Genomic DNA, 57,671 nt, shown 5'->3' on the forward strand with positions numbered 1-57,671 from the left:
CTTGCGCAGTACAAAATATGGCTTTAACCGCCGAAAGTTTAAAAGTTGGTGCATATTGGAGTTCTCCACCTTTAATTGACGATTTAGGTGATTTTTTAAGCCTTAAAGAGAATGAAAAATGTATTGGTCTGTTTTATATGGGCTATCATAACGAAACCCCCTGGGCGCCTAACCGTACTTCTATTGAAGAAAAAGTACGCTGGATAGAGGAGTAGATTAACCGGTTCATTATCAATGCTATGCTTAATCCGCTGGACCAGTATTTTGAAGAAAAAGAACAACCTTTAAAAGGATGTTTAGAATATCTTAGAGTACTGTTAAAAGCGTACGACGGGATAACAGAACATTGGAAATACGGACTTCCTTTTTACTATTACAAAGGAAAGATGTTTTGTTATCTGTGGATTCATAAAAAGTTTAATCAACCTTATATTGGCCTGGTTGATGGTAAAAAAATCGGACATGAGGATTTGCTGCAGGAGAAAAGGGCCAGAATGAAAATATTATTAATTAACCATCAGGAAGATATACCCAAACAAAAAATAGAATCTATTTTAAAGCAGGCCTTTGCCTTGCGTAAATAGTTTTTAATTTCTTCTATTATATAAATATACATGTCTACAATTAAATCTCTGTTATATCAGCTTTGTTTAACCTTTATCGAAAAAAGGATAGAAAATATAGAATATTCCTTATTACAGGCTAGGCAGGCATCAAATGATGATACCAAAAGCAGCGCTGGTGATAAATATGAAACCACTCGTGAGATGATGCAACAAGAGATGGACAGGAACAGTAAACTTTTATACGAAGCCGGTCAGCAAAAGATTGCCTTACAACAAATTGAAAATGTGGATGTTGCAAAAGAAGTTAAAAATGGAAGTTTGGTTTTTACTTCTGAGGGTAATTTTTACATCAGCATTAGCGCAGGTGAAATAAAGACAGAAGGGCAAACTTTTTATGCCGTATCCCAGGCATCGCCTATTGGTAAATTTTTAATTGGCAAAAAAGTAAAAGAAAGCTTTAATTTTAATGGCAAAACCTATGAAGTGCAACAGATTTTGTAAATAATTTTTAATGTGTTTAAGATTCTACAAAAATTGTAATTGTAACATCATTAGAATTTTTTCTTACTTCCAACCCGGTAAATGCTAAATCAGCAATATCATGGCAACAAATACCAAATTTTCCGTTGGTTTTATTTCTGTTAATTAATCCTTCCCGCTTATCCATTGGCGTTGTTTTTACCGTTGCAGTGTTTTCTTCTTCTTCATAAATTTTATGGTATGCCTTGCTAATTTCTGCAATTAATTCTCTTTTAGTAAATCCAATCCCTTCAGCAGTAATTTCAATAAGTGCAGGTTTATCCAGCGGATAATCAATTAAAAGATTTACTTTTTTATAGGGTAAAATTACTTTGTCAATATCTACAATGTTATTTATTGCTTTGCCAGGATTATCGATAGGAACAATAGAAACTAATTCCTCTGTGCCAGTTTCAGGATTTTTAAATTTCTGGTTAAAATCTATATTCATTAAAACGGCTCCGGCTGCATCTGGTTCAACTGTAGTTTTAATGGCTTGGTTATTTACCTCGTCTTCGGCTTCATTTGTTGCATCTTTTTTAGTGGGGGTACAAGAAATGATAAATAAAGTAATCACCGTTAAAATGCCCGTTTTAAATAGTTTCATCAATGCTGGTAAATTCTATTTTGTTTTGTTAAAGCTCTTATTGATGCTGAAATACAGGTTTTTAGCTGTATATCTTCCCGGATCAATTATACGCCTGATGGTGTACAGAGGATAATTCTCATCCCGTTGAGTAGATAAGATAAAAGCCGCTTTAAAGCCATGTTCCTTTAATTTATGCAGGGTAGATGATTTGAAAACACCATAAGGAAATGCAAAATATTCTACTTTTTTGCCCGTAATTTCTTCTAATTTTTTGGTTGGGTCATCAATTTGAGTTTTCCAGTCTTCCTCCGTAAACTGAGCAAAGTTTTTATGGTCGTAAGTATGGCTGGCAATGGTATTTCCCTCATCAGATAATTGCTTAATCTGCTCTTTAGTCATATAATTAATCCTGCCTTTTCTGCCAATCGATACCGTCATGATAAAATAAACGCCCTTAAAACCATATTTCTTTAAAGTTGACGCACCCACAGTAAACTGATCTTCATCAGTGTCATCAAAAGTAATCATAATTGGTTTTTCAGGTAATTTGCTGCCATAAACCAAATAATCATAAAGCTGATCAGGCAAAATGCTATGATAACCACTATCAGCCAACATTTTCATATGTTCCCTAAATTTATCAGGGGCAATAATATCATCGTGTGCTCTTTTGCTGTCACTGGCAATATTATTTCTAATCTGATGGTAACAAAGAACCGGCACCTCTCTGCGGGCCAAAATGGTTTTATTATCAGCAGGTTTCTGATTCGTAGAATCCTTTGTTTCTTGTTTTTCTATTGCCGCTTCACTACTGCTAACTTTTTCTTTTGAAGAGTTAGCACTGCAGGAAAGTATAAACAGGGGGATGATAAAGCAGAAATGCTTATATCTTTTCATATAAATTCAGTTTAAATCAGCACTTAAAAGCTAAGTTTAATGTTATTGCTTAGTGTTTTTGGCGACCAGTATCCACTTGCAATAATTCTGCGAATGGAATATAAAGGATCATTCTGATCACGTTTATCCGCAAGAGAAAAAGCCATTCTGAAACCGCGTTTTTTCAACTCAGGAAAACCCTGAGCATTCCACAAACCAAAAGGGTAAGCAAATTCAGTCATTTTTTTGCCTGTAATTTCTTCTAATTTTTTAGTCGGTTTATCCAATTGCTCTTCCCAATCCTTACCCGCATATTTTTTGAAATTCTTATGATCGTAAGTATGGCTGCCAATTACATTACCCTCATCAGAAAGTTGTTTAATTTGCTCTTTAGTCATGTAATCTACAAATTTGCCTTTTCTGCCGATAGAAACCGTCATGATAAAATAGACTGCTTTATAGCCATATTTTTTTAGCGTAGGGCGTACAAACGTAAACTGATCCATATCGGTATCATCAAAAGTTAGCATAATAGGCTTGCTTGGAAGTGCCGCTCCGGTGTTTAAATAAGCATAAAGCTGATCAGGTAAAATGGTGTGGTAGCCACTATCAGCAAGCATTTTAATCTGATCTCTGAAATTTTGTTCTTCAACAATATAGTCTTTTCCAACTTTACCATCCGTAGGTTTCCAGTTTCTTACCTGGTGATAACATAAAATAGGCACCTGTTTTCTGGCTAAAATGGTTTTAGCATCAGCTGGTTTTATCTTTGAAACATCTATAGTACTTGCTGGGGTCTCCGCTGTTTTTTCTGTTAAGGCAGTTGAATCCTTACCGTTTTTAGATTCTGTTTGTGATTTTGACTGACAGCCGGCAAATAATATTAATCCTGCTGAGATTATGGTTAAAAAATTGAATTTCATATTTAAGTATTATGCTACAAAACTAAAAAAAGCATTAATTAATCAGATATCAAATAAGATTGTGTTGATAACTATTTATAAACATTTTTTAGTGTAAACTAACGCATTTATTACAATGTGAGCCTTATTTAATCATCTTTATTTGAATATTTTAGCCGATTAAACCACACATTGATGAATAAACTTTATAAACTCCTTTTTTGTGCGCAATTTTTGTCGTTTGCGGTTGCTGCACAAAACAAAACATTTACCATCACAGAAAGCGCACAACCCCAACCAAAGGCAAATTACCAGCTTGCTTCCCGTTTTTCTCCTCAAAAGCTTAAAAAAATGGTGTATTCTACTTCTGTAGATCCGCATTGGTTAAAATTGAGTAACCGTTTTTGGTATAATTTCGAAAGTCCAAAAGGAAAGTTTTGGTATTTGGTTGATGCCAATGCAAAAAGTAAAAAACTGCTTTTTGATAATGCCAAAATAGCGGCAGATATTACTTTAATTGTTCGCGATCCATTTGATGCGGAACATTTACCTTTAGAGAATTTGAAATTTGCAGCAGATGAAAAAAGCATTTCGTTTGAAGTAAAAAGTACTATTGAAGAACTAAAACAGGATAGAAAGGATAAAAAAGCTGCTGATTCTATGCAGAAAAAAGTTTTTTCTTTTAAATATGATCTGGCCTCGGCAAAACTAACCGAGATTCCAAATTTTAGTAAACCAAAACCCAAACCATCGTGGGGTTCAGTAGCTCCTGATTCTTCGGCAATAATTTTCTCCCGTAATTACAATTTGTACTGGATGGATAAAGAAAATTATAAAAAGGCCGTGAAAAATGAAGAAGACAGCACCATTGTTGAGCATCAGCTTACTAAAGATGGCGTAAAATTTTATTCTTACGGCAGCGATGGAGATGGAGAAAATAACGTTGAGAACGAAAAGAATAATAAAAAAAGAAGAGGCGCTTATGTATTGTGGTCGCCAAACGCTAAATATTTTGTTTTAGACAGAACAGACTCCCGAAAAGTAAAAGACCTTTGGGTAATTAACAGTGTAACGCCAGGTCGCCCAACTTTAGAAACTTATAAATATCAGATGCCAGGCGAAGCTGAAGCACCACAGGATGAAGTTTTATTGTTTGATTTTTCAGCAAAAACCTATAAAAAATTACCGGTTTCATCTTTTAAAGACCAGAGCGTTTCTGTTTGGAGCAAACCAGCTTTAAATAAAGACCGGGATAATGAATTTCGCCCTTCAATTTGGTTAGGCAACGACAGTAAGTTTTATTTTTCGCGTACCAGCCGTGATTTAAAACGTATTGATATTTGTACTGTTGACATTAATACCAGTGTAGTTAAGCCTTTAATTGACGAACGTTTTAATACCTACGTGGAAGTAAACCGTCCTGCTTTGATAAATGATGGTAAAGAATTAATTCATTGGAGTGAAAGAGACGGATGGGCACACTTTTACCTTTTTGATGGCAATGGAAAACTGAAAAACCAGATTACAAAGGGTTCTTTTCACTGCGAAAGCATTGTAAATGTTGATGAGAAAAACCGTGTGCTTTATTTTACTGCAAATGGAAGAGAAGGAAGCGAAGATCCTTACTACCTGCATTTATACAGCATCAATTTTGACGGTTCTGGTCTGAAATTGCTTAACCCCGGCGATTTTGATCATGCGGTTAGCATGAATGACAACAATACTTTTTTTGTAGATAACTATTCGAGGGTAAATACAACACCGAAATCTTTTTTATGTGATAAAACGGGTAAAAAGGTGATGGAACTGGAAAGTGCCGATTTATCTTTATTAATGGCTGCGGGTTACAAATTTCCTGAACCATTTAAAGTAAAGGCAGATGATGGAATTACCGATTTATATGGAGTAATGTATAAACCTTTTGACTTTGACCCTAACAAAAAATATCCGATTATCGAGTACGTGTACCCGGGACCGCAAACAGAGGCCGTAAATAAATCATTCAGCAAAAGTATGGATCGTACCGAACGCTTAGCGCAATTTGGTTATATCGTAATTACGGTTGGTAATCGTGGTGGTAATCCTTCACGCTCAAAATGGTACCATACTTATGGTTATGGAAACCTGCGTGATTACGGTTTAGCAGATAAAAAGGCTGCAATTGAGCAATTGGCTGCAAAATATTCTTTTATAGATGACCAAAAAGTTGGAATTACCGGTCATTCAGGAGGAGGATTTATGTCTACAGCTGCGATGCTGGTTTACCCTGACTTCTTTAAAGCGGCGGTTTCAAATGCTGGAAATCATGATAACAGTATTTATAACCGTTGGTGGAGTGAAAAACATCATGGTGTAAAAGAAATTATCTCAACTAAGGGGGATACAACGTTTAAATATAGCATAGACAAAAACCCTGATCTGGCTAAAAACCTAAAAGGACATTTATTGTTGATGCATGGTGATGTAGATAATAATGTGCATCCTGCGAATTCCATTCGGGTTGCAAACGCCTTGATGAAAGCCGGTAAACGCTTTGATTTTCTAATTATTCCAGGCCAGCGACATGGTTTTGGGGATATGACCGAATTTGCATTCTGGAAACTGGCAGATCACTTTAATAAATACCTTATTGGTGATTTTACTGGTTCTGAACAGGTTGATATCGTTGAAATGGATCGGGATATAGAGCAGAACGGAAAGAATTAGTTTTTATCTTATTTAAAAACAAGAAAGCCCGGATCATCCAGATTCCGGGCTTTTTGATGTAATCACCTACAAACAATTAGTTAGTTAATATTTATAATACTAGTATAGATAGTCTAATGCAATTTTATCATTTGCATTAAAAGTACGGTTGCCACCATTAGAGCAGGCAAGCATAAATGATGCTGCATCTGGTGTAGAAGGCGTACCAGGAATTTGAATTGCACCCACAGTTGATTGCCCTTCGTTACCTGCGCCAGCTGATCCGCAACTAAATGCACGGTTCATGTAATCTGTATGGCGTAAACCAATGCAATGGCCAACTTCATGTTGTATAACAGAAGCCAGGTACAATAAATTTGGGTTAGAACCGTAAGCGGCAGCATTTGTATTCATTTTGATTTGATTAAAAGGCTGACCAGAAGAAGTAGGGAAACCAGCTGATCCTAAAGTAATGAAACCACCACTTGGACCTTCGTTAAAACCAATAACATTAATGTTTCCGGTTGTTCCGGCAGCAGCTCTTTGGAAAGTGATGCGTAAACCTAAGCTATTATATCTGGTAATCATTTCATTAACTGCGTTGCTGTAAACAGTAGGCAAATTAGTCACCGAAACTGTAATTACTCTAGGCAGATTTTTAACAGTATTTGTGGTTCTATACTGTTCTGTTTCTGCGATGCTTAACGCGGTGTTGTCAGCTTTTTCAGATAAATTAGCCTGAGTCAGCAAAATATCTCCTTCAACTAAATATCCACCATCAACTACCCGGGCATTTTCTGTGCTAAAACCAAGGTCTTTAATTTGGGCTAAAACATTTGCAGAAATGTCACTTTTAGTTTCGGTTTCCTGTGGTGAAGTAGAAACATTTTTTTTACAGGCGTAGATGCCTACCATTAAAGCGCATAGGGCGCTAAGGAATAAAATTCTTTTGTTTTTCATGAGGTAACTTTAGTTAGTTTGTCATTGTAGGTGATTGTGAAGACCAATTTAGGGATTATTTTATTGTAAACAAATATTTACATTTTAAATTATGTAACTGTATTTTTTTGTATTAAATATTATCAACAACTATAAAGAATAATTATATTTTTTATACATACAAAAGATCGCTTTAATAGTGTTTTTTATACACGCCTAAAATTTTTTCGTTTTTATTTTTAATTGAAAACAGGTTTTTGACGAGATTTAAGAGGTTTTTTAATGACTTTCTTTAGCTTCTTTTATGAAAGAAAACGTTTTAGTCATATTTATTTCAGCCTTTTATTAAAACACTTATTCTTTATTGCTTGTTTAGTCTGTTTTTGTCTGATAAAGATCGCTTATTATTTTTATGTAGTATTAATAATGCTATATCGAAGATTATTTGCAATAAATTTTATTTGCCTTTTTAGCTGCTTTTTCAAAATGTGAACTCAGATTAAAACTGGAATTTTCCGGAAATAATTATTTTTATTTTTTTTGTGGAAAACAAAGACCGCTATAGATTATAATTAAATTTTAATTATGTAATTTGTAATCGTTATCAATGGCTAACTTATAATGCGATCAATTTATAATTAAAATACAACCTATTTTTGCGTGAAATTTATTTACAGGTGCCTCACTATATTTTTTTTATGTCCGGTTAGCCTGGTAATGGGACAGGTTGCTCCCAATATATTAGATAAAAAATTACAAAAATATGCCCTCACTAACGAAAAAAAGCTAATAGCTGTTGAAGATAGTCTCGTATTGGTAGAGTTTAAAACCGCTTTAACTGCGCAGGAAATTGCCAAAATTAATCCCAGACGCCAATTCTCCGCCAATCAGTTTATTGTTGACTCAAAAAGCCTTAACCAGCTATCTCAAGATATTCTGAGTAAAACGCCATCCAATAATTTGTGGAAAGCAAGTGATCATTTGATTCAAAAATGGGAGCTGGGTAATCAAAAAGGCCGGGAGCAATTGGTACGGCTTGTTTTTAATACATTTACCGGTGTGCCTGAGTATCTAAAGCAGTATAAACTTCAATCTATAAATGAAGCTTATAAACTGATTATTATTTCGATGCCTTTAGCTGATCTGCAAAGCGTTCTTAACCATAGTGAAATTCTGTTTGCAGATATTGTGCAGCAAGCAAAGGAAGAAATCGTTGTAAGTGGTATGGATCTTTCCGCAATTGATGTTTTTGCAGTACGTAATAAATTTCCCGATCTCGATGGTAAAAATATTACCCTTTCTTTAAAGGAAGGAGTATTTGATGTAAAAGATCTCGACCTTTTAGGCAAGGTTGTTCCCGGTACTAATAATTCTGCAGATAACGGTCATGCTGTTATTATGGCTACGCTTGCATTGGGCTCCGGGAATTCTTTTATTCACGGTCTGGGGGTTGCACCTGCGGCAAAACTGATTACGGCTGATTATATAAATCTATTGCCTGATGACCTAAAAAAACTCTCTTCTGCTAAAGTTAGTGTTCAAAACCATTCCTACGGAACAAGTATTGATAATACTTATGGAATCGAGGCCCAGGCTTATGATCAGCAGGTATACGATGCAGATACCATTGTTCATGTGTTTTCTGCAGGTAACCAGGGAACTACAAAAGCACAATCAGGTGTGTATCAAAACATAGAAAATGCGGCAAACTTAACTGGGAATTTTAAGCAGGCAAAAAATGTTCTGGTTATTGGCGGAATAGGTCGTGAAAATGTTTCTGAAGCTTTAAGTAGCAAAGGACCGGCTTATGATGGCCGGGTAAAACCTGATGTTGTTTCCTCAGGTGAAGATGGAACCTCAGGTGCAGCAGCTTTAACCTCAGGTGTTGTAGCCCTATTACAACAAAAATATTATAACCTGTTTGGTAAACCCGCTTCTTCAGCCTTAATTAAAAGTATTTTGGTTAACTCAGCTGATGATTTAGGCAGACCGCATGTAGATTATTTTTATGGTTTTGGAAAAGTTAATGCCTTAAAAGCGGTTAACACAATTGCTGAAAACAGGTTTAAAAAAGGCGAGGTAACGCAGGGGCAGGATTTTTCTTTCCCTTTACAGGTGCAACAAACACAAAAAGAGCTTAAGGTTACATTGGTTTGGAATGATTTACCTGCTCCAATAAACAGTGTACAAAGCATTGTTAATCATCTCGACATTTCGGTGGAAGATTTAAGCGGCAAAATGATTCTGCCATGGGTACTCAGTACTTTTCCTCATGCCGATTCGCTTGCACAGGTTGCAGTTAGAAAGATTGATCAGGTTAATAATGTACAACAGGTTAGTTTAGAAAACCTGTTGCCGGGAAATTACATTATTCATGTAAAAGGAAGAAAAGTGACTCAGGATAAACAAGCATTTTATCTCGCTTACGAAATGAATTTGCCCAATCACTTTCAACTCACATTTCCCGGTAAGGACGACCATATTTTTGCCGGAGCAAACAACTACATCAGGTGGGAGAATAGTTTTGAAAATAAAACAGGTAAACTATCTGTAAGTTACGATAATGGAAGTAGCTGGACTATTTTATCCGAATCTGTAAATTTAAGTGCCAAATTTTTTAACTGGTTTAGTCCTGCCGGTTTTACCAGGGCAATACTTAAAATGGAAATTGAAGGGCAGGAATTCAGAGGCAACCCGTTTATTATTTCAAGCCCGCCCGTTTTAAAAGTTGGTTATAATTGCGAAGATGGTATTTTGTTTCACTGGAAACCTCAGCCACTGGCAAAAGACTATACGCTGTATACCATTATCGATAATAAGTTAATACCCTTTACAAATACTACAGATACGATGATTTTGGTTAAAAAATTACCAAATGCATCATCTTATTTTGCTTTATCAGAAAATGGGATAGATTTTGCAGGTTTAAAAAGTTATACCATAGATTATCGAACCCAGGGGGTATCATGTTATTTGGCAAGTTTAAATGGCGATATCGGGAATGGTACCATTCAGTTAAGCTTAAATATCGGAACCACTTATAAGCTTAAGGGGTTTATATGGGAGAAACAAATTGATGCAAATACTTTTGTAACGCTTAAAGAGGAGGATGTAAAAGAAGGTTTATTAAATTATTCAACGGTTGATACTTCTCCAAGAACTGGAATACAACGCTACCGGGTTACTTTTTTAACGCAGGAAGGTGCAAAAATTCAATCCAATGTAATTTCTATAAACTACCTTAAAGAAAATGACCTTGTTGTTTATCCAAACCCGGTTAGTACAGAACTAAATGTATTAAACGGAGCTTACGATAATTATTCTCTTGCTTTATTTGACATGCTTGGGCGTAAGGTTTTTGAACAGGCATCAAATGATAATAACCGCTTTAATTTAACCAGACTTACCTCTGGTGTTTATATTGGGGTAATATCTAAAAATAAACAGCAGCTTAAAAAATTTAAAGTAATTAAGAATTAACTCATAAAATAAAGAAACAAAAAAGGCCTTCTGGCTAAATCAGAAGGCCTTTTTTGTAGTGTAATAATTTACTAAAAGTGAAACATTACGCCTAATTTAGGAGCGAAAGTATCAGCTTCTAAACCAAATGAGTTTGTTTTTACTTTAGCACCAGTTGCTTCATCTTTAATAGAGAAGTTGTTGTAACCTAATCCATTAACTGAAACTTCGATACCGATTCTTTTAGTAGGGAAGAAAGCAAAACCTGGAGCAACGTTTACACCGATAGAAGTTGTTGAACCAACTTTAGCACCTGTATCGCCATTAGCATCCACAATTTTGTTGTTACCGAAAGCCATTGGAACTGATAATTGTCCGAAGAATTTGAACTGATCAGATAAACCAACATAGTAACGACCGAAAGGTGCTACAACGAAAGCTTCGTTTTGTCTTAATCTGCTCACTTCTTTATTATAAGTATAACCAACACCTGTACCAATTGCGAAATTATTTGCTACAAAATATCCAGCGCTTGGAACGATGCTAAAGCTTACATCAGCTTTATTAGCGCCATCAACCTTTGAAGTATTGAAGCCAACATTACCACCTAAAATAACTTTTCCTTTTTCTGTTTGTGCGTTTGCACCATAAACTAAACCTGCAACTGCAACTAATGATAATAATAGTTTTTTCATCTTTTTTATTATTTATTTTGTTAATATTATGGTCAGATTCTACCTTTTTAATTTCTGACTATATTTGACTAAAAGTCAATGCTTGTGCCAAAAAACATTCATAAAGTCATTAAAAAATCAGTTTTTAGGTAACTGGTTATGTTATAAATACATATAAATTCAATGTTAAATCAATATTATTTTAGTGTGACAGAAAATCAATCGATCGATTAATTTTTTAATGCTGTCAAATTGACAATCTGACTTTTTTTGTAGAAATGTCAGATATTTTTGCAGCACTTATGGCAGTAAATTGTAGAATAACCGTAATCATTGTAATAAAAGTTTTAAAGTATTTTGACCTTTAATCTTAATTGAACCAAGGCTATAATTTATACCTTTGATTTTAACCTCGTTTTTTATGATTGATACCTCATCTCCAAAAAGTTTAGTCGAGAAAACCGTTTTTCCTATTCTTTTTGCGTTAAGTTTTTCGCATTTGTTAAATGATACCATCCAATCTTTAATTCCAGCTATTTATCCAGTGATTAAGACCAATTATCATTTAAATTTTTCACAGATTGGTCTTATTACACTAACTTTTCAGCTGGCCGCTTCGTTATTGCAACCATTTGTAGGCTTATATACAGATAAAAAACCACAGCCTTATTCTTTAGCCATTGGAATGGGCTTCACATTAACCGGATTAATTACCCTTTCCATGTCCCAGCATTTTTACACCATGCTTATCTCTTATGTCTTATAGGCATAGGTTCGTCAATCTTTCATCCCGAAGCTTCGAGAATGGCTCATGCAGCATCAGGAGGGAAGCGGGGGCTTGCACAATCTGTTTTTCAATTAGGCGGTAATGCCGGAAGTTCTTTAGGACCTTTATTAGCCGCCTGGATTATTGTTCCTTATGGTCAATTTAGCGTAATCTGGTTTTCAATCATTGCGCTTTTAGCAATTATGATATTAAGTTATGTAGGCAACTGGTATAAAGGTTTTGTATTGGCCAGAAGCAAAAGCAAAGCTAATATTCAAACTGTTGTTAATAAGTTCTCAAAAGGAAAGGTAATTTTTGCAGTATCTATTTTATTGCTTCTTATCTTTTCCAAGTATTTTTATATGGCGAGTTTAACCAATTATTTTACCTTTTATCTGATTGATAAATTCCACATTTCTGTTCAAACTTCTCAGATTTATCTGTTTGTTTTCTTGTTTTCGGTAGCTGCCGGAACTTTATTAGGTGGCCCAATTGGCGATAGGATAGGGCGGAAATACGTGATTTGGGCTTCTATATTGGGTACAGCACCATTTGCTTTATTATTACCTCATGCCAATTTATTTTGGATAGGTGTTTTAATTGTACCCATCGGAATGATTTTAGCTTCAGCTTTTTCTGCAATCCTGGTTTATGCACAGGAATTAATTCCCGGTAAAGTTGGTTTAGTTGCAGGATTGTTTTTTGGATTTGCTTTTGGTATGGGCGGAATCGGTTCTGCATTGTTAGGGAAACTTGCAGATGCTAAAGGAATAGAATATGTATTCTTTATTTGTGCTTTTCTACCACTTATTGGCTTATTAACGGGTTTCCTGCCGAATATAGAAACTAAAAAAAAATAAAAAGTCCGATTGTTATTTAACAATCGGACTTTTAAAAGAGTCTTTAGACAATATTATTTACTTAAATCAAAAGCAACACCAACATTAAATGAAATTTGGTTGTTTAACTTTTCATAACCAATTGCATCAGAATTGTAACGGGCAATAGGAAATTGTGTTTCGGCAAAAAGACCGAATCCTTTATCAAAAAAGACTCTGCCTCCCACATGGGCCCCAAAATTTTTCAACCCTAAATTTAAGCCTGGATATAGATCGACGTTAGATGGTAAACCAATAACATTACCTAAATTTGCATTAAATCTGGCTTTAAGGTCAAACCGATCTCCAAAACCTGGTTTATCAACGCCATCGAATGATTTTACGCCAAGTAAATAACTAGCTTGTGCACCAATAGAAAAGCTTGGGCCCAAACCATAATCTATAGAGGTTACAATTCCGGTTCCCCACTTTTGTAAATTTGCACCAATCTGGTATCTTAAATCGTCTTTTCCTTTATACGCACTAATTTGTGCATCTGATTGCTGGTAACTAATAACTAACAAAAATAAACAGGCAAAAATTTTTCTCATCGTAAATATTTAAATTATGGGTAAATTAATTAAATTCAGTTTTATTGCTTTTTAATGCTGTATGCGTAACTAATGCAATGTTCTATTGTTGAAAATAATTTGTTTATACCCCAATCCGGATAAAATAAATAACAAATTTCTTTTCGTTAATATTATACAGCTTTAATTAAAGCAAGTATTACAGGATGTAATTGCTATAAGGATGTTAGCAAACCGATTTGGTGCTGCAAATATATAAAAAAAGTAAATTTTAAATTAATTTAAAACAAAAAAACCTGCAGAACATATTTCTACAGGTTTTTGTATTGACTTGTTTAGCCTTAATTTTGATTCAGGAAAACGAAGTTATGATCAAACATATCCAGCTTTATTTTGCTGTCTTTATCAATTTTACCAGCCAGAATGTCTTTTGATAATTCGTTTAATATTCTTTTTTGAATGACTCTTTTTAATGGTCTGGCACCAAATTGAGGATCGTAACCTAATTGAGCAAGCCAATCTAATGCTTCAGGAGAAGCCTCCATTTCGATGCCCATTTCGGCAAGTGTTTCCTGTACATGTTTAAATTGTAAGTTTACAATATTTCTAATCTCGCCGCGATTTAAAGGTGTAAACATAATCAACTCATCAATGCGGTTTAAAAACTCAGGACGGATGGTTTGTTTTAACACCTCAAAAAGCTCATTTTTAGTTTTAGCAATTAACTCATCGCGATTATCTTCATCCAGATTTTTAAAATTATCCTGAATTAAATGTGCCCCAATGTTAGAGGTCATAATGATAATGGTGTTTTTAAAATTCACCGTTCTGCCTTTATTGTCTGTTAAACGGCCATCATCCAAAACCTGCAATAATATGTTAAAAACATCAGGATGTGCTTTTTCGATCTCATCTAGTAACACAACAGAGTAGGGCTTACGTCTAACAGCTTCAGTAAGTTGTCCACCCTCATCGTAGCCAACATATCCCGGAGGTGCTCCAATTAAGCGGGAAACCGCATGGCGTTCCTGATACTCACTCATATCGATACGGGTTAAAGCATTTTCATCATTAAATAAAAATTCTGCTAATGCTTTTGCCAGCTCTGTTTTACCTACACCAGTTGTTCCTAAAAATATAAATGACCCAATTGGTTTACGTTTATCCTGTAAGCCTGCTCTTGAACGGCGAATGGCATCCGAAATGGCTTCAATCGCTTCGTCCTGCCCGGCAACACGTTTATGCAGTTCTGTTTCAAGGTTTAATAATTTCTCCCGCTCACCGGCAATTAATTTAGTTACCGGAATACCCGTCCAGCGGCCAACTACACCTGCAATGTCATCAGCGGTTACTTCTTCTTTAAGCATTCTGCTGCTGCTTTGCTGGCTTTCTAAATCGGCTTTTAGTTTCTCTACTGTATCCTGAGCCTCTTTAATTTTGCCATAACGAATTTCGGCAACCTTGCCATAATCCCCGGCACGTTCTGCCTGTTCGGCTTCTAATTTATAATGCTCAATTTGCTCCAACTGACTATTAACCGCATCTACCAAATCCTTTTCACCCTGCCATTTGGCCTTTAACTGGTCACGCTCTGCAGATAAATTGGCAATTTCTTCGGATAACTCTTTGATCTTGCGGTCGTCTTTCTCCCTTTTAATTGCTTCACGTTCAATTTCTAAACGCATAATTTCGCGGTCTAAGGCATCCACATTTTCAGGTACGCTGTCCATTTCCATACGCAATTTAGAGGCCGCCTCATCCATTAAATCGATGGCTTTATCTGGTAAAAAGCGGTCAGAGATGTATCGCTGACTCATTTCTACGGCTGCAATAATGGCTTCGTCTTTAATTCTTACTTTATGGTGCGTTTCGTAACGTTCTTTTAAACCCCGTAAAATAGAAATGGCATCCTGAGTATCCGGTTCTTCAACCATCACTTTTTGGAAACGGCGTTCAAGGGCTTTATCTTTTTCCAGATATTTTTGATACTCATCTAATGTTGTTGCACCTATGGCTCTTAATTCTCCACGTGCTAAAGCAGGTTTTAAAATATTTGCCGCATCCATTGCGCCTTCGCCACCACCCGCACCAACCAAGGTATGAATCTCATCGATAAACAGAATAATATCGCCATCACTTTGCGTTACTTCCTTAACGACTGCCTTTAAGCGCTCTTCAAACTCTCCTTTATATTTGGCACCTGCAATTAAAGCGCCCATATCCAGTGAGTATACGGTTTTGCTTTTCAGGTTTTCAGGTACATCACCTTTAATAATCCTGAAAGCGATACCTTCTGCGATAGCGGTTTTACCAACTCCGGGTTCTCCAATTAAAATCGGATTATTTTTTGTTCTTCGAGATAAAATCTGAATTACACGGCGGATTTCTTCATCACGGCCAATCACCGGATCCAGTTTTCCACTTTCAGCATATTCGTTTAAATTTCGGGCATATTTACCTAAGGCCTGATAAGTTGCTTCTGCATTTTGATCCGTTACACGGTTATCTCCCCGCAATTCTATAATGGCTTTTTTAAGGTCTTTTTCGTTAACCCCTTGCTCTTTTAACAGTTTGGAGGTATTATCGTTAACGGCTAAAATGCCTAATAATAAATGTTCTACAGAAACAAACTCATCTTTAAATTCTTTTAAAAACGATTGTGCTTTTTGTAAAACGGCGTTGGTATTTGATGACAGATAGACATTGCTTCCACTTACTTTTGGAAGTTTGGCAATCTCCTGATCTAAATTTTGATTTAATGAATTAAGGTTTACGTTTAGTTTCTTTAATACATAAGAAACTACATTTTCATCAACAGTAAGCAAACCTTTTAACAGATGTACCGTTTCAATAGCCTGTTGCTGGTTGCCAAGGGCTATTTCGGAAGCCTGTTGAACAGCTTCCTGGGCTTTGATTGTAAAATTGTTGAAGTTCATATTCCTTTTTAATCAAAACAAATGCCACGACAATTTGCTTTAACAATTCGGAAATTTTGTCTGTTATAATTTTTATTGAGCGACTAAATGTCTGTTTATTAGTGTTTTATACTGAATCTTTGTCTGCTTTGCTTAGGTGAAGATAAGATCCAATCAGTGCACTAACAGCGCATTCAAATGCTACAAAGACGGTTGTGGTGAGTAAATAAGTGATGTTGAGCCATTCGATGTTATGAAAGCGAAGAATTGTGGTTGTTATACCCCATATTTCGTTAGCCATAATAATGACAATAACTAAGGTCAAACTTTCTGTAAATAAGGATTTCATTACAGGCAATGGACTAACTGTTTTTAAGTACCGGTAAACAATAACGGTAAGTAAAGCGGTATATAATATTAAATTAAATCCTGAGATAAAGTAAGATAACATTTGCCTGTTTTCAGGTTTATCTAAACTTAATGATTGGTTTGAATACAGCATAGATACTGTAATGGAAATAAATGCACTCAAAATTTGAGTTAAGCAGAATGATTTTAAGGTGTAAAAAAACCTAAATGTTTGAATGTCTTTCGCCTGGTCGCTGCGGTATTGAAACAGCAGAAATAAAAGCAAAAATATAGGAATAGAAAAAACCTGGCTATCGATTACTCCCATTGGAAAAATGCCAAGGGGCGAGGAATTAAATAATAATATCAGGTTAGAAATGATTAAAATTGAGGTACAAATCCATGCTATAATTTCTATAGACAGTTTTTTTCGGCGGAAGTTAATTATGGCCAAAATGAAGCCAAGTAAAAAACTAAGTGTAAGGGCAGGAATGGCTATTAAGAGGAGGAAAAATTCCATAGTGAGCGGATTAGATTTTGATCAAAGTATACTTTAGTGGTTATAATGTTAGATTTACTAATGTATTATATTAATTACATTAAATCAGATTTATATTTTAATTTTTGTTAAAATACTGTTTTTAAAGGATTTGGTTAATATGTTGTTCTTTGTAAATGTTAAATTTTTGTAAAACGCAAAACCGCAGTTAAACTATGATCCTTTTAAACCGTTCTAAAGTACATGAGGATATTGGAAAACATATTTTACGGAATTTTAGCGGTCTTTAGCCTGGTCATACTTTTTATAGTCGAGTTTTTTTCTGGCTCAAAAAGTAAAAATTAATATTCTTATAAATTGTTGATTATCTATTTTCAGTTAAGCGTTTTTATGCTATATAACGTTGTGTAATAAAAAATCCCCAAAATAATTACTAATATTGAGGCGAATGTTTTGTAAATTTATGCTGATCAATTTCTAATTGTAGTTTCAGTTATACTACTCAAGGCGCAATAGGACTACATTGCAGAAAATATAATGAATGCATATAATGCTTTATCTGATTATGACCTGACCAGCCTTTTAAAGGAGGGGGATAAAGGTGCTTTTACTGAAATATATCAACGATATTTCAGACTTCTATACATTCATGCATTTAAACGGTTAAAGGATGAAGAAGAGGCCACGGATGTGGTGCATGATTTATTTGAGTTTGTTTGGTTAAAAAGAGAACAAATAGATATAACCACGAAGTTTTCATCCTATTTATATGCAGCAGTACGTAATCGTGTATTTACCCTTGGATTAAGATCTGATCGTAAAATACGCTATCTCGATTCTTTAAAGGATTTTATTGCCAGAGGAGAATTTATTACGGATATGATGATTCGGGAGCGTGAGCTTAGTGTTATGATAGAGAAGGAAATTAATGCCCTGCCTCCTCAAATGAAAAAAGTTTTTGAAATGAGCCGGAATCAGGGGATGAGCCATAAAGATATTGCCGAAGAATTGGGTACCTCTGAGCATACCGTCCGTACTCAAGTGAAAAAGTCCTTAAGAATCTTACGTTCCAAACTCGGAATCGTTATATATACGCTCTATTTACTTGGTTTGATCAAACCTTAAAAATACTTTATTTTTTTTTGCAGTACCCTATTGCTTCTTTTAGATAGACTTAGTTTATTAAGGATGTTATTCTCCTAATTTTATTCAATGGAAAAGACGAAAGAAGAAATTTTATTGGAAAGATATCTGTCTGGCAGGGCAGATAAACAGGAGCAGGCAATGGTGGAGAGCTGGTACCTGGATGTTTCAGACGAAGCTGAAGCCCCCAGCCAATCGATGCTTGAAAAGGCTGAGGTACAGGTTTGGAACCGTCTTTCTGTTCATCGCCACAAGAATGGGCGAAACAGGCAATGGTTAATGGCTGCGGCTTCAATCGTTCTTTGTATCGGATTTGGTCTATATTTCTATAAGCAAAGTGCAAAAGAAACACAAGTTGATATTCCACCAGGTAAAAATTCGGCAACTTTAACCTTATCTGATGGACGGAAAATTGCACTATCATCTGAGGTTAATGGTAATCTTGCAGAAGAAGCAGGTGTTAAAATTAGCAAAACCACTGACGGACAAATCGTCTACAATATACAGCCTGAGCCACATAATGGCAAAACAGGAGTCCTAAAAATGAACACATTATCCACTACTCGTGGAGAACAATATCAAGTACGTTTGCCTGATGGCACAAAAGTATGGCTAAATGCAGCTTCTAGCTTAACCTATCCCACAACTTTAAATGGAGGGGGAGACCGTAAGGTGGAACTGAATGGTGAAGCGTATTTTGAAGTAGCATCTTTAAGCCGTAAAGGGGGGCAGGGTAAAGTGCCGTTTATCGTTAAAACAATTCTCCTTTCTGGGGATGCAAGGGGGCAGGAAGTTGAGGTTTTGGGTACCCATTTCAATATTAATAGCTACAATGATGAACCACAGATAAAAACAACCCTGCTGGAAGGAAGTGTGAGAGTTTTGAATCTTAAATCTAAAATTTCAGGATTGTTGAAACCCGGACAACAATCAGTTATACAGGCTACTGATAATTCGATCCAAATCATTGCTGTTGATGCAGATGAAGCCATTTCATGGAAGAACGGAGATTTTTATTTTGATAATGAACGTCTGGAAAGTATCATGAAAAAAATAAGCAGGTGGTATAATGTGGATGTTGAATTTCAGGACCTAAGCAAAAAAAATGCAGTTTTTGGAGGTTATATATCCAGATCCAGCCACATTTCAAAAGTGTTAAAAATGCTGGAATTAACCGGACTTGCAAAATTTACCATTACAAACAACAAAGTTGTGGTCAGGTAATCGGCTAAAAAAAAATAATGTGAATTAACAATTAACCAAACTATAAAACCAAACTAAAAAAATGAAAAAATATATACCAGATTATTAATCGGTTTTCTATCGATTAATCAGTAAAAAAGGACTTCGAGTTGCGTTCGAAGTCCCTAAAACTCTGATTAAACCAAAAATACTTTCAAACACTTTTAGGAATTAAACAGATAACCAAATGTATAAAATTTATACTAAGAATTTATATTGGCCAATTTTCAGTGTGCTTAATACACAGTTAATTAGCCTTACAAATTTGCTAATGCCCAATGCATTGGTAAGAAAACGCATTATGATGAGGATTAAAGTTATAGCTGTATTACTTATTGCTTTCTTAATACAGGTGAGTGCTGTAGGGTTTGCACAAAATGTAACTTTTTCGCAAAAGAAAGCTTCTATTACTCAAGTATTCAAGGCTATTAAACAGCAAACGGGCTATGGCATTGTATGGCCTGCTGATGCGGTGAAGAAAGTCGCCCTTCTGGATGTTAATTTTAAAGACAGTCCATTGACCGAAGTATTGGAAAGATGTCTGAAAGATCAGCCTTTCAGCTATACCATTGAAGAAAAGGTAATTATCATCAAAGAAAAACCAAAATCTTATACCGAAAAGATTAACAATTTTTTTCAAAATACCATTAAAGTCAGTATTGATGTGAAAGGACGGGTTGTAGATGAAGATGGAAAACCTTTGTCTGGAGCAACAATACAAACCAAAAATGCCGTAAAACTGGATGCAAATGGGAAAAGGGCTGTTACCATTAAAGTGGGCACTACCAATTCCAATGGAGATTTTATGCTCCGGAATGTAGATGAAAATGAGCTCCTTTTAGTTTCATTTATAGGTTACGAAACCAGGGAAATAGCTGCGGCGAAGGATTTGGGTACTATAAAGTTAAAAGTTTCCACCGGCAACCTTATGGAAGTAGCAATAGTTTCTACCGGTTATCAGCAGATTGATAAAAAAATGATGACCGGAGCTGCAACGATAGTGAAAGCAAAAGATCTGGTCATGACCGGAACCAACAGTATTGAGCAGATGTTACAAGGTAAGATTGCTGGTTTAGAGATTGTAAACAATTCAGGGCAGGTTGGTAAAAAACAAACCGTTCGGGTAAGAGGTACATCTACTATGCTGGGTAACCAACAGCCGGTTTGGGTGGTTGACGGGATTATTCAGGAAGAGCCCCTTCCATTTAAGGGATCAGATCTTAACCGGTTTAACGTGGATCCTTCCAATGATGGTTCCAGCAACAACATGCAGGAGATGAAAAACTTTATCGGCAGTGCAATCTCCTGGTTAAACCCTTACGATATAGAAGATGTAACAGTACTGAAAGATGCGGCTTCTACAGCTATATATGGAGTAAAAGCGGCCAATGGGGTAATCGTAATCAATACCAAAAGAGGAAAACAGGGACGGGCACCATCCATTAGTTACAGCACCAGTTTTTCTACCCAGCAAAAGCCCAGCTACGATAAAATGAACCTGATGAATTCAAAAGAGCGAGTTGATGTGTCAAGGGAGATTTTTGATAGAGGTTTGCCGTCATCTACTGCTTCTTTAAATATTGTGGGTTATCAGGATCTTTTAAACCAATATCTATCCAACAAAGTATCCTATGCCGAGTTTAACGCAGGGGTAAAGCAACTGGAGGTTAACAATACCGATTGGTTCGATTTACTTTTTGTTACTCCTTTAAGCCAAAGCCATAATTTTAGCATCAGCGGTGGGGGCAATGCCAGTACCTATTATGGCTCTTTTGGTTATAACGGTAATAAGGGAACGGCAAAGGGAAACAATCAGAATGGCTATATGGGTAGTCTTAATTTTACCAGCAACATTACGCCAAAATTCAGCATATCCACCCGTTTATCGGGAAACTATACTAAAACCAATGGTTTTTATCAGGTAGATCCATACCAATATGCCAGTACCACCAGCAGGGTAATACCGGCCTATAATGCCGATGGCAGTTGGGCTGAATATAAGAAAGTGGGAAACAATGGTGTTTACGATTTTAACATCTTTAACGAAATAGCCAATAGAGGAAATGAGAATGTTAAGATCAACCTAAATACGGCAATCGATCTGAAATACGAACTTCCCCTGGGTTTTCGTTTACAATCAACCTTTGGTGCAGGGTACACCAGCACCCATGCCGAATCTTATGCTACTGAGCATACCTTTAGGATAACCGATTACAGGGGCTATGAATTTGGCCAATATACGCCTAAAACCCCACAGTTTGATGCTTCAAGATTGCCATACGGAGGAGTATTGGCAATGGATGAAGACCGGAACATGAATTATACCTGGAGAAATGCGTTAAACTATGCCGCCGTATTTAATCAGAAGCATGTGGTTTCGGCCATGGTGGGTATGGAGTTGAGAAGCAACGTATATAAAGGCTCTTCGAGTACCATCTATGGCTATTTACCTGATCGGGGAAAAACATTTTTTACTCCACCAATAAATACGACCAGATCACCTAGTGCAAACGATATCTATAGTCCTGGAGCTGTAGAGGCATTTGCATATGGTAATACCGATCAGGTTTCGAATTATGTATCATATTATTTTACAGGTGCATATAGTTACGATAACCGATATGTATTTAGTGCCAGTTTAAGGGGTGATGCCTCTAACCGCTTTGGGCAGGACAGTCGAAACATGTTTAACCCGATTTGGGCATTAGGTGCCAAATGGAATGTAGCCCGGGAGCGTTGGTTCGATAAAACCGATTGGTTTAACGATTTCAGCATCAGGACGAGTTATGGCTTTCAGGGCAATGTGGCCGAAAATTATGGCCCTGACCTGATTGCCAGTATCCCTTCTAATTCTCCCATTAGTCCATTAACAGGAGAATACCTTTATCACATCAAAACTTTACCCTATACCAATTTAAGATGGGAAAAAACACAGACGTTGAATTTAGGCCTTGATTTTAGCCTCTTTAAAAACCGGGTAATGGCCAGTTTGGATTATTACAGCAAGAAAAGTAAAGACCTGATCATTATGAAGGCAATCCCTTATGAATATGGTATTCTCCAGATGCCGATGAATGGTGGAAACCTAAGTAATTATGGTTACGAGGCACAGCTTACCTTTATTCCGGTAAAAACCAAAACGCTTACCTGGTCAATATCGGTAAACAGTGCCCAAAATTATAATAAGGTTACGGGTTCCCTGCAACCAAATGCTACCTGGGATAATGCAGCCTCTGGTAATTATTATGTAGAAGGTTATCCGGTATCCTCGTTCTGGGTTTTTGACTATAAGGGCCCTAATGCATCAAAAGGATGGCCTGAGTTCAATATCCCAACCACAGCTGATAACCCAAATGTACAAAATGATGCTACAGCCTATATGAAATATGCAGGAAAGCAGAATGCTGATTTTACGGGAGGTTTTAGCACTTCGGTAAATTATAAGCAGCTTACGGTTTCCACAAACATGTATGCTTCTTTGGGCGGCTATAAGTTGTTGGCGCCTTTATATACGGCAGATATGGTTAATAATATACCTAATGAATATAACAACCTATCTGCAGAATTGATTAACCGTTGGCGCAAGCCTGGTGATGAGGCCTTCACTAACATTCCTTCGTTGCCATACTATAAGGTACAGGCTGATTACTATTCGTTGCCAGCTAATAAGTTTGTTGATGGCACGTCGCCATCTCCCTATACGATGTATAATTACAGTACGGCCAGACTGGTAAATGCCTCTTACCTGCGCATCAACAACATCAATATTTCGTATATCGTACCGGAGAAATTTGCCAAACGGGTGTTCTGCAAAAACCTGAATATCGGCTATACCTTTAGCAACGTGTACACCTTTGTAAGTAAGGATTTTAAGGGCGTAGATCCTGAAGTAGCCTCGGGTGGACAGCCTTTGCCAAAAACACATTCATTCACCTTATCTGCAACCTTTTAAAAAATTAAAAGATGAAACGTTTATTATATATATTCATCCTTACCCTGGGAATACTGGTTTCCAATAGCGGATGCAAAAAATTTCTGGCCGAACAAAGCCAGGATGAGATTAAACCCTCTACCATTCAGGAATTGAATTCCATAATGGCGGCAGATGCCTACCCATATTCCCCTTTCTGTTTATCTCCATTGTTGAATATCGTTACAGACGATGTGGTTTGTAATGGTGGTCAAGCTCAGTTAAGCTACCAAAATGTGGTAAAAGCAGGGAAATCGCCTTTTAGTTGGTCCAAAAATATGTTCGAAGAGCTGCTGTTGCCCGGTGGGCTATCAAATACGACTCATCTTGATTCATGGAAAACACTTTATCAGCGCATTGCCTCCTGCAATGTGGGGCTGGCCTATGTAAATAAGGTAAGCGGATCCGAAGAAGATAAACAGAACCTAAAGGCACAGATGCTGGCTTTAAGGGCATATTATTATTTTAACCTGGTAAATATGTTCGGCAAGCCCTATAATGCACAAGGTGTAAATCCGGCCAACAGCCCCGGTGTGCCCTTAAAATTAAATATGGAAGTTACTGATGAGTTTTATACAAGAAATTCGGTAGCTGAAGTGTACCAGCAGATCGAGGCCGATTTATTGGAGGCCGCAAACTTGTTCAGAACCTACCCAAAAAGCAATGGCCCCTATAAAATGAACGAGATAGCCGTATACACGTTCTTATCCAGAATGTATCTGTACGAGGAAAAATGGGATCAGGCTATAGACTTTGCCAGCAAGGGGTTGGCGAAAAAATCGGCGCTTACACAATTGTATCCTTTTGGTACGGTTGCTGCTGACCCTGCAAACCCTTATGCAACAGCCGCTGCTACGTATAATAGTCCTTTAGTTACTTATGAACGTCGGATTTATGACACAAAGTATAGTACAGAAGTGATTTGGGCTTATGCACCTTCAACTATTAGTAGTAGTGGTGAAGATGGTTTTTTTAAATCTCAAATGAACCCAGCCTATAAATCTACCTCGAATAATCCGCCGTACGGGATTTCGCCAGATTTATTGAATTTGTACGATAGCAAAGGTTCAACAGCCAATTATACCTATATAGGTGATTTAAGACCAAGGTTATATTTTAGTGTTACTGTCATTGTTAATGGTATTATACCTGGTAGTAACCCTATAGCACCTAGTTATGCACCTAAGTATTATTTTGGTGGTATGGGATCTAGAACGGATGGTACAGTGGGTGGAGCGGGATTCCGCGTGGCAGAACTCTATATGAACCGTGCTGAGGCCAATATCCAGAAATTTATCAATACGGGCAACGATGCCCTTAGGGTAGCCGCCCTAAACGACATCAATACGCTTAGGGTTTCGAGGTACGATCCACGGCAGGCTTATGTACCTATTGACTTAACAGATAAAACGGCCTTATTAAATTTTTGTAGGGATGAGCGCAGGCGGGAATTCCCTTTTGACGGGCACCGCTGGTTCGATCTGCGTCGATATGGGATGCCTTCCATTTCCCATGTATATAATGAAACAGGTACGCCCGAAACCTTTACACTGGTCCAGGGCGATAACCGCTATACCTGGCCAATCCCTCAGGAAGTGCTTGACCGTAATGGCGCATTGACACAAAATCCATAAATTTTGAACAGAAAGAAGATGAAACCATCATGAGCAAACTGCGATGAACATTGCTCATGATAGTTTCATCACCGATAAAAAACAATTATAGACTGATGAAAAAATTTAATAGAAATTTTAGAAAGGGGATGTTATCATCCCTGGGGCTATTACTATTACTGATAAATGCCTGTAAAAAAAATGAGGCACCCTTAACACCGTCGGATACGCCCGAGTTTGGCTATACACTGCCACAGGGCAATCACGATTACGACCAACGGATATTAGGCTATTACAATCGCTGGGGAACTTATGTATTGTACAAGTTTACCCAACAGGATATTACCTTTCAGCTTAATGATTATGATAAGAACTATAAAACTGTTCCCGCAGATGGAGCTTACATTAATCCACAGCTGGATCTGCTCGAAAGTACATTTTTTAAATACTACAGCGATTCTACGCTCAGAAAATACCTGCCTACAAAATTCTTTTTGTGTAGCTCATTGCTATCGGGTACTACATCGGTTAATGCCTATCTGACAAATCTGGCCAATACCTATCAGGGTGGATTCCAGAGTTTTGCGGCAAATGGAGGGAGCAGTACGGTTTCGACCATTAATAAGACAATTTACAGGTCAGATCTAAATTTTAGTTTTTTAAGAAAGATGGATATGGATTTTAAGATACCCGAGTCTCCTCTTTTTCTTAGTTTAAGCGACTATACATCAAACGTTTTAGCGCCCACTCTAACTCAGCCAATAACTTCACCAACTCTGGCAGATTGGTATAAAAGAGGATTTTTAGGTGGCCCTCTTTATACCAAGCCCATCTCACCTGATTTTATTTTAAAAGTTCCTCTTGCTTCATCGGATTGGCAATCCTATATACAAGCTATTGTTTCCAATCCATATTCGTACTTAACAGACCCCACTACAACGGCTACAGATGCCACTGCCAAAGGAATATTAAGCCCAATAAAGGATACAAACGGATTAATTAAGAGAAAATATGATGCTATTGTAGCGCATTATAAAATGCTGTATAACATCGATTTACAAGCTATAGGCAACGGGCAATAAATGAAAGTTTAAACCTTTTTTGAACAATGAAAATATTTAAATCTGGGCTCGATTGAGACCTTAAGCATTTTGATTTGGGATTGCTTTTCCGTTTCAACATTCAGCTCCTGTGGGAGCGGGAAACAGAATGACTGCCCAGGGCAAAAATTTTGATAGGGAGGGATTATAATTAATCAAGCCAGGGTTTAATAATAAAAAATAATAATGCGTAAGATACTTTTTTCTCTAACTGCTGTACTGTTGGCATTTTATGCCCATGCGCAAACTGGTTTTGTTCTAAAGGGCAACATCAAAACAATTACACCAATAACCATTTCGGTAAAATCTTTATCAGGGCAAATCTTTTTCAAGACAAATATCGATAAGAACAAGGGAGTATTTGAGCTTGGCCCGGTTTCGGTTATTCCCGATTTGTACGTGATTTCTATAGGCAAAACCCAACAAAACACTTTCCTGACCAACAACACAGTCACTGTTAACGGATATTATGACGATATAAATAGCCAAAACAGCAGTCTGGAATTTGAGGGGCTGGATGAGCATTTTAAGCTAATGGAATTTGCTCCTAAAAGAGCATGGGATTTTAACCTGGATCAAAAAGCCTTTACAGCATTAAACTCTACAGAACTAACGGCGCTTGCCTATCTTTTCCATTCGGATAAATACGATTTTAACAACAATTTCCTGCAAAAGATCGCGGAAAATGAACGTCAAACGGAATCAGCAAAATGGCTGATTAAAACGGTGGATAGCCTAAAGCAATATATAACCGGGATTAAAGCGCCTGACTTTGAATTGCCTGATGAGAATAATAAAACGGTGGCACTGGAGAATTTCAGGGGCAAGATTGTGGTGCTCGATTTTTGGGCTTCCTGGTGTGGTCCATGCAGAAGAGAGATGGAACATTTCAAAACCTTTTATAAGGAATTTGAACCAAATGTCCAGTTCATCAGTATTTCAATGGATAACGATCAGGCAAAATATCAACAAGGCTTAAGAGAGATGAATATACCCTGGATAAAACTCTGGGATAAAACTGGATTTTCAGCTGATTCGGATGAAAAATCTGGATTTTTTAAATCAAACCTCAGGACCAAATATGGCTTTAAGCAAATCCCTTTCTGTGTGATTATAGGCAAGGACGGTACCATACTGAAAAGAGATGTGATCAATGGAGAAGACCTCAAAAAAGCCCTGGCTGAAATAACAAAAGGAAGCTAAATCTTGCCACCTTAAGGTATGAAGAATCTCTTGGCAAACCCTGAGCGTAGAACTCTTCATCGTGTTCAAATTTGAAACTTGATAACTGAAAAAAATGAAAAAAATAATTTATAAACTCTTTACACTGCTGGGCTTCTGTTTTCTTACAATGCCCGGTTATGCTCAAGAAGTTTCGATACTGCCCTACAAGGTAGTTGCCAACAAGATGATCATCGAGATCAAACTGAATGGAAAACTGGTTCCTATGATCTTTGATACTGGTGGTAAGAATGCCATTACCTCAGCCTTAAAAACGGAATTTGGAGTTGCTGTAACGAGCTCAAATGAGATTTTAGATGCCAACAGCAATAAAAAGCATGTAGATATTGTAAAATTAAACCAGGTGGAAACACCAGATGGCAAAGCAAACTATAAAGATGTTCCCTTTATTGTTGTAGACAATGAATTGTTTACCTGCCTGGGTGTCGGTGGGCTTATCGCGAGTGACCTTTGGCAGAACAATACCATCGAAATCGATGACCAGCGTAAGGAAATCAAAATCAGGCCGGGGGGGATGGCATCTTTAAAGGATAATAAACAGGCCATTCCATTTGTTGCAGATGCTAATGGGGCACCAATCTTCTCTCTAAAAGTTGGAAAATTCGATCAGGCCAGGGTACTTTTTGATAGTGGTGCACCAGAATTTTTATCAATCAATTCCAAGGATTATCCAAGGCTGGAACAACAGGGGGCACTTTACATGGTTAGACAAGGAAAAGGTGGCGGCTCGCTTGGTGTTGTAGGTAGGTCAGAAATAATAGGCAACCGGTTTTTGTTGCAAGTTCCGGAATTGATCGTAGGAGAAACCAGTTTTACAAAATTTAGAGTAAGCGTAGGTAATTCACCTGAATCCTTAATGGGATACAAGGCATTACATTATGGAAAAATAACCATCGACTATATAAATAAGCTGTTCTTGTTTGTGGCCAACATGCCAGGAAAGATAGAGATAGAAGCAGACCTGAACAAAAACTGGGACCTGGAGGTACGGGAACAGGACAACCAATTGATTGTTGGAACAGTTTGGGAACAACTGGAAGGAGAGGTGGAAGTGGGCGATGTGGTAACCCATGTTGATGGCAAGGAGATCAAATCGATCACTTTTTGTGAAAGTATAACGACCGGTATACCAGCTTTAAAAGAAAAAGGCCAGGTAGTATTGACTGTAAAAACGAAACAGGGCACAAAAAATATTAAGATTGATAAAAATTAAAATAAACGGATATCATCAGACATGAAATTAATATATCATAAGCTTTTAGTGCTTTTCAGTTGCTGTTTTTTTATCAATACGTTATATGCTCAGGATGTTACTGTATTGCCTTACAGCGTAATTGCGAATAAAATGATCGTAGAGGTACGCCTGAACGGGAAACCGGTTTCTATGATCTTTGATACAGGCGGTAGAAATTCCATTAGCAAGCGGTTAAAAGAAACCCTTGAGCTTTCTGTAGTCCAATCAACAGCACTTACAGATGCCAACAGCAATAAAATGGAAACGGATATTGTTAACCTGGATCAGGTGGAAATGTGTGACGGTAAGGTCAAATTCAAGAGTGTTCCCTTTTATGTTTTTGATTACGAATTGTTTGCCTGTTTGGGCGTGGAAGGCTTTGTTGGAAGCGACCTTTTCCAGAATAATACTGTCGAAATTGATGACCAGGCCAAAGAGATCAGAATCAGAGCGGGCGGGATGCCGGGTTTATCAAGTGACAGACGGGCCATTCCTTTTACGGATGATGCTGGCGGAATGCCCGTTATCTCCCTGAATATGGGAAAATACGATGAGGCAAAGGTACTCTTTGATACCGGTTCGGATGGCTTTTTAACGCTTAGGCGTGATGAATATGCACGCCTGGAACAACAAGAGGCACTCCATGTGATCCGTGAAGGTGAAGGTGGTGGTTCTATAGGTGCTTCGGGCAGAGGAGATATAGGTAAACGGATTTTGGTAGAAGTTCCGGAAATGATTGTGGGCAAGGCCAGTTTCAGTAATTTCAGGGCAAGTGTAGGTAGCCCACCCAAAACCCTTTTCGGCTACAAATCCCTGCAATATGGAAAGGTAACTATTGATTATGTAAACAAACTGTTCCGCTTCGAAGCCCTTAAAGCTGGACCAATAGAAGTGGATTCGAAAAAGAGCTGGGATCTGGAAATGCGCATAGATGGCAACCAGATGGTTATCGCAACGGTTTGGGATAAGATAAAGGGTGAGGCGGAAGTGGGTGATATAGTTACGCACATCAATGGAAAAGAGATCAAACCTATGACTGTTTGTGAGAGCATTACCTCTGGTCTATCGGTTTTAAAGGAAAATGACCAGGTGGTACTGACCGTAAAAACAAAACAGGGCACCAAGGACATCACCATCAATAAACATTAACATAAAAACGCAGATGACCCTTAAACATACACAATTAAATAATTGGGCCATCAAAAAATCAATATACAAAAACTAAAAAAAATGAAAAAACAAACCTTATTGCTTGTACTGTTGTCGCAGTTTATTGTTATAACGGGACAAGCCCAATTGGTACAAAAGAAGTCGAAAGAAAAAATAGCAGACTGGTACAACCTTTCCCAAGATAAGGATGGCGTTTATGGAGCAGAAGTGAACAAAGCCTATGAATTTTTGAAGGGAAAACCTGTAAAAAAGAAACCCGTTGTAGCTATTATTGGTTTTGGAATGGATGCAGAACATGAGGATCTAAAAAATGTACAGTGGACCAACCTTAATGAAAAGGCGGACGATGGCATTGACAACGATAAAGATGGCTGGATAGATGATATTCATGGCTGGAATTTTTTGGGCAATGCTAAGGGCGAAATGATTGAAAAGACTAATAAAGAAGGTGACCGGGAATATTTTCGCTTAAGAGGGCTTTATGAAGGGATATTCTTCAATGGTACTGATTATATGAAGTTTGATGACGTACAGCAGAAACCAGTTAAGGTTCCTGCCCCGGTAAATTTGGCAGAGTATAAATATTTTCGTTATGCACTTCAAAAAGAATCTCAAATTGCTGCTGCTGCGATCTCCTATCAAGCTTCAAAATTTAATAGGTATTACCTGACCAATGACCTGGACGCTGCGGTAAAGAAAATGTATCCGGACCTTTCTAAAGTGGGACAAAAAGAATTTATCAAAGCAACCAATTATCTTGATAGGCAAGGGGCTAAGGTAGATTCTTTACAACTTATGGCGAGATATTTTTTCCTTATTGGCATGGGGGTTAATAATGGTTATGCCAATAGATCTAAAGGTGATTCTGTAAAGTATGAGTCTTACCGGGATTTGGTATTGAAGACTAATAAGTCTAAAAATGATTATGACCAAGCATTGGCCAAGACAGTTGATGCCAGGAAAATTACAGGCGATGACTTTAGCAACATCAACCAAAAAAACTATGGCAATAACAACTTGTACAGTAATGGTTCATTTTATGGCACCATGTTCTCAGGGGTCATAGCAGCAGATCGGGACAACAACATTGGGATCAAGGGCATTATGCCACAGGCTCAACTGATGTCTTTACGTGCCTATCCAAAAGAGGGAGAACCTTATTACAAGGATATTGCCCTGGCCATCCGTTATGCGGTAGACCATAAGGCAGATGTAATCCTGTTGGGCTCATCAAATAGCATCTATCCTGCATACGAGGCCAAATGGGTAAACGATGCCTTGTTGTATGCGGAACAAAAAGGAGTTTTGATAGTATCCTCTGTATGGGACCTTTCCCGCGATCTTTCCAAGCAAAGCTTTTACCCCAACCAATTCATCAATGGCAAGGAGCTGAACAATTTTATCCAGGTGGCCGCTTCCGATAGCTTGGGCGTACCATTAAAAACGACCAATTTCGGAGCTAAAGAACTGAATCTGTATGCTCCTGGAGTGGGTATCAGTACCACTTATATGGGTACCACTTATCGTCAGGCAGGAGGTTCGGGCTTATCCGCGGCTTGTGTAGCGGGTACGGCAGCTTTGATCAAAGCCTATTATCCTCAGCTTACTGGTGCCCAGATAAGGAAACTTATATTGGGTAATGTTACCGACCGTAAAGATGTTGAAGTAGAAAAGCAGGTTGGTACAAAAACAGATATGTACCTGTTTAGCCAATTGTGTAGTTCAGGAGGTATATTGAATGCCTATAAAGCTGTTGTTGCGGCCGATAAACAAAGTAAAACTAAATAAGTCTATTCTATTTTTTAACAGATATGATGATGAGAAGAATGAAAATTATACAGCAATTAAGTTTTTGCATGCTAGCCGTTTTCGCATGTTTTAACGCTGTGGCACAAAACAATACAACAAACGAGGTATTGCCTTATAAAGATGTAGATGGATACATGATTATTAGGGCAAATGTTGGTGGAACAGAGGGCGATTTTTTGCTGGATTCGAGGGGAAAGGTTGCAGTAACAGAACAAGCCGCTGCGGTACGTGGTATGAAATCGGATGGAAAGGGGAATAACTACCCGAGAAAAGGATTTGAAGTAGTTGGCAATGCAACAGCTATTGGTTTTTTTGTGGGCAAGACGGTTTATGCAAAAGAGATAAGTACCCGCATCATTAAATCGAATGCATTGCTTGAGAAACTAAAGGTAGATGGTGTACTTGGCTTTGCTGCATTTGCCAATGCGGTTGTAACCATTAACACTAAAGCCAAAACCATTTCCCTGTCAACGCCTTATAAACCTGCTTATATGAAACTGATAAACCGCGATGATGTTGAATTATCGCAAAAAGAGGGTTTAATTATTCAAACAATCATTAATGGCCAACCGATAAAAGCGATTGCCGATTTCTATGAAGACCAGCCACTGATACTCTCATCAACCGATGCAAAACTAGTTAACGGTACTACTCCAACAGTAAAATTGGCAGGCATATCCGTTAGTAATTTAAAGGTTGCCAAAGATAATACTGCATATACAGTTGTAGGAAAATCAATCCTAAACCAGGGAGTAATTTCTTTCGATATTGGACGTGGCAAATATTATTTCCAGGCATTTAATCAGGGTGAAGAAAGTTCAGCACCTGCTGCCACGAAAGAAACTCTGGCAATGGTTCCGGGAAAGGTAAATTCAATAGATCGGGAGTATTTTCTAAAAAATGTTTACGATTACAAAAGTAGTAAAGAATGGAAAACCATCGGGGATAAACCTGTGGTAATTGATTTCTGGGCAACCTGGTGTGGCCCCTGTATGAGAATGATGCCTGTAATGGAAGAACTTGCAGCTAAGTATAAAGACCAGGTTATTTTTTATAAAGTTAATGTTGATAAAGAAGGCGAATTGAGACAGGTTTTTGAGGCCAATGCTATACCCCTTGTAATCTTCGGATCTTTAAAGGATGGGGCAAGCAGGGAAATAGGAGCCGATACCAAGGAAAAGGTAGAGGCGAGGATACAACTACTGCTGAAATAAGCCTAGAATATATTCATTAGGAAGGGATCAAACGGATGGTTTCCCTTTCTATTTATGCGCTAAAAAAACATTCGTCTTTGCGAGGCACGAAGCAATCTTAAAGCGGTAGCAAGGATGGAACCTGAATTTTAATATTAGAAAACTCATCATTCAAAATGAAATTAAAGAAAGTATTTAAATTTTCTATCACCCTTGTGCTTTATGGCCTGTGGACTTTATCCTCTGCAAATGGACAAGCGATAACATTGATGCCCAATGGCGAGGATTTTGAACCACTACCCCAGCATGCCACTATTGCAAAGGTCATTGCAGATATGGTTGCCAACTACCACTATAAAAAGACCAGGATAGATGATTCCTTGTCAACACGGATATTCGATATGTACCTGGATAGACTGGACAAATCACATACTTTATTCCTGACATCAGATATAAAGGGCTTTGAGACATACCGTTTTCAAATGGATGATGCACTGTTGTCGGGCAATCTTTCTCCTGCCTTTGAAATATATACGGTTTATGCCAAAAGATTAAATGAACAGGTCGATTATACTTTGAGTGCACTTAAAACAACCCAAAATTTATTCTCTACCGATGTTCTTGATTTTACGCGGGAGCAAATGCCCTGGTTTGGTTCTGCCAGTGAGGAGGAAGCATACTGGAATAAAAGGCTTCGCTATGAGCTGATGCTGCTTTGTGCAAATAAAAAAAATGAAAAGGAAGCAAGAGGTATATTGACCAAACGGTATGAGAAATTTAAAGTAAAACTGGAAAACCAGAAAAGTGAGAATGCTTTTGAACAGTTTATGAATGCCTTTGTAGGAACTATAGATCCACATACTGCTTATTTATCACCAAGAGGAGCTGATGATTTTAATATCATGATGAACAAATCACTGGTTGGGATCGGTATAGAGCTGAATGTTCAGGATGAATACCCAACCATTATGAACGTGATTAAGGGTGGCCCATCTGAAAAGAGTGGTCAGATTGCAGTAAACGACCGTATCCAGGCTGTTGCTGAGGGCGAAAAAGGTCAATTTGAAGAGATCATTGGCTGGGATTTGCAAGAGTCGATACAGAAAATTCGCGGTGCTGCAGGTTCGGTGGTACGGCTACGGATCTTACCCGCAGGTGCAACATTAACGGCCAGGGCCAAAGAGGTTACCCTGATTCGGGATAAGATTGTACTGGAAGACCAAAAAGTAAAGTACGAGGTTAAGACCATAAGGCAAGGGAATAGAGAACGAAAAATAGGGCTTATTACGATTCCGAACTTTTATTTCGATGCAGTGGCATATAATAATGACGATAAAAACTATACCTCCACATCAAATGATGTTAGAAAAGCACTTGAAGGCTTTAAAAGCCAGGGTGGAGTAGAAGGTGTCATGATCGATCTCCGAAATAATGGGGGAGGTTCCTTAAAGGAAGCTATTGATCTTAGCGGTTTATTTATCAAAAATGGTCCGGTGGTGCAATTACGCGATGCACAGGGGAAGATAACGGTCAATTCTGATCCAGATAGCCTATTGGTATACAGCGGGCCGTTAACCGTGCTCATTAATCGTCTGAGTGCCTCAGCTTCTGAGATTTTTTCTGCAGCGATGCAAGATTATGGAAGGGCGGTAATCATCGGAGAACAAAGTTTCGGTAAGAGTACTGCACAGAATATTTATCCACTGAACCGGGTGCTTCAACAACCAGACAAGAATTATGGTCAGTTTAACATGACCTATGCAAAATTCTACCGCATCAATGGGGGCAGCACCCAAAATCGAGGGGTAACACCTGATGTGAGTTTTCCATCTAGATACAGCTCGTTAAGTATAGGTGAAAGCACAATGAAAAATGCATTAGCCTACGATGAGATTGCTGCCGCTGCTTTCGCACCTGTATCACAAATGAATGGGATCAATAAAACATTGGAGAAAGACCATGAAGAACGCATGTTGACTAATCCAGAGTTCAAGTTTTTAAAAGAAGATATTGAAAAACTTAAGGAAATAAATGCAAGGAAATCACTGGTACTGGACCTGAAGAAATTTGAGGCAATACAGGCAGAACAGGAGAATGAAGACCTGAAGCGGACAAATGAGCGTAGAAAGCTATTGGGTTTAACACCAATTACAGCCACAGAGGCACAGGAAAAGCCTAAAGTAGACTATGTCAAAGATGAGAGCTTGCAGGTTACGGCAGAGTTGATCAGTAAGATAGAAAAATAAAAGATATTACTGAGCAGCAACACAAACCATTCCAACGCAGTAAAATGATTGTTAAAGGGCTTGCCAAAAGGCAGGCCCTTTTTGTGTCAGTCTTTAAAATACCGTTTTTAAGGAATTTAGTTAATATGCTGTCTAGTGGTTAATCTATTTCCAGTTAAAAGTATAGTGGCCAGAAGCCAATTCCAGTTTGGCACTTGTAATTACTTTTTCATCCAAATAAACTTTTAAGCCATTTTCTACAGGTAAAATTACCGTGGCAGTAGAATTTGCCGGTACATTAACGTCATAACTTATGGTTAATGCGTTTCTTTTCCATGACGATGTAATTTCACCATAGGGGCCGGTATGTTTAGCTTCGTAAAAAGATAAGTCTTTAATAAAGTGAGGCTCAAAAATCACATTTTTAAAGCCTGGTTTATTTTGATCGGGTTTAATTCCGGCAATGCCTTTATATAACCATGCTCCAATTTCGCCAAACATAATGTGATTCATAGAAATATCTGATTTAGCATCGATAGGCCAGTTTTCGTATAAAGTAGTAGCCCCATTTTCCATCCACCAGCCCCAGCTTGGGTACGTTTTCTGAGCGGCTACTTTATAAGCCAAAGCTACATATCCGTTTTCACTTAAAGCATTTAAAATAGCCTTTGTACCTAACAAACCCACATCCAAATGAAAACCATCGGCTTCAACACGTTTAGCCAAACTTGCAGCTACCTTAGCTTTGGATTCTTCGGGTACAATACCCCAAAATAATGGAACACTTAATTCTGTTTGCACACCTTTGTTATAAATACCCGTTTCTTTGTTAAGGTATTTAGCATTAAAAGCATCTTTAATTTTTTTTGCCAGCGCTGTGTATTTTTCAAAATCCTGTTGCTTACCCAAAACTTTAGCGGCCTTTGCTAAAATCACGGCATCGGCATAATAATAACAGGTAGAGGTCAGTTCAACCGGTGTGGTTGATTTAACAGGCACCCAATCGCCCAGTCCCCAGGTTGTTAACCCGGAAGGGTAGGTTTCATCAATATGATTGACATATTTTTTAATGTTTTCATAGCAATCGGCTAATAATTTTTTATCTCCGTAAAAAAGGTAAATATTCCATGGAATGATGGCAATGGTACTAGTCCAGTCGGGCCCGTTTCCCCATTCATATCCCCAACCATCCGTAGGAATTATAGATGGCAATACGCCATTGGGTTGTTGCTCATCCCGATGATCTGCCAGCCACTTTTCGTATACCGTAATTCCATCAAAACCGTATAAACCTGTTTCTATTGCAATTTGTGCATCTCCGGTCCAGCCGTTTTTTTCGCGTTGAGGGCAATCTGTTGGGTAACCGAAAAGATTAGACAAATAAGAATTGTTGGTTGCATAGTAAATTTTATTTAAAATGGGTTCAGATGAATTCATGCTTCCCGCTACCGGAACATCGCTGTGCATAAAATAACCAACCAGACTTGCTTTAGTTAGTTCGACAGGTGCAGAGCTGATTACTTCAACATATTGAAAACCCTTATAATTAAAGTGTGGCATAAAAGTTTCTTCACCTTTGCCACTCAGCGTTAATATATCGGTTTGAAATGGATCAAAGTTATCCGTAGGGCGGTAGTGCACATCAATATTCGACAGGTCGGCATGCCCGTTTGGATAAAGCCGTTCAGCATGTTTAAGTTTTAAAACAGTTCCGGCAGGTCCTTTTACAGTGATTTTACTTACACCAGAAATGTTTCGGCCTAAATCAAACAGATAAGTAGTATCGTTAAATTTCTTCAGGCTTTTGCTTGCTATTTCTTCAACATTTCGAATCGGATGCAGGGCCTGCGCTACAATGTTTTTGGACGGGGCAGAACGGTACATCACTTCCTTCCATTTAGAATCATCAAAATCAGCGGTATTCCAACCATCCTTTTCAAGCCTGGCATCATAATGCTCGGCAGTATAAATGCTGTTAAACACAATCGGGCTTAAAGCCGTTTTCCAGTCTTTACCAGATTTTATCGTCTCAACCGTTCCATCTTCGTAAGTAATTCTTAAATCCAGACAAAAAGCAGGCCTGTTGCGCCATGGCGCACGGTCAAAATACCATACCGCAGTAGATTGATGATTATACCAGCCATTGCCCAATAAAACACCAATGGCATTCTTTCCGGAAGCGATTGCTTTGGTTACATCATAAGTAACGTATAAAGTCCTTCTGTCAAAACGGGTATACATGGGATCCATGCGGTGGTTACCAATTTTTGCCCCGTTAACCGATAACTCATATAAACCAGCTGCAGCAATATAAGCCCTCGCTGATTTTATTTTTTTGGAAACTGCAAAGGCATAACGAAAATAGGGGGCAGGTTTTAGTTTTATATTCTCTGTATCAGAAATCCACGAGCCCTGCCAGTTTTCAGCATTCATCATACCTGTTTCAAAACTGGAAATGGCTATTTTATCATTTTTGTTTTTATTGAAATCTGCAATATCCAGTCTCCAGAAATATTTAGTAAAAGGTTTTAGTAATTGGCCCGAATAAACAGCAAGATTGGCATCTGACTTCGTCCAGCCTGTATTCCATAATTTACCCTCGCCTTTTAATAAAGCGAGCGAATCTGTACTAACAATAATGCGGTAGGCTGATTGTTTTGCACCACGTTCAGGATTAGCCATTTTCCAGGTGAAACGTGGATTTGGACTGTCCAGGCCAATGGGGTTTTCAAGATATTCAGTTTTTAAACCAGTTAAAACAGGCGCAGACTGTGCCAAGGATGTTAAAACCGGGAGACAGCAAAATAACAGAATAGAAGCTTTTAAAACTTTAGATAGCATAGTTTGGTAGGGGTTACGCAAACTAAGGTATTAAAATTGTGGGCTTTTACAGAAGTGCAATTAATTTTTTACGAATAAAAAAAACACTTCCCGGAATCTGGTGAAGTGTTTGATATATTATTTAAGTCAGATTTAGCAAATAAAGCCAATCCGGACCATTTAGATTTGACTATCCTAAAATTTCTTTCAGCTTTTGCGTTTGATGATCGGCTAACTTTTGTAAAGGACCGGATGCAAGCATCTTCATCATCATATTTAAATCAGCAGAAATAATATGTTTAGCAGTTGTAGTGCCATTTCCATTATCCTTAACTGTCCATTTAAGCTCTACATCGAAAGGTGCTTTTTCTGTAGGAATTGCTGTTAATTCCTGGTTCTCGACCCTGTTGGAAATTTTTATAGCAAGTTTTGCCATATTCTGTATGGTAAAACGGGCTTCATCTTCTGTAGATGACCAGTTATAAATATTTTCAGGCATCAGTTGCTCATGATTGTTCATGTTTGCAAGGAAAGCATAAACTTGATCAACAGGTAGATTAACCTCTGTTGCGCTCTCAATAATTGTCATTATCTATTTTATATTTTAGTTCGAATTTATATTTCAGAATTAAGGGCTTCATTTTTTCCCCATTCTGAAGGATTTAAGCGCCATTTGCCTAACAATTCCATTTCGCTTTTAGCAATAATGCTGTGTTCAGCGGCATAATCAATTAGTGCACTATAATTTGAAAGGGTTTGATACCGACATTTTGCAGCAGCAAAATTTTCATCTGCCTGTGCTAAGCCATAAGTAAAAATTGCAGCTAAACCAGCCACTGAAAGACCAGCGTTTCTTAAAGCCTCAACAGCCTGTAAGCTGCTTTTTCCTGTCGAAATTAAATCTTCAATAACCACTACGCGTTGTCCTTCAACAACTTCACCTTCAATAAGGCTGCCGGTGCCATGTTCTTTGGCTTTTGATCTTACATAGATAAAAGGTAAGCCCAATTCTTGTGCTACTAACACACCTTGAGGAATACCTGCTGTAGCTACTCCTGCAATTACATCAACTGCTCCAAATTCTTCCTGAATAAGTTGTGCAAGTTTTTGACGGATGAATGTTCTAACCTGTGGATGGGATAAGGTAATGCGGTTATCGCAATAAATCGGCGATTTCCAACCAGACGCCCAGGTAAAAGGATTATTAGGTTGTAATTTAATTGCCTTTATTTGTAATAAAAATTCCGCTACCTTTAATTCAATATCACTTTTATTATACATGGCTCAAAATTACAGAATATTTATTAACGATAACACTTTGTTTATCTCAGATGTTTTACCACAAGTAACAGAAAAAATTCAACAACTTGACATACAGGATTTTGATTTAGAAATTTTTTATAAAAAACTGAAAAATGGCAGCAAAAGAAACTACATTTTCTTATCTAAAAACCCACGCGAAACTTTTAAAAAACTTAAAAAGGCCTGTATTGTCATAAAAGCGGCTGGTGGTTTGGTTGAAAGTGCAAACGGTAATTATCTGTTTATTTTCAGAAATAAAAAGTGGGATTTGCCAAAAGGAAAGCTTGAAGATGGTGAAAATATGAAAGAAACCGCCGTTCGCGAGGTGGAAGAAGAATGCGGAATAAAAGTTTTAAAACGTGAAGAAAAGTTATGCAAAACTTATCATGTATATCCGTTTAATGGAAAAATGGCTTTGAAGAAAACCAACTGGTATAAAATGACAGTGAAAGGCGAACCTAAATTAATTCCACAGAAAGAAGAAGGAATTGATAAAGCCGTTTGGTTGCATGGTAAAGAAATTGTACCTGTTTTAAAAAATACGTATCCTTCTATTATTGATGTTTTAAGAGCCGGAAAATTAATTAATTAAGGTTGTATTCATATATGAAGAGGATGCAAATATTCCTCTTCAATCTGTGATGTTGAACCTATTTAAAAATATTATAAATTCTTGCAGGCTTAGAATGATATACTTTCTTTATTTTATACTTTACTCATCATCAAGCTTATCAATAATTTTTTTGAGCTCTTTAACATACTTTCCATAATAAAATTTTGCCCATAATTCTGTAATCAATCCAACGATGAGGATGGTAATAAAGCAATTTAAAATAATATAAATCATCGATACCTTATCTAAAATATGCTGAAAAATGGTACCCCTAACCATTAAAAGATATACAGCTGCAAACGAAAGAACAATAAAAGCCAGAATATAAGTCAGTGCTTTATAAAGCTCAATGTTTAACTTCATTTCATAATAAAACCACAACAAATTTTTACGGGTATCTAGGCTTAAATCGTAAGAATGTTTGTAGAATACATAAAATTTAAAGAAATAATATGCGCAAAAGCCACAGGTTACAGCATAAAAAGCCATAAATACTGGTTTTATTTCTGGTGGAAATCCAAATATTCTTGGTGTAAGTGCAATAAAAAGCAAAGATGCCAGCTGAACGAAAAATTCGCACTTCATTTGCTTTCTTATTTTATCTATAGGTGTATGCGCTTCTTTTATATGCAACATACTTTGTAATATTTCAGTTTCTTCAGTTTCTGGTTTATTCCAGTCATTTTTTAATTGATCAAAATTCATAACCATTCTTTTTTATGATGAATTGTAATTTTTCTTTAGTCCGGCTTAATTTAACCCTTGCATTTACTTCTGTAATACCAAGATTTTGGGCAATTTCTTTATGCGATTGATTTTCCAGAAAAAGAAAGATCAACGCCTTTTCAATTGAGTTTAATTCTTGTACGGCTTTGTACAGATAAGCGAGTTTTTCCTCTTTATCGTAGCTGTAATTAACATCGGCAAGATCTATATTTTCGTTAAGCGGTGTTTTATCTACCTTTCTGGTTTCCTTTTTTAAAAACAGGAGTGCTGTATTCAATGCAACCCGGTACATCCAGGTGGTAAATTTACTGTTGCCCTTAAAACCAGGATAAGCTTTCCATAGCTGCATTACAATTTCCTGGAATAAATCCCTTCGGTCTTCGGCATCATCCATATACATTTTCGAAACCTTGTAGATGATGGCTTTATTGTTATTAATCAGTTCCAGAAATATTTTTTCTGTATACTCCTGCATATCCCAAACTTAATTTTAGGCACTAAAAAGATAAACAATGCTGCTTTTATATATTGACTTGGTTTTAAAATTTTTGGAGGCTTCATATTTTAAATGTCTTAATTTAATCAATTAGTAGTTGAATAATTAAAACGTTACACTCCTGCTAAAATAATTTTCAGATATAGTGATCTCAGTCAAATTAATCAGGGAAAATAATAGATAGACAAGCAAGTACAATTAATGACAAAAAAGTTAAGCTTAACACTAATGCACCTGAATATAAATAGAGAGGTGTTTTGGATAATTTTTCATAACGTTTAGCATTTTCGCTAATCACATTATTATGCCCATACATACAGTTTTCGCAACTCACTCCAGTATATTTATGAGCAGGCAAAAATGGTATTCCCTGAATTTGATAATATTTTTGAACTATTCTGTAAGTTAAAGCCTTTTCGCCGCAATTGTCGCATACAGCCGATTCGTCTTCATAGTAATTCAGTAGTCTTTCAGAATGGCCAAAATGAAGAAACATAATTAATTTTTAATCTACAAAAATCCTAAAGCCTCTTTAGGTACAAAAGGACTCACATCGCCGTGATTTCTTAAAATATCACGAACAATAGTAGAGCTGATGGCAGAATATTCAGGCTTGCTCAAAAGTAAAATGGTTTCTACTTCCGGCATCATGGTTTGGTTAATTTGAGCGATGGCTCTTTCATATTCAAAATCGGATGCCGAGCGAATGCCGCGTACCATATATTTGGCGTTAATTTTACGGCAGAAATCGACTGTTAAACCTTCATAAGTTTGAACTTCAATATTTTTGTAGCCCTTAAAAACCGTATTTAAAATTTGTTCACGCTGCTCTGCACTTAAAAAATTTTGTTTAGAACTGTTTAACCCAATGCCCACCACAATCTTATCAAAAAGCGGGGTTGCACGTTGTAAAATATTAACATGAGCAATAGTAATAGGGTCAAAAGAACCAGGAAATAGCGCTATCTTCATAAGTCAAATATATAGGTTTATGCTTAAAAGGTAAAAACTGAAGGTTTTGTTATACTATGTATTCAAAAAAGCTAAAAGAAGAATTTCCATATTTACGGGTTTCTTTATATCCAGGCTGATTATCCAGCTTCATATTGCTTTGATGTTCTACAATTAATAAACCATCGGGTTTTAAAAGTTGCTGCTCTTTTACCAGTATTGGAATCTGCGGAATGTTAGGTAGGTTATATGGTGGATCGGCAAAAATTAAATCATAACCGCCAGTAAGTTGCTTTAATAATTTAAAAACATCTCCCTTTCTAACTTCAACCTGGTCAAATTCATATTGTTTAGCAGTGTTTTTAACCCAATTTACACAACCAAAATTCATATCAACGGCTAAAATACTTTCCGCATTACGGGAAGCAAATTCGAACGTGAGGTTACCCGTACCACAAAATAAATCTAAAACGCTGCAATTTTCAAAGTCGAATTTATTATTCAAAATATTGAATAAGGCTTCTTTAGCCATATCAGTGGTTGGCCTAACTGGTAAATTTGCAGGTGGCTGCAAACGAATACCTTTTAATCTACCCCCAATTATTCGCATAAATCTAAAGCAAGCAAGCCACTAAAATAATGTTTGGGCATATCGGCCAGTAGTTCACTGTGTTGGCTGCCGGTTGGAAGAAAGAAATAAAGTTGATTAAAGTATTTCAGTAAACAATTATAAAGATCATCATCTTCATTTATAATGCCTGCCAGATAAACCGGTACGGCATCATTAAGGTTTAACTGTTCAATAATCAGCAATAAAAAGTAGTTAAACTCTTCAGTAGTTTCCGATTGATAGTGGTTTTGAAAGTTTATTTTTTTGTCCTTAACGTATAAAACATTAAAAGAAGAAGCTGTAAAATCAATAAGTAAAGCTTCGGCTGTTAAATGACCGGATAGGGCAAGTAAAGGTTCCGATTGAGCATAAAGTTCCGCTTGCTTGGGCAGGTAATTTTCAAATTTTTCATCCAGGGAGAAAAATGTATTAAAGCCCAAATCTTTATTGTGGCGTGTATAAACTTTACCATCCAAACCCAGGTATTTAGAATATACAGCTAAATTATCTGCCTCAAACCATTCATCAGGTACAAAAATAAAATTGGTGGTATGTACCGCAACTTTTATTGCAGCATAATGAAGAGAAAGATAACGGTCGTTTTTAAAAGCATCTTTTAAGTCTTGCTCAACATCTGTACAAGCCTGTTTATCAAAAACTAAATTAATCTGTTCATCGTTTTTATTTACTACCGCATAAGAAAAACTATCATTCGTTATCTTTAATAATAAATGGCAATTAACTGATGCATCAGCTTTAAAATTCGGATCGACTAATAAAAGACTGTTGTTACTCATTAAAACAAAAGTAAAATTTTTTGAGGATTAACCGCAAAGAGATTTACGATTTTAGCTTGTTCAATAGTTTATTGGTTCATCAATTGATTGATAAGCCAGCCATTTACAAGTTAATATCGTTATTTGGTCATTTTCATGCTAAGTGCATCGAACTTCACATATTCTACTTCTTTTTGCTTTCAGCTTTTTTTACCTAAATCAAACCATTTGCATATTAGATATTAGAAATATTCGGCTTAAATTCGAAACATGAGTTATAAACCTACTTATAAAGCGGCTAATACCATTGCAGCTACCATTGAGCAACATTTTATTAAGCTTCATGCTACGGCAACTGCCCAGGGTGAGATTGATTTGGCTACACAGCCTGATAAAAAAATAATCGAAGCCATAATTGATGTCGCTTTTTGGAGTAGTTTACGAAAAGAAGAAGGACATTCGCCCCGCATTTCTATTGCTTTTCTGCCACCTTCGCAAACCTCTAAACCTTTGCTTTTTGCCAAAAAACTAGCTTTAAATGCCAATACTTTAACTAAAATAGCACCAGGTATCGAACGGTCTGGCATCCATTTAGGCGCTTGGGAAGAAGATGGCGAACTTTATATCTGGGGTACAACGCTAAACATTCCAAACTTTTGTTTTGTGGTTGATGTATCTGAACCCGGACTCATTGTAATTAAACACCGCCGTATTTATGGCATTGGCAAGTATACCAACGTTGCTGTGTTAAAAGGTGAGCAAATCAGAATTGTTGACGATACAAGTTGCAATGAAAGAGATTGCCCGCCAATACTAAAAGCGTTACTGGATTTAACAGTGCTGGCCAGTTGGAACGATCCAATTAACATTTTAATTCAGTTTGCAGTTTCTATGCGTGGCCACGGCCGGGGAGGAGCGCTGCTTATTGTACCTAAAAATGATACTAAATGGGAAGAATCTATTATCCACCCAATTCAATATTTAATAGAACCACCATTTTGTGGTTTATCTAACCTGGCCAAACAAGGCGGAAATCAAAGTGAAATCTTTTCGCAGGGTGCATTAAGAAGAGAAGTAGAACATTTAGCTGGTTTAACTGCTGTTGATGGTGCTACAATTATTAATGAAGAATTTGATTTAATTGCTTTCGGGGCAAAAATTGGGCGGGCAAAGGGAAAACCAACGGTTGAGCAAATTGCCTTTTCGGAACCAATTATTGGAGGCGAAGATAAAATCCTGTTCCCCGGACAGTTGGGTGGAACAAGACACTTTTCTGTAGCTCAGTTTGTTAATGATCAGCCACAGGCCATTGGTTTGGTAGCTTCTCAGGATGGTCATTTTACAATATTTAGCTGGAGTAAACTGCAAAATATGGTTATGGCGCATCGGATAGAAACCTTACTTTTGTAATCTATAAGTTGTAATTGCAATTATAAACCAGATTTAAAATAAAGGATTTTAAAGTGATTTGAAAACCAGCGGCATTACTAATCGGATGCTATAGTCTGTCTTTCCGCTAAATCTTTTTGTGCCTGTGTCAATAGAAATTAAAAGGTTGCAAAACAAAAAGGATATCGCTGCAATACAGTTTAGACATGTTGGCCAGTTCTAATTACTTTGTTTCTCTTATACTGCAAACAATTTAACCGCAAAACAATTTAATAATACCAATGATCCTCAGTAAAAGTTATCTCATTGCGCAGGCTTACCAACATACACCAACCAAAGAGCAATTGCTTTTTTGCGAACGTATGTCGGCATTTTTGCAGGAGGAAGATGAATACCGTTGTTTCGTTTTAAAAGGATATGCAGGTACAGGTAAAACAACTTCTGTAGCGGCATTGGTAAAGGCTTTGCCAAAATTTGGTTTAAAAAGCGAGTTGTTAGCACCTACCGGGCGTGCAGCAAAGGTGATGAGTCAGTATGCATCAAAAAAAGCACTCACGGTACATAAAAGAATTTACAGAAAACGATCTGCAGCATCGCCGGAAATGCTGTTTCAAATTGCACCGAATCTTTCAGAAAACACCCTTTTTATTATTGATGAGGCATCTATGATTGCCGACGAATGGAATGATGCCGGCTCGTCTATTTTAAAAGATCTTTTAGAGTTTGTTTATAACGGTAAAAATTGTTTTTTGCTGTTTGTTGGCGATACTGCTCAGTTACCTCCGGTTGGCAGCTTAGATAGCCCTGCTTTAAATGAGCAATACCTTAAAGATAAATTTGCATTAACCATCAGCACTGTTGAGCTGAAAGAAGTAGTACGGCAGGAAAAAAAATCCGGGATTTTGGCAAATGCTACCATGCTCCGGAAGCAGATTACCCAAAACCCCGAAAATCCTTTACCTAAATTTTTAACCAAATCTTACAAAGATATTTTCAATATGGGCGGCGCCCGTTTGGTAGAAGGTTTAGAATACGCTTATCGCAAATACGGGATGGAAAATACACTGGTGGTTTGCCGTTCTAATAAATCTGCTAATGTGTACAATCAGCAAATCAGAGCAAGGCTGTTGTATCGTGAAGAAGAATTAACAGGTGGCGATCAGATTATGGTGGTGCGTAATAATTATTTCTGGCTGCCCGATAATGAAGAAACCGCTTTTATTGCCAACGGAGATATGGCCAAGGTAATCAGGGTGCGTGGAGAAGAAGAACGTTATGGTTTTCGCTTTGCTGATGCAACCCTTGAATTCATGGATTTTCCTTCAGCAGGTGCAATAAGTTGTAAGGTAATGCTGGATACTTTAAATATAGAAACAGCCAATTTGCCTTACGAACAAAATAAACAGCTTTTTGAAGGGCTGAATGAAGATTATTCGCACATTGCCAATAAAAGACAACGCATGCTGGCCATTAAACAAGATCCGTTTTATAACGCATTGCAAATTAAGTTTGCTTATGCGGTTACCTGTCATAAAGCACAGGGTGGGCAATGGGATGCCGTTTTTGCCGATCAGGGTTATTTAACAGAGGAAATGATAGACCTCGATTTTCTGCGCTGGCTGTACACCGCCGTAACCAGGGCAAAAAAAGAATTATACCTCGTTAATTTTGCCCCTCAACTTTTTGCTGCAGTAGCACAGGAAGATTATTTTTAGTCTTTTGTAATAAGAAAGTTGATTTCTATACCCGTTTTTGCATTAAACCTTTTAATGCTTACATTTAAGGTTTAACCACTTATTATGAAATTTGCTTTTAGCCTTAAGAACAAACTTAAAATTGCGTTTTTACTTTTCTGTATTATGTGTTGTTCTCTTCTTATTCGTTTTTTAGAGGATAAAAGCGTTAAAAAAATTAATGAATCTTTCGTTTCCATGTACAACGACAGGTTGGTTCCGGCAACAGACCTTTATTTTATTGCCGAAAATTTATATCAAAAAAGCTCAGTTCTGCAAAATATCTTAATCTTTACAGATCAGAATATCACTCCGGCTGCGGGGCTTTTACAATTAACCCATCACAACAATAAAATAGATTCTATCATCAATAAATACCAGCTTACCTTACTGGTTAAGCAAGAGCAGCGTTTTTTAAATGATCTGAAAAATACATTGTTCATCCAGCAGGAATTTGAAAACAAAATCCTGAATATCGCCCTTAACGATGTGGCAAACGGACGAAAGATTTATGAAACCGCAGGAAGAGATATTTCTGCTAATACACTAAATAAATTGTCAGCATTAATTAAAATCCAGTCTAATGTAGGAGACGAGCTAATTAATGATTCCAAAGTTTTTGTTTCAGGAACTAAAATTTATTCCACTTTTCAGGTCATTCTGGCCATTGCCATTGGCGTTTTAATTGTTGGAATTATTTCGGCCTCCAACGCAGTAAAAGTTCAAAATAATAAGTTTAACTTAAACTAAGCCAATAAAAAAAGCCCCTGAATTTTATTAAAACTCAGAGGCTTTTTTTACTATTTATTCGGCATCATCATCAGTTAAAAGCTTAATTTCATCATCAGATATGGTAATTAAACGTTCTTTATATAAGGATCCGATTGTTTTTTTGAAAGCACTTTTGCTAATTTGAAACCTGTGGTAAATTTCTTCAGGAGAACTTTTATCACCCAGTTCAATTATGCCGCCACTTTTCTTCAATTCTTTCATAATCATAACCTTCGAATCAAGAATGTGTCCGTAGCCACTGGGTTGTAAGGTTAAGTCAATTTTGCCTTCTACTCTGATTTTTTTAATCCAGCCTTTTCTAACATCTCCAGGTTGTACATCTACAAAAACCTCATTAAAGTATAATAAACCAATGTATTTATTGTTAATGATGGCATTAAATCCTAAATCTGTTTCTTCTGTAATCAGTAAATTTACCTCATCACCTTCCTCAAAATCAAAACCTTCTTCCTCTACAAAATCGTATAATTTAGATGAAGCCAGTAAACGGTCATTACCCTCATCCAGAAAAACATAAACCACATATTTATAACCCTTTTGCATGGGTCTTTTTTGCTCCCGTTGCGGCACATAAATATCTTTGTCAATCCCCAGATCCATAAAAACACCATCTTCACCATCAGAAACGACTTTAAGAAAGGCAAAATCGCCAACGGTGGCATAAGCTTTTTGTGTAGTTGCAGTTAATCTGCCATCTTTTTGTACAAATACAAATACGTTTAAGTTATCGCCAATTTCAGCACCTGTGGGTACGTGTACATAAGGCAACAATACCAGTTTATCACCGTCAGTTAAATTTAATCCGGCTTCTGTTTTACTTAAAATCCGTAATTCGTTGTATTTTCCTATCTCAATCATGCTAAATATAAGTTAGCCATTATCTTCAATGGCAATTTTTTAATGTTGCAAAGTTAGCAATCTTTAACGGGTAAATGCCTGCTAAATATTAAGGAGCATTTTGAAAATTAATCAACAGATAACTATGAGTTTATAAAAAATAATTATTTTCGGGCTTAATCTAAGGAAAATTAAAAATGAGTAAACAAATCCCAACGTTTTTTCTAAGTGACGAATATTTTATTGATGAAAAGGTAAATTTCTTAAAATTTGCAAACGAATATAAAGTTTACAACGATCAGGGTGCCCAAATTGGCATTATTAAACAAAGAATAAGTGGTTGGCATAAGGCTTTAACTTTATTGATTAACAAGGCGATGATGCCCTTTAAACTGGAAATTACTGATGCTAACAATCAGTTGCAGGCAACAATAAGCAGAGGCTGGACTTTCTGGATGTCTAAAATTACAGTTACCGATCCGATGGGTGTGGAGGTAGGCATCATTAAACAAAAATTTAAATTCTTTAAACCAACATTTACAATCAGTGATCCGGCTACAGGTGCTAATATTGCGCAAATTTCTGGCGACTGGAAAGCCTGGAATTTTACCATTACCAATAACACAGGTGCAGAAATGGGTAAAATCAGTAAAAAATGGGGAGGTGCATTAAAAGAGGTTTTTACTACTGCTGATAAATATAATGTATCTATTGATCCTAATTATGCAGAAAATAATCAAAAAGTAGCCATAGTAGCCACGGCAATTACCATTGATATGGTACTTAAAGAAGGTAAATAGGTTTATTTTTAAAAGATTAATGGCCGGCGGTATAACTCCCGGTCATTTTATTTACCAATTGTAATACTTGCCCGGTTTTTCTGTAGTGTTTCAAATAAATCAGCTAAATTTGAAGGATACAAAGTATCTTCAATAAATGGACAAAACAAAAGAAGCCAAAAAAAGCAGTATTTTTAGCTTATTAGGCTCTTACCGAGGACTAATTTCCTTACTCATCTTGTTTGCACTTTTAAGTAATGGTATAAACCTGTTGCTACCTAAAATTATCTCTCATGGAATTGATGCTTATACCAACAAAACTTTTAAGGCAGAACCTATTCTCATTCAGTTTGCAGGCGCCATACTATTGGTTTTTATTTTCACTTACCTGCAAAGTATCGTTCAAACTTATGCTTCAGAACGGGTTGCAAGAGATTTAAGAACAAAACTTTCTGATCAGATTTCCCGTCAAAGCCATGCTTTTGTTATTCAGGCCAATCCGTCAAAATTATTAACAAACTTAACTTCAGATGCAGACGCTATTAAGATGTTTGTTTCTCAGGCTATTGTTTCTATTGCTTCCTCTATCTTTTTAATTGTTGGTGCCAGTATTTTATTGTTAATGATTAACTGGAAACTGGCGCTTTGTGTAATTGCTATTGTACCCATTATTGGTGGTGCTTTTTTCTTTGTATTAAGCAAAGTAAAAGTATTATTTAAAAAGAGTCGCGAAGTAATAGACTGGTTAAATAAAGTAATCAATGAAAGTATTTTAGGTGCCGCATTAATACGGGTAATCAACTCACAACAGCTTGAATACAATAAATTTATAGATGCCAACTCTAAGGCCAGAGACCTGGGTTTGTCCATTTTAAGACTTTTTGCAGGTTTAATTCCAATTATTGTATTTGTGTCTAACCTGGCCGGACTAACAATTTTAGTGCTGGGTGGTCATTATGTAATTACCAACAGCATGAGTCTGGGCGAGTTTACAGCCTTTTGCAGTTACCTTTCCATTTTGATTTTCCCTATTCTGGTAATTGGCTTTATGAGCAATGTGATTGCGCAGGCCTCCGCATCTTATCAAAGGATAGAAAATATTTTAAATGCTGCTGAAGTTAAACACGATGGCACCATTATGGAAGCGCTTAATGGTGATATAGAAATGAAAAATATTTCTTTGTTATTCGGACAAAAGCCAGTTTTAAAAGATGTTTCCTTTAAAGTTAAAGCCGGATCAAAAACAGCGGTAATCGGACCAACTGCGGCGGGGAAAACGCAATTGCTTTACATTTTAACGGGATTAATTGAACCCAATGAAGGAGAAGTACTTTTTGATAACCAGCCGATTAAAAATTATAATCAGGAAAATTTCCATAAACAGGTTGGTTTCGTATTTCAGGATAGTATTATTTTTAATATGAGCATTCGTGAAAATATTGCATTTAGCGATACCGTAACAGATGAATCTTTAGAAAAAGCAATTGAAACTGCCGAACTTAAAGATTTTGTGGAGGCTTTGCCTGAAAAATTAAATACCATTGTTTCTGAACGGGGCAGCAGCCTTTCTGGCGGACAAAAACAACGCATTATGCTGGCAAGAGCCCTTGCTGTAAATCCAAAAGTTTTATTACTTGACGATTTTACCGCTCGGGTAGATAACAACACCGAGAAAAGGATTTTAGAAAATATTCAACGCAATTATCCCGGTTTAACTTTACTTTCAGTAACCCAGAAAATAGCCTCTGTTGAGCATTATGAACAGGTTGTTTTATTAATGCAAGGCGAAGTTCTTGCAAAAGGAACCCATCAGGAACTTTTAAAAACCAGTCCGGAGTACGTTCAGATTTATACTTCACAACAGAGTACCAGCAATTATGAATTACAATCTTAACGAGCTTAGCCCACAGCAGGAAAAGCAATCAACATATAAGGCGCTTAAAAGATTACTTAAATTAATTTCGGCAGAGCGGAAAAACCTTTGGCTGGCTTTAATTGCCATTTTAGTTAACTCAGGTTTACTGCTTTTAGGCCCCTTGCTTTTTGGCCACACCATTGATGCTTATATTCGTACCAAACAATACCAGGGGGTATTGATGTCTGGGGGCATTCTTTTATGTATGTATTTGGTGGCCATGGTTACCGGTTATACGCAAACCAAATTAATGGGCGGGGTAGGTCAACGCATGTTGTACACACTGCGTAATGCCATTTTTAATAAATTACAGGAGTTACCTGTTTCTTTTTTTAGCCAGAATAAAGCCGGAGATTTAATTTCAAGGGTAAATAACGATACCGATAAACTCAATCAATTTTTCTCGCAATCGCTGATGCAGTTTATTGGAAGTATTGTAACCATGATTGGTGCAGGCATCTTTCTGCTGTCTATTCACATCGATTTGGGTGCTGCTACACTTGCCCCGGCCGTTTTAATTGTATTATTTACGACGGTTTTATCTCCCTGGGTTAAAAGAAAAAATGCAAAAAACCTTAAAAGTGTCGGCGGAATGAGTGCCGAAATTCAGGAAAGTCTGAATAATTTTAAAGTTATTATTGCTTTTAACCGTCGTGATTATTTTAGAAAACGTTTTGATGAAGCCAACAAAGAAAACTATAAAACAGCTATTGGTGCAGGCTTGGCAAACAACATTTTTGTACCTGTTTATGGGCTATTTTCAAGTGTAGCACAATTAATTGTATTGTTGTATGGCATTCATTTAATTTCTATTGGTCATTTTTCAATAGGTTTATTAGTGAGTTATATTGCCTATAGTACCAACTTTTATAATCCGTTAAGACAGTTAGCAGCGTTATGGACAAGTTTTCAGGTGGCTATGGCAAGTTGGGACAGGATTTCTCAAATTTTATTGTTAGAAACAGATTTAAAGCAAATAGAAAGCAAAGAAGTGCCTTCTTCTGATGCGTTGCTTGAGTTTAAAAATGTGCATTTTTCTTATGATGCGGGTAAAGAGATTTTGCATAACATCAATTTAAAGTTTGAAAAAGGTAAAACCTATGCTTTAATCGGTCCAACCGGAGGAGGTAAAACGACTACAGCTTCATTAATTGCCCGTTTATATGATGCAACCAGCGGAACGGTTTTACTGAATGGCAAAGATATCAGGACTTTTAGCGCTGAAGAACGCACAAGAAAGATAGGGTTTATTCTGCAGGAACCTTTCTTATTTACCGGAACCGTTAAAGATAATATTTTGTACGGCAATAGCCAGTATAAAGAAGTAAGTGATGAAGAACTGGAAAAAATTATTGAAGATGCGAATCTCAATGCACTTTTAGCCATTTTTGATGAAGGCTTAAATACGCAGGTTACTTCCGGCTCGGATAGCATTAGTTTAGGCCAGAAACAGCTTATTGCTTTTATGCGTGCGGTTTTACGTAATCCTGATCTTTTGATCCTGGACGAAGCAACCGCCAACATTGACACGATTACAGAGCAATTGCTCAGCACTATTTTAAATAAACTTTCAAAAGAAACAACATTGGTTATTATTGCACACCGCTTAAATACCATTGAAAACGCAGACGAAATTTATTTTGTAAATGAAGGAGAGGTGCAACAAGCCGGAACGCTTCAACACGCCCTGGATATGCTTTTAAAAGGAAAACGGGTAAGCTAGTTCGTGTAATCTAATTAATTCAAACAAGATTATTACTTGCTTACTGTTTTATAAATAGGCACATTGCAAGCCGCTTAATTTTAGTTTATGAAGATTCGTTTTAGCCTGTTGGTTTTATTTTTTACATCAACTTTTTCTGTCGTTTTTGCTCAAAGCAACCAAAATCCATTATTTATTCAGGATAGTTTAAAATTGATTTCGTCCCAATTTAAATTTACCGAAGGTGCTTCAGTTGATCGGAAAGGCAATGTTTTCTTTACAGATCAGCCCAATGATAAAATCTGGAAATATGATATCAAAGGGAAATTAAGTCTGTATATGGATAAAACCGGAAGAGCAAATGGAACCTATTTTGATAAAAAGGGCAATCTCATTGTTTGCGCTGATGAAAATAATGAAATATGGTCTGTTAATAAAAATAAACAGATAAAGGTTTTATTCAGTGATTACGAAGGGAAAAAAATAAACGGACCCAATGACATCTGGCTGGATGCCAAAGGCGGCATTTATTTTACCGATCCTTATTATCAACGCGATTATTGGAAGCGTAAATCACCAGAATTAACAGGGGAGAAGGTTTATTATTTACCAAAAGGGAAAAAAACAGCCATAATTGTTGCCGATGATGTACTAAAACCAAATGGTATTGTTGGTACGCCTGACGGCAAATTTTTATATGTAGCAGATGCAAAAGCAGGTAAAACATATAGGTATAAAATAAATGCAGACGCTTCATTAAGCGATCAGCAGCTGATTTTAAATCAGGGATCAGATGGCATGACACTCGATAACCAGGGAAATATTTATGTAACCGGCAAAGGCGTAAATGTTTATAAACCAAATGGAGAGAAAATTGCACATGTAAATATTCCCGATAACTGGACTGGTAATATCTGTTTTGGAGGTAAGAACCGCAATTTTTTATTTATTACAGCCTCAACATCTGTATATGTTTTGCCCATGTACGGAGTTAAAGGCATTGAATAGGGTAATTTTATTTTCAATAATTTTTGAAAGTTCAGTAATATAGCTTATGTTTGATTGTAGATAATAAATTAACGATAAGCTCATGAAAAAAATGATTAATCCAAAAGCGTTAGGTTTCATCGTACCGAATGTTGTTGCAATTTTTATAATCTGGCTAAATAAATATTTAGATGTACAATCAGAAGGGAGTCTGATTTTTTCCGAATTTGTTATTATTCCATTGTTTATGGGGATAATCAGTATTTGGTTCTGGAGAAAACTCAATTTAAAGAGTAGTGCACTCGTTGGGTATTCTATTGTTAATGGAGGTATAGCATTATTTCTTAGCTATATTTTTTTGGGAGAAGGTGTATTATGTTTAATTATTGTATCGCCCCTGATATTCGCATTCATTGTTACCGGAGCTTTTATTGGTAAGATGATGTTTAGAAAGAAGAATCAAACTTTAAATGTTAGCGTACTTTCCTTGTTATTTATTGTCTTCGTAGCAGATTCTGTGTCAGAACATCATTATGATAACATGGTGTCGGATAAAATTACAATTAATGCCACGCCTGAGGAAATCTGGAAAAATGTAGTTGCCTTTGAAAAAATAAAGCAACCAGATAACTATTGGCTGTTCAAAATTGGAATGCCATCTCCTATGCAAACTACTGTTACCGCTTACAAGAATGGGGCAGGGCGCAAATGTATTTTCAGTAACGGTTATATATTTGATGAAAAAATTGTAGCCTTCGATATTAATAAGAACCTGACTTTTGATATTGTAAATCAGCCATTGGATCCTGAAATTATGGGACACATCGACATTACCAGAGGTCAGTTCCTTTTAAAAGATAATGGAAACGGTACCACTACGCTGATTGGAAACAGTTGGTATAAGTTACACGTTTTTCCGGTTTGGTATTATGATTTGTGGGCAGAAAGTATTACCAGAAATGTTCATTTAAGGGTAATGGACCATATTAAAGTCTTGAGCGAGAAATAATGTTTGCCTTTGTAGTAAAACGGTTGAGTTTTTTAAAATCGATACCATTAGCTGCTCTGGCTTTTGATAGTGGAATTAAAATATGGACATTATTAACTAAATCGGAAAGATTAGATTGGATTGATGAAATTGAAGAAGAAGTTTTAACCTGGGAACATGTAAATATTCAGCTTCATAAATTTGGAGGTACCCAGTTTAATTTTGGTGAAAAGGAAATAGGGCACATTCATAGCAACGGAATTCTGGATATCCTGTTTAATAAAGAGGTAAAGAAACGCTTACTTAATGAAGGAAAAGTTAAGGACCATCATGTTTTTAAAAAATCAGGATGGATAAGTTTTTATTTACAAAGTAAAGATGATATAACTTATGCAAATTACCTGTTGAAGGAGGCATATTTAAATTTGAAAAACAATGCTTAATGCTTTTATAGCCATTAGGAATGAATAAGTACTTTTAATTTTATTTGTTCAGTTTATTCAAAGCCTGAAAATGTGTAAGGCAATAATTAAATTTACTTTCCTATTTATATAGGGATAGACAACTAAAAAGCCCTGTCAGGATTGAAGGGCTTTTTATTTTAACCGGATTTTTTCTTTATAGCAATCTTATAAAAGTTTAAGCCTGCTGAGTGTTTCTCTCGAAACGCCTAAATACGCCGCAATCATGGATTTAGGAATCCTTTGGAAAAGAGAAGGATAGAGATCAAATAATTGCTGATACCTGGATTGAGCATCATTACTCATAAAGGATAATACACGTTTTTGCATGGCCACATAACCCGAAACTGCTTTTTGCCTGAAGAAATGCTCCATTTTATGAGAAGCTGCACAAAGTTTGGCTTTATTTTCAGCAGTCAGAATCAATACAGTTGTATCTTCAATACAATCAATATCATAGCTTGCCCTGGTTTGATAAAGGAGCGCCTGATAGTCTGAAATCCACCAGTTTTCCATTGCAAATTGTATAATATGGAGCTTTCCATCCCGGTTTACATAAGCTTTTAATAAGCCGTCAAGCACAAAATATTCCTGGTTAACATAATCACCTTCCTGAGTCAGAAACTGATGTTTTTTATATTTCTTTTGTTGAAAGTGACTGAATACAAAATCAAATTCAGCATCTGAAAAGGAAATAATTTGTTCTATATGTTGCCTGAAGGCTGTAACCATCTTAAAATTTGTTTTAAAAACATTCACTGTGATCTGCATCACCATTAAATGGTGATGTACATCCTTGAATCAGATGCTAATTTACAAGCATCTTTGAATAAAAATTACAAAGAATGAAAAACAAATTTAATTTATTATTCACCCTGCTTTTTAGCGCTATGGCACTTTACAGCTATGGACAAAAAAGTTTAAATAATAACCAGAAAGAAATGAAAACTAAAAGAATTTTATTTGTGCTTACTTCGGTTGATGAGGTTAAGGCAACAGGACACAAAACAGGTGTTTGGATTGAGGAATTTGCTGCTCCATACTACTTAATGCTTAATCATGGCCTAGAAATTACCCTTGCAACACCAAAAGGAGGAAAGGCACCCATTGATCCTAAAAGTTTATTACCGGATTTTTCTACTGCTGATGTACAAAAGTTTACTGCTGATAAAGAAGCAATTAACAGGTTAAATCATACACTTAAACTTGCAGATCTTAATATCAACGATTATGATGCCGTATACTATCCCGGTGGCCATGGGCCTATGTGGGATTTGCCTGAGAATAAACTATCAATCAATATTATTGAAACCTTTTATGCCAAAGGCAAACCCGTAGCTTTAGTTTGTCACGCACCCGCAGCTTTACAAAATGTTAAAGCACCTAATGGCGAACCACTGGTAAAAGGAAAGAAAATATCAGCTTTTACAAACACTGAAGAAGTTGCAGGAAAATCGACCGCGGAAACGCCTTACTCTTTAGAAGATATGCTTAAAGAGAAAGGAGCGGATTATGTTCGCACAGAAGATTGGAAGCCTTTTGCAATTGCTGATGGTAATTTAATTACCGGACAAAATCCTGCTTCAGCAGAACTTGTTGGAAAAAAAATTCTGGAAGCTTTAGGTTTTAATTAACCATAAAAAACTAAATTAATCAGCAGCAGGAAGGTGTTTGGCTGATACTGAAACCGATATATATTTTATAAACAAATACACGCTAATGTTTTTTTAACCTAAAAAAAACTGCATTATAGTAAGTTTAAAGAATAAAGATTTATATTTAAACTATAAAATCAAAAAAAAGAATAAAATGAAAACAGGTACAGTAAAATTTTTTAATGAAACAAAAGGCTTTGGATTTATTATTGATGACAGCACTAGCGAGCAAATTTTCGTTCACGTGTCAGGTTTAAAAGACGGAATTAAAGAAGGAGATAAAGTGACTTTTGATACTCAAGACGGTAAAAAAGGTATAAACGCAGTTAACGTAAAACTTGCATAATTTTATTAAATCATCCCAATCAACCAACCGAAAAATGCAGATAATATAAATTATCTGCATTTTTTTTGCCCTGTTATTTCACCATAATACCTTTAAAGAATTAGAAGATTTAATTTATACAAGTGTATTATTCTTTGTTTCTATATGTTTTTTGGCATTTTTTTGGAATTCTTCGGGCGTTTCCCCTGTTTGTTTTTTAAAGAACCGGCTAAAATAAGGGCGATCTGAAAAACCCAGATCATAGGCAATCTCCTTAATTGTAAATTCACTATGTATAATTTTACGTTTTGCTTCCAAAATCAAGCGGTCGTGAATGAGTTGAGTGCCGGTTTTATCAAGCTTCTCTTTCAAAATCTGGTTTAAGCGTTTAGAACTAATTCCAAGTTTACCCGCATAAAAATCTGTATTGCGATCTGCTAAATAATGACTCTCTAAAAGCATCAGAAATTCGTAAACCCTTTTTTGATGAAGATCCTGACTCGTAAACTGATGTTCCTTTACCTGGATCAGCTTTAGTAAAAATACCTTTAATAAAGCTTTAACCAATATACTATTGTCTTTGCTGTACTCCTGCACAAGTAAAGTATAAACACCAAGAAGTTCTTCAGATTCTGGCTGACTTAATCTTAAACAGGAAAACTCGCCCTGAACATTAAAAATTTTAAATAAATCGAGTAGAAATTCTTTATCCTCCTCCTCAAGGATAG

Annotated in this window: 48 protein-coding genes and 1 pseudogene (2 of these 49 only partly in view); 29 read left to right on the forward strand and 20 right to left on the reverse strand. The window is 36.6% G+C overall.

Annotated elements, in window-relative coordinates; translation table 11 throughout:
- The 3 genes in view from O0955_RS13505 to O0955_RS13515 are tightly spaced (at most 30 nt apart) and all read left to right on the forward strand, a layout consistent with a single transcriptional unit that may run on beyond the window.
- A protein-coding gene (locus O0955_RS13505; RefSeq protein ID WP_269428078.1) for a nitroreductase family protein crosses the window boundary here: on the forward strand, positions 1-215 show its end. Its footprint begins 361 nt before the window's first position; 215 of the gene's 576 nt are visible here — the last part of the coding sequence; the start codon falls outside the window, past its left edge; the stop codon is at positions 213-215.
- A gap of 24 nt (positions 216-239) precedes the next feature.
- Positions 240-584: a DUF1801 domain-containing protein gene (locus O0955_RS13510; protein WP_269428079.1), complete on the forward strand. Its 345-nt coding sequence runs from the start codon at positions 240-242 to the stop codon at positions 582-584.
- A 30-nt stretch (positions 585-614) separates the two neighbouring features.
- On the forward strand, positions 615-1,067 hold the full coding sequence (locus O0955_RS13515) for a 3-oxoacyl-ACP synthase (protein ID WP_269428080.1): 453 nt from the start codon (positions 615-617) through the stop codon (positions 1,065-1,067).
- A gap of 16 nt (positions 1,068-1,083) precedes the next feature.
- Here O0955_RS13515 and O0955_RS13520 read toward each other — a convergent pair whose 3' ends face one another.
- The 3 genes from O0955_RS13520 to O0955_RS13530 are packed head-to-tail and all read right to left on the reverse strand — an operon-like array spanning position 1,084 to position 3,473.
- Positions 1,084-1,692, reverse strand: a complete 609-nt coding sequence (locus tag O0955_RS13520) for a hypothetical protein (RefSeq protein ID WP_269428081.1) — start codon at positions 1,690-1,692, stop codon at positions 1,084-1,086.
- A 15-nt stretch (positions 1,693-1,707) separates the two neighbouring features.
- Entirely contained in the window at positions 1,708-2,571 is an 864-nt protein-coding gene (locus O0955_RS13525) for a polysaccharide deacetylase family protein (protein ID WP_269428082.1), read from the reverse strand.
- A gap of 23 nt (positions 2,572-2,594) precedes the next feature.
- Positions 2,595-3,473, reverse strand: a complete 879-nt coding sequence (locus O0955_RS13530; RefSeq protein WP_269428083.1) for a polysaccharide deacetylase family protein — start codon at positions 3,471-3,473, stop codon at positions 2,595-2,597.
- 174 nt (positions 3,474-3,647) lie between these two features.
- On the opposite strand from O0955_RS13530, the gene O0955_RS13535 reads away from it, so the two are divergent.
- The gene (locus O0955_RS13535) at positions 3,648-6,158 is read left to right on the forward strand and encodes a S9 family peptidase (RefSeq protein ID WP_269428084.1); all 2,511 of its coding nucleotides are present in this window, start codon (positions 3,648-3,650) and stop codon (positions 6,156-6,158) included.
- A 99-nt stretch (positions 6,159-6,257) separates the two neighbouring features.
- On the opposite strand, the gene O0955_RS13540 is transcribed toward O0955_RS13535, so the two are convergent.
- Positions 6,258-7,097, reverse strand: coding sequence for a M57 family metalloprotease (locus O0955_RS13540; protein ID WP_269428085.1), 840 nt, complete (start codon positions 7,095-7,097; stop codon positions 6,258-6,260).
- 696 nt (positions 7,098-7,793) lie between these two features.
- Between O0955_RS13540 and O0955_RS13545 the strand changes: the two genes are divergently transcribed.
- Positions 7,794-10,556: a S8 family serine peptidase gene (locus tag O0955_RS13545; protein WP_269428086.1), complete on the forward strand. Its 2,763-nt coding sequence runs from the start codon at positions 7,794-7,796 to the stop codon at positions 10,554-10,556.
- 71 nt (positions 10,557-10,627) lie between these two features.
- On the opposite strand, the gene O0955_RS13550 is transcribed toward O0955_RS13545, so the two are convergent.
- Positions 10,628-11,230: an outer membrane beta-barrel protein gene (locus O0955_RS13550; RefSeq protein WP_269428087.1), complete on the reverse strand. Its 603-nt coding sequence runs from the start codon at positions 11,228-11,230 to the stop codon at positions 10,628-10,630.
- A gap of 400 nt (positions 11,231-11,630) precedes the next feature.
- Between O0955_RS13550 and O0955_RS13555 the strand changes: the two are divergent.
- A pseudogene (locus O0955_RS13555) lies at positions 11,631-12,835 on the forward strand (MFS transporter).
- Between the two features lie 53 nt (positions 12,836-12,888).
- Here the strand turns inward: O0955_RS13555 and O0955_RS13560 are convergent.
- The 3 genes from O0955_RS13560 to O0955_RS13570 all read right to left on the reverse strand — a co-directional run bounded on the left by O0955_RS13560 (position 12,889) and on the right by O0955_RS13570 (position 17,166).
- On the reverse strand, positions 12,889-13,404 hold the full coding sequence (locus O0955_RS13560; protein WP_269428088.1) for a DUF6646 family protein: 516 nt from the start codon (positions 13,402-13,404) through the stop codon (positions 12,889-12,891).
- 320 nt (positions 13,405-13,724) lie between these two features.
- Positions 13,725-16,319, reverse strand: coding sequence for an ATP-dependent chaperone ClpB (gene clpB, locus O0955_RS13565; RefSeq protein WP_269428089.1), 2,595 nt, complete (start codon positions 16,317-16,319; stop codon positions 13,725-13,727).
- A gap of 106 nt (positions 16,320-16,425) precedes the next feature.
- Complete coding sequence (locus O0955_RS13570) at positions 16,426-17,166, reverse strand: hypothetical protein (protein ID WP_269428090.1); 741 nt, start codon at positions 17,164-17,166, stop codon at positions 16,426-16,428.
- A 516-nt stretch (positions 17,167-17,682) separates the two neighbouring features.
- Between O0955_RS13570 and O0955_RS13575 the strand changes: the two genes are divergently transcribed.
- From O0955_RS13575 to O0955_RS13625, 11 genes are all read left to right on the forward strand, one after another.
- Entirely contained in the window at positions 17,683-18,270 is a 588-nt protein-coding gene (locus O0955_RS13575; RefSeq protein ID WP_269428091.1) for an RNA polymerase sigma factor, read from the forward strand.
- 87 nt (positions 18,271-18,357) lie between these two features.
- The gene (locus tag O0955_RS13580) at positions 18,358-19,512 is read left to right on the forward strand and encodes a FecR family protein (RefSeq protein ID WP_269428092.1); all 1,155 of its coding nucleotides are present in this window, start codon (positions 18,358-18,360) and stop codon (positions 19,510-19,512) included.
- A 205-nt stretch (positions 19,513-19,717) separates the two neighbouring features.
- Positions 19,718-23,482: a SusC/RagA family TonB-linked outer membrane protein gene (locus O0955_RS13585; RefSeq protein ID WP_269428093.1), complete on the forward strand. Its 3,765-nt coding sequence runs from the start codon at positions 19,718-19,720 to the stop codon at positions 23,480-23,482.
- An 11-nt stretch (positions 23,483-23,493) separates the two neighbouring features.
- On the forward strand, positions 23,494-25,134 hold the full coding sequence (locus O0955_RS13590) for a RagB/SusD family nutrient uptake outer membrane protein (protein ID WP_269428094.1): 1,641 nt from the start codon (positions 23,494-23,496) through the stop codon (positions 25,132-25,134).
- 95 nt (positions 25,135-25,229) lie between these two features.
- A complete protein-coding gene (locus O0955_RS13595; RefSeq protein WP_269428095.1) occupies positions 25,230-26,195 on the forward strand; it encodes a hypothetical protein in 966 nt (321 codons plus the stop codon).
- 204 nt (positions 26,196-26,399) lie between these two features.
- A complete protein-coding gene (locus tag O0955_RS13600) occupies positions 26,400-27,416 on the forward strand; it encodes a TlpA family protein disulfide reductase (protein ID WP_269428096.1) in 1,017 nt (338 codons plus the stop codon).
- Positions 27,417-27,621: 205 nt separating this feature from the next.
- Complete coding sequence (locus O0955_RS13605) at positions 27,622-28,668, forward strand: aspartyl protease family protein (RefSeq protein WP_269428097.1); 1,047 nt, start codon at positions 27,622-27,624, stop codon at positions 28,666-28,668.
- Between the two features lie 21 nt (positions 28,669-28,689).
- On the forward strand, positions 28,690-29,838 hold the full coding sequence (locus O0955_RS13610; protein ID WP_269428098.1) for a retropepsin-like aspartic protease: 1,149 nt from the start codon (positions 28,690-28,692) through the stop codon (positions 29,836-29,838).
- 81 nt (positions 29,839-29,919) lie between these two features.
- Complete coding sequence (locus O0955_RS13615; protein WP_269428099.1) at positions 29,920-31,647, forward strand: S8 family serine peptidase; 1,728 nt, start codon at positions 29,920-29,922, stop codon at positions 31,645-31,647.
- Between the two features lie 23 nt (positions 31,648-31,670).
- The gene (locus O0955_RS13620) at positions 31,671-32,882 is read left to right on the forward strand and encodes a thioredoxin domain-containing protein (RefSeq protein WP_269428100.1); all 1,212 of its coding nucleotides are present in this window, start codon (positions 31,671-31,673) and stop codon (positions 32,880-32,882) included.
- 194 nt (positions 32,883-33,076) lie between these two features.
- Positions 33,077-35,107 (forward strand): carboxy terminal-processing peptidase, encoded by a 2,031-nt coding sequence (locus O0955_RS13625; RefSeq protein WP_269428101.1) that lies wholly within the window; start codon positions 33,077-33,079, stop codon positions 35,105-35,107.
- A 144-nt stretch (positions 35,108-35,251) separates the two neighbouring features.
- Here O0955_RS13625 and O0955_RS13630 read toward each other — a convergent pair whose 3' ends face one another.
- The 3 genes from O0955_RS13630 to pyrE form a co-directional block, all read right to left on the reverse strand.
- A complete protein-coding gene (locus tag O0955_RS13630) occupies positions 35,252-37,927 on the reverse strand; it encodes an alpha-L-rhamnosidase (protein ID WP_269428102.1) in 2,676 nt (891 codons plus the stop codon).
- 169 nt (positions 37,928-38,096) lie between these two features.
- A complete protein-coding gene (locus O0955_RS13635; protein WP_269428103.1) occupies positions 38,097-38,495 on the reverse strand; it encodes an SRPBCC family protein in 399 nt (132 codons plus the stop codon).
- A gap of 26 nt (positions 38,496-38,521) precedes the next feature.
- Positions 38,522-39,187, reverse strand: a complete 666-nt coding sequence (gene pyrE, locus O0955_RS13640; protein WP_269428104.1) for an orotate phosphoribosyltransferase — start codon at positions 39,185-39,187, stop codon at positions 38,522-38,524.
- Here pyrE and O0955_RS13645 point away from each other — a divergent pair.
- On the forward strand, positions 39,186-39,800 hold the full coding sequence (locus tag O0955_RS13645) for an NUDIX hydrolase (RefSeq protein ID WP_269428105.1): 615 nt from the start codon (positions 39,186-39,188) through the stop codon (positions 39,798-39,800). The two genes, pyrE and O0955_RS13645, sit on opposite strands and share 2 nt — an antisense overlap.
- Positions 39,801-39,920: 120 nt before the next feature.
- Here O0955_RS13645 and O0955_RS13650 read toward each other — a convergent pair whose 3' ends face one another.
- From O0955_RS13650 to O0955_RS13675, 6 genes are all read right to left on the reverse strand, one after another.
- Positions 39,921-40,526 carry a hypothetical protein gene (locus O0955_RS13650; protein ID WP_269428106.1) on the reverse strand — a complete coding sequence of 202 codons (606 nt, stop codon included), beginning with the start codon at positions 40,524-40,526 and terminating at the stop codon, positions 39,921-39,923.
- Positions 40,516-41,022 (reverse strand): RNA polymerase sigma factor, encoded by a 507-nt coding sequence (locus O0955_RS13655; protein WP_269428107.1) that lies wholly within the window; start codon positions 41,020-41,022, stop codon positions 40,516-40,518. The genes O0955_RS13650 and O0955_RS13655 overlap by 11 nt, the downstream gene beginning before the upstream one ends.
- A gap of 181 nt (positions 41,023-41,203) precedes the next feature.
- Positions 41,204-41,539: a hypothetical protein gene (locus tag O0955_RS13660; RefSeq protein WP_269428108.1), complete on the reverse strand. Its 336-nt coding sequence runs from the start codon at positions 41,537-41,539 to the stop codon at positions 41,204-41,206.
- Between the two features lie 14 nt (positions 41,540-41,553).
- On the reverse strand, positions 41,554-42,015 hold the full coding sequence (coaD, locus tag O0955_RS13665) for a pantetheine-phosphate adenylyltransferase (protein WP_269428109.1): 462 nt from the start codon (positions 42,013-42,015) through the stop codon (positions 41,554-41,556).
- 49 nt (positions 42,016-42,064) lie between these two features.
- On the reverse strand, positions 42,065-42,604 hold the full coding sequence (rsmD, locus tag O0955_RS13670) for a 16S rRNA (guanine(966)-N(2))-methyltransferase RsmD (protein WP_269428110.1): 540 nt from the start codon (positions 42,602-42,604) through the stop codon (positions 42,065-42,067).
- A complete protein-coding gene (locus tag O0955_RS13675; RefSeq protein ID WP_269428111.1) occupies positions 42,595-43,401 on the reverse strand; it encodes a DUF3822 family protein in 807 nt (268 codons plus the stop codon). The genes rsmD and O0955_RS13675 overlap by 10 nt, the downstream gene beginning before the upstream one ends.
- Positions 43,402-43,650: 249 nt before the next feature.
- Here O0955_RS13675 and O0955_RS13680 point away from each other — a divergent pair, with 249 nt between their 5' ends.
- The 3 genes from O0955_RS13680 to O0955_RS13690 all read left to right on the forward strand — a co-directional run bounded on the left by O0955_RS13680 (position 43,651) and on the right by O0955_RS13690 (position 47,252).
- A complete protein-coding gene (locus O0955_RS13680; RefSeq protein ID WP_269428112.1) occupies positions 43,651-44,790 on the forward strand; it encodes a putative sensor domain DACNV-containing protein in 1,140 nt (379 codons plus the stop codon).
- A gap of 260 nt (positions 44,791-45,050) precedes the next feature.
- Positions 45,051-46,484 (forward strand): ATP-dependent DNA helicase, encoded by a 1,434-nt coding sequence (locus O0955_RS13685; protein ID WP_269428113.1) that lies wholly within the window; start codon positions 45,051-45,053, stop codon positions 46,482-46,484.
- 84 nt (positions 46,485-46,568) lie between these two features.
- The gene (locus O0955_RS13690) at positions 46,569-47,252 is read left to right on the forward strand and encodes an MCP four helix bundle domain-containing protein (RefSeq protein WP_269428114.1); all 684 of its coding nucleotides are present in this window, start codon (positions 46,569-46,571) and stop codon (positions 47,250-47,252) included.
- Between the two features lie 54 nt (positions 47,253-47,306).
- Here the strand turns inward: O0955_RS13690 and O0955_RS13695 are convergent, their stop codons facing one another.
- On the reverse strand, positions 47,307-48,152 hold the full coding sequence (locus tag O0955_RS13695) for a CvfB family protein (protein WP_269428115.1): 846 nt from the start codon (positions 48,150-48,152) through the stop codon (positions 47,307-47,309).
- Between the two features lie 176 nt (positions 48,153-48,328).
- Here O0955_RS13695 and O0955_RS13700 point away from each other — a divergent pair, with 176 nt between their 5' ends.
- From O0955_RS13700 to O0955_RS13725, 6 genes are all read left to right on the forward strand, one after another.
- Complete coding sequence (locus O0955_RS13700; protein WP_269428116.1) at positions 48,329-48,931, forward strand: LURP-one-related/scramblase family protein; 603 nt, start codon at positions 48,329-48,331, stop codon at positions 48,929-48,931.
- Positions 48,932-49,067: 136 nt separating this feature from the next.
- Entirely contained in the window at positions 49,068-50,804 is a 1,737-nt protein-coding gene (locus O0955_RS13705) for an ABC transporter ATP-binding protein (RefSeq protein ID WP_269428117.1), read from the forward strand.
- Positions 50,788-52,548 carry an ABC transporter ATP-binding protein gene (locus O0955_RS13710; RefSeq protein WP_269428118.1) on the forward strand — a complete coding sequence of 587 codons (1,761 nt, stop codon included), beginning with the start codon at positions 50,788-50,790 and terminating at the stop codon, positions 52,546-52,548. The genes O0955_RS13705 and O0955_RS13710 overlap by 17 nt, the downstream gene beginning before the upstream one ends.
- Before the next feature lie 87 nt (positions 52,549-52,635).
- The gene (locus tag O0955_RS13715) at positions 52,636-53,535 is read left to right on the forward strand and encodes an SMP-30/gluconolactonase/LRE family protein (protein ID WP_269428119.1); all 900 of its coding nucleotides are present in this window, start codon (positions 52,636-52,638) and stop codon (positions 53,533-53,535) included.
- 82 nt (positions 53,536-53,617) lie between these two features.
- Entirely contained in the window at positions 53,618-54,523 is a 906-nt protein-coding gene (locus tag O0955_RS13720; RefSeq protein ID WP_269428120.1) for an SRPBCC family protein, read from the forward strand.
- A 23-nt stretch (positions 54,524-54,546) separates the two neighbouring features.
- A complete protein-coding gene (locus tag O0955_RS13725) occupies positions 54,547-54,945 on the forward strand; it encodes a luciferase domain-containing protein (protein WP_269428121.1) in 399 nt (132 codons plus the stop codon).
- A gap of 186 nt (positions 54,946-55,131) precedes the next feature.
- On the opposite strand, the gene O0955_RS13730 is transcribed toward O0955_RS13725, so the two are convergent.
- Positions 55,132-55,695, reverse strand: a complete 564-nt coding sequence (locus tag O0955_RS13730) for a Crp/Fnr family transcriptional regulator (protein WP_269428122.1) — start codon at positions 55,693-55,695, stop codon at positions 55,132-55,134.
- A 113-nt stretch (positions 55,696-55,808) separates the two neighbouring features.
- Here O0955_RS13730 and O0955_RS13735 point away from each other — a divergent pair, with 113 nt between their 5' ends.
- Entirely contained in the window at positions 55,809-56,597 is a 789-nt protein-coding gene (locus tag O0955_RS13735) for a type 1 glutamine amidotransferase domain-containing protein (protein WP_269428123.1), read from the forward strand.
- Between the two features lie 175 nt (positions 56,598-56,772).
- Positions 56,773-56,964 carry a cold-shock protein gene (locus O0955_RS13740; protein ID WP_269428124.1) on the forward strand — a complete coding sequence of 64 codons (192 nt, stop codon included), beginning with the start codon at positions 56,773-56,775 and terminating at the stop codon, positions 56,962-56,964.
- 114 nt (positions 56,965-57,078) lie between these two features.
- Here the strand turns inward: O0955_RS13740 and O0955_RS13745 are convergent, their stop codons facing one another.
- Positions 57,079-57,671, reverse strand: partial view of a helix-turn-helix domain-containing protein gene (locus tag O0955_RS13745; RefSeq protein ID WP_269428125.1) — the 3' portion only. 265 nt of this gene lie beyond the right edge of the window; only the last 593 of its 858 coding nucleotides appear in the window; the start codon falls outside the window, past its right edge — the gene reads right to left on this strand; the stop codon is at positions 57,079-57,081.

Origin of the sequence: Pedobacter punctiformis (assembly GCF_027213715.1) — a bacterium.
Taxonomy (GTDB): domain Bacteria; phylum Bacteroidota; class Bacteroidia; order Sphingobacteriales; family Sphingobacteriaceae; genus Pedobacter; species Pedobacter punctiformis.

Coding starts and splice junctions, on each gene's coding strand:
- O0955_RS13510 (WP_269428079.1), top strand. CDS start 240: ATGCTTAATCCGCTGGACCAGTATTTTGAAGAAAAAGAACAACCTTTA.
- O0955_RS13515 (WP_269428080.1), top strand. CDS start 615: ATGTCTACAATTAAATCTCTGTTATATCAGCTTTGTTTAACCTTTATC.
- O0955_RS13520 (WP_269428081.1), bottom strand. CDS start 1,692: ATGAAACTATTTAAAACGGGCATTTTAACGGTGATTACTTTATTTATC.
- O0955_RS13525 (WP_269428082.1), bottom strand. CDS start 2,571: ATGAAAAGATATAAGCATTTCTGCTTTATCATCCCCCTGTTTATACTT.
- O0955_RS13530 (WP_269428083.1), bottom strand. CDS start 3,473: ATGAAATTCAATTTTTTAACCATAATCTCAGCAGGATTAATATTATTT.
- O0955_RS13535 (WP_269428084.1), top strand. CDS start 3,648: ATGAATAAACTTTATAAACTCCTTTTTTGTGCGCAATTTTTGTCGTTT.
- O0955_RS13540 (WP_269428085.1), bottom strand. CDS start 7,097: ATGAAAAACAAAAGAATTTTATTCCTTAGCGCCCTATGCGCTTTAATG.
- O0955_RS13545 (WP_269428086.1), top strand. CDS start 7,794: ATGGGACAGGTTGCTCCCAATATATTAGATAAAAAATTACAAAAATAT.
- O0955_RS13550 (WP_269428087.1), bottom strand. CDS start 11,230: ATGAAAAAACTATTATTATCATTAGTTGCAGTTGCAGGTTTAGTTTAT.
- O0955_RS13560 (WP_269428088.1), bottom strand. CDS start 13,404: ATGAGAAAAATTTTTGCCTGTTTATTTTTGTTAGTTATTAGTTACCAG.
- clpB (WP_269428089.1), bottom strand. CDS start 16,319: ATGAACTTCAACAATTTTACAATCAAAGCCCAGGAAGCTGTTCAACAG.
- O0955_RS13570 (WP_269428090.1), bottom strand. CDS start 17,166: ATGGAATTTTTCCTCCTCTTAATAGCCATTCCTGCCCTTACACTTAGT.
- O0955_RS13575 (WP_269428091.1), top strand. CDS start 17,683: ATGAATGCATATAATGCTTTATCTGATTATGACCTGACCAGCCTTTTA.
- O0955_RS13580 (WP_269428092.1), top strand. CDS start 18,358: ATGGAAAAGACGAAAGAAGAAATTTTATTGGAAAGATATCTGTCTGGC.
- O0955_RS13585 (WP_269428093.1), top strand. CDS start 19,718: ATGTATAAAATTTATACTAAGAATTTATATTGGCCAATTTTCAGTGTG.
- O0955_RS13590 (WP_269428094.1), top strand. CDS start 23,494: ATGAAACGTTTATTATATATATTCATCCTTACCCTGGGAATACTGGTT.
- O0955_RS13595 (WP_269428095.1), top strand. CDS start 25,230: ATGAAAAAATTTAATAGAAATTTTAGAAAGGGGATGTTATCATCCCTG.
- O0955_RS13600 (WP_269428096.1), top strand. CDS start 26,400: ATGCGTAAGATACTTTTTTCTCTAACTGCTGTACTGTTGGCATTTTAT.
- O0955_RS13605 (WP_269428097.1), top strand. CDS start 27,622: ATGATCATCGAGATCAAACTGAATGGAAAACTGGTTCCTATGATCTTT.
- O0955_RS13610 (WP_269428098.1), top strand. CDS start 28,690: ATGAAATTAATATATCATAAGCTTTTAGTGCTTTTCAGTTGCTGTTTT.
- O0955_RS13615 (WP_269428099.1), top strand. CDS start 29,920: ATGAAAAAACAAACCTTATTGCTTGTACTGTTGTCGCAGTTTATTGTT.
- O0955_RS13620 (WP_269428100.1), top strand. CDS start 31,671: ATGATGATGAGAAGAATGAAAATTATACAGCAATTAAGTTTTTGCATG.
- O0955_RS13630 (WP_269428102.1), bottom strand. CDS start 37,927: ATGCTATCTAAAGTTTTAAAAGCTTCTATTCTGTTATTTTGCTGTCTC.
- O0955_RS13635 (WP_269428103.1), bottom strand. CDS start 38,495: ATGACAATTATTGAGAGCGCAACAGAGGTTAATCTACCTGTTGATCAA.
- O0955_RS13645 (WP_269428105.1), top strand. CDS start 39,186: ATGGCTCAAAATTACAGAATATTTATTAACGATAACACTTTGTTTATC.
- pyrE (WP_269428104.1), bottom strand. CDS start 39,187: ATGTATAATAAAAGTGATATTGAATTAAAGGTAGCGGAATTTTTATTA.
- O0955_RS13650 (WP_269428106.1), bottom strand. CDS start 40,526: ATGAATTTTGATCAATTAAAAAATGACTGGAATAAACCAGAAACTGAA.
- O0955_RS13655 (WP_269428107.1), bottom strand. CDS start 41,022: ATGCAGGAGTATACAGAAAAAATATTTCTGGAACTGATTAATAACAAT.
- O0955_RS13660 (WP_269428108.1), bottom strand. CDS start 41,539: ATGTTTCTTCATTTTGGCCATTCTGAAAGACTACTGAATTACTATGAA.
- coaD (WP_269428109.1), bottom strand. CDS start 42,015: ATGAAGATAGCGCTATTTCCTGGTTCTTTTGACCCTATTACTATTGCT.
- rsmD (WP_269428110.1), bottom strand. CDS start 42,604: ATGCGAATAATTGGGGGTAGATTAAAAGGTATTCGTTTGCAGCCACCT.
- O0955_RS13675 (WP_269428111.1), bottom strand. CDS start 43,401: ATGAGTAACAACAGTCTTTTATTAGTCGATCCGAATTTTAAAGCTGAT.
- O0955_RS13680 (WP_269428112.1), top strand. CDS start 43,651: ATGAGTTATAAACCTACTTATAAAGCGGCTAATACCATTGCAGCTACC.
- O0955_RS13685 (WP_269428113.1), top strand. CDS start 45,051: ATGATCCTCAGTAAAAGTTATCTCATTGCGCAGGCTTACCAACATACA.
- O0955_RS13690 (WP_269428114.1), top strand. CDS start 46,569: ATGAAATTTGCTTTTAGCCTTAAGAACAAACTTAAAATTGCGTTTTTA.
- O0955_RS13695 (WP_269428115.1), bottom strand. CDS start 48,152: ATGATTGAGATAGGAAAATACAACGAATTACGGATTTTAAGTAAAACA.
- O0955_RS13700 (WP_269428116.1), top strand. CDS start 48,329: ATGAGTAAACAAATCCCAACGTTTTTTCTAAGTGACGAATATTTTATT.
- O0955_RS13705 (WP_269428117.1), top strand. CDS start 49,068: ATGGACAAAACAAAAGAAGCCAAAAAAAGCAGTATTTTTAGCTTATTA.
- O0955_RS13710 (WP_269428118.1), top strand. CDS start 50,788: ATGAATTACAATCTTAACGAGCTTAGCCCACAGCAGGAAAAGCAATCA.
- O0955_RS13715 (WP_269428119.1), top strand. CDS start 52,636: ATGAAGATTCGTTTTAGCCTGTTGGTTTTATTTTTTACATCAACTTTT.
- O0955_RS13720 (WP_269428120.1), top strand. CDS start 53,618: ATGAAAAAAATGATTAATCCAAAAGCGTTAGGTTTCATCGTACCGAAT.
- O0955_RS13730 (WP_269428122.1), bottom strand. CDS start 55,695: ATGGTTACAGCCTTCAGGCAACATATAGAACAAATTATTTCCTTTTCA.
- O0955_RS13735 (WP_269428123.1), top strand. CDS start 55,809: ATGAAAAACAAATTTAATTTATTATTCACCCTGCTTTTTAGCGCTATG.
- O0955_RS13740 (WP_269428124.1), top strand. CDS start 56,773: ATGAAAACAGGTACAGTAAAATTTTTTAATGAAACAAAAGGCTTTGGA.